At 43.6% G+C, this 53,855-nt stretch carries 45 protein-coding genes; 32 read left to right on the top strand and 13 right to left on the bottom strand.

The genetic code is table 11. From position 1 onward, the window contains the following. The first annotated feature begins 237 nt into the window (after positions 1 to 237). The 12 genes from SD450_RS17625 to SD450_RS17570 all read left to right on the top strand — a co-directional run bounded on the left by SD450_RS17625 (position 238) and on the right by SD450_RS17570 (position 17,747). A complete protein-coding gene (locus SD450_RS17625; protein WP_081894468.1) occupies positions 238 to 546 on the top strand; it encodes a DUF6660 family protein in 309 nt (102 codons plus the stop codon). Between the two features lie 124 nt (positions 547 to 670). Beyond that, positions 671 to 5,044 carry a CusA/CzcA family heavy metal efflux RND transporter gene (locus SD450_RS17620; RefSeq protein WP_318345694.1) on the top strand — a complete coding sequence of 1,458 codons (4,374 nt, stop codon included), beginning with the start codon at positions 671 to 673 and terminating at the stop codon, positions 5,042 to 5,044. 4 nt (positions 5,045 to 5,048) lie between these two features. Further along, positions 5,049 to 6,248, top strand: coding sequence for an efflux RND transporter periplasmic adaptor subunit (locus SD450_RS17615; RefSeq protein WP_318345693.1), 1,200 nt, complete (start codon positions 5,049 to 5,051; stop codon positions 6,246 to 6,248). A 15-nt stretch (positions 6,249 to 6,263) separates the two neighbouring features. Further along, the gene (locus tag SD450_RS17610) at positions 6,264 to 6,680 is read left to right on the top strand and encodes a Fur family transcriptional regulator (RefSeq protein WP_108246765.1); all 417 of its coding nucleotides are present in this window, start codon (positions 6,264 to 6,266) and stop codon (positions 6,678 to 6,680) included. Positions 6,681 to 6,722: 42 nt separating this feature from the next. Then, positions 6,723 to 8,690, top strand: a complete 1,968-nt coding sequence (locus SD450_RS17605; protein ID WP_136565956.1) for a heavy metal translocating P-type ATPase — start codon at positions 6,723 to 6,725, stop codon at positions 8,688 to 8,690. Positions 8,691 to 9,572: 882 nt separating this feature from the next. Further along, entirely contained in the window at positions 9,573 to 9,926 is a 354-nt protein-coding gene (locus SD450_RS17600; RefSeq protein WP_036385938.1) for a single-stranded DNA-binding protein, read from the top strand. A gap of 62 nt (positions 9,927 to 9,988) precedes the next feature. Continuing rightward, on the top strand, positions 9,989 to 10,438 hold the full coding sequence (locus SD450_RS17595) for a JAB domain-containing protein (protein ID WP_119618872.1): 450 nt from the start codon (positions 9,989 to 9,991) through the stop codon (positions 10,436 to 10,438). A 141-nt stretch (positions 10,439 to 10,579) separates the two neighbouring features. Then, positions 10,580 to 10,723, top strand: coding sequence for a hypothetical protein (locus tag SD450_RS17590; protein ID WP_318345692.1), 144 nt, complete (start codon positions 10,580 to 10,582; stop codon positions 10,721 to 10,723). A gap of 479 nt (positions 10,724 to 11,202) precedes the next feature. Continuing rightward, on the top strand, positions 11,203 to 11,790 hold the full coding sequence (locus SD450_RS17585; RefSeq protein ID WP_318345691.1) for a BfmA/BtgA family mobilization protein: 588 nt from the start codon (positions 11,203 to 11,205) through the stop codon (positions 11,788 to 11,790). Between the two features lie 2 nt (positions 11,791 to 11,792). Continuing rightward, positions 11,793 to 12,812 carry a MobB family relaxase gene (gene mobB, locus SD450_RS17580; protein WP_318345690.1) on the top strand — a complete coding sequence of 340 codons (1,020 nt, stop codon included), beginning with the start codon at positions 11,793 to 11,795 and terminating at the stop codon, positions 12,810 to 12,812. Between the two features lie 11 nt (positions 12,813 to 12,823). Continuing rightward, a complete protein-coding gene (locus tag SD450_RS17575; RefSeq protein WP_318345689.1) occupies positions 12,824 to 14,410 on the top strand; it encodes a type IV secretory system conjugative DNA transfer family protein in 1,587 nt (528 codons plus the stop codon). A 214-nt stretch (positions 14,411 to 14,624) separates the two neighbouring features. After that, a complete protein-coding gene (locus tag SD450_RS17570; RefSeq protein ID WP_318345688.1) occupies positions 14,625 to 17,747 on the top strand; it encodes a DNA methyltransferase family protein in 3,123 nt (1,040 codons plus the stop codon). A 161-nt stretch (positions 17,748 to 17,908) separates the two neighbouring features. Here SD450_RS17570 and SD450_RS17565 read toward each other — a convergent pair whose 3' ends face one another. The 9 genes from SD450_RS17565 to SD450_RS17525 form a co-directional block, all read right to left on the bottom strand. After that, positions 17,909 to 18,763 carry a phospholipase D-like domain-containing protein gene (locus tag SD450_RS17565; protein ID WP_318345687.1) on the bottom strand — a complete coding sequence of 285 codons (855 nt, stop codon included), beginning with the start codon at positions 18,761 to 18,763 and terminating at the stop codon, positions 17,909 to 17,911. Between the two features lie 60 nt (positions 18,764 to 18,823). After that, positions 18,824 to 19,609 (bottom strand): HNH endonuclease, encoded by a 786-nt coding sequence (locus SD450_RS17560; protein ID WP_318345686.1) that lies wholly within the window; start codon positions 19,607 to 19,609, stop codon positions 18,824 to 18,826. Between the two features lie 139 nt (positions 19,610 to 19,748). Further along, a complete protein-coding gene (locus tag SD450_RS17555; protein ID WP_318345685.1) occupies positions 19,749 to 20,429 on the bottom strand; it encodes a RipA family octameric membrane protein in 681 nt (226 codons plus the stop codon). Positions 20,430 to 20,442: 13 nt separating this feature from the next. Continuing rightward, positions 20,443 to 21,507, bottom strand: coding sequence for a ComEC/Rec2 family competence protein (locus SD450_RS17550; protein WP_318345684.1), 1,065 nt, complete (start codon positions 21,505 to 21,507; stop codon positions 20,443 to 20,445). A 171-nt stretch (positions 21,508 to 21,678) separates the two neighbouring features. Next, positions 21,679 to 23,841, bottom strand: coding sequence for an ATP-binding protein (locus tag SD450_RS17545; protein ID WP_318345683.1), 2,163 nt, complete (start codon positions 23,839 to 23,841; stop codon positions 21,679 to 21,681). Further along, positions 23,834 to 25,090, bottom strand: a complete 1,257-nt coding sequence (locus SD450_RS17540) for an SIR2 family protein (RefSeq protein ID WP_318345682.1) — start codon at positions 25,088 to 25,090, stop codon at positions 23,834 to 23,836. Before SD450_RS17540 ends, SD450_RS17545 begins: the two co-directional genes overlap by 8 nt. Positions 25,091 to 25,288: 198 nt before the next feature. After that, on the bottom strand, positions 25,289 to 25,774 hold the full coding sequence (locus SD450_RS17535; RefSeq protein ID WP_318345681.1) for a hypothetical protein: 486 nt from the start codon (positions 25,772 to 25,774) through the stop codon (positions 25,289 to 25,291). Positions 25,775 to 25,990: 216 nt separating this feature from the next. Further along, positions 25,991 to 27,118, bottom strand: a complete 1,128-nt coding sequence (locus SD450_RS17530) for an SIR2 family protein (protein WP_318345680.1) — start codon at positions 27,116 to 27,118, stop codon at positions 25,991 to 25,993. A gap of 250 nt (positions 27,119 to 27,368) precedes the next feature. Then, complete coding sequence (locus SD450_RS17525; protein WP_318345679.1) at positions 27,369 to 27,602, bottom strand: helix-turn-helix domain-containing protein; 234 nt, start codon at positions 27,600 to 27,602, stop codon at positions 27,369 to 27,371. 740 nt (positions 27,603 to 28,342) lie between these two features. On the opposite strand from SD450_RS17525, the gene SD450_RS17520 reads away from it, so the two are divergent. The 3 genes from SD450_RS17520 to SD450_RS17510 all read left to right on the top strand — a co-directional run bounded on the left by SD450_RS17520 (position 28,343) and on the right by SD450_RS17510 (position 35,160). Further along, positions 28,343 to 31,366, top strand: coding sequence for a SusC/RagA family TonB-linked outer membrane protein (locus SD450_RS17520; protein WP_318345678.1), 3,024 nt, complete (start codon positions 28,343 to 28,345; stop codon positions 31,364 to 31,366). 16 nt (positions 31,367 to 31,382) lie between these two features. Next, positions 31,383 to 32,792, top strand: coding sequence for a RagB/SusD family nutrient uptake outer membrane protein (locus tag SD450_RS17515; RefSeq protein WP_318345677.1), 1,410 nt, complete (start codon positions 31,383 to 31,385; stop codon positions 32,790 to 32,792). Between the two features lie 76 nt (positions 32,793 to 32,868). Further along, entirely contained in the window at positions 32,869 to 35,160 is a 2,292-nt protein-coding gene (locus SD450_RS17510; RefSeq protein WP_318345676.1) for a zinc-dependent metalloprotease, read from the top strand. A gap of 127 nt (positions 35,161 to 35,287) precedes the next feature. On the opposite strand, the gene SD450_RS17505 is transcribed toward SD450_RS17510, so the two are convergent. The 4 genes from SD450_RS17505 to SD450_RS17490 form a co-directional block, all read right to left on the bottom strand. Continuing rightward, positions 35,288 to 35,527 (bottom strand): DUF6520 family protein, encoded by a 240-nt coding sequence (locus SD450_RS17505; RefSeq protein ID WP_318345675.1) that lies wholly within the window; start codon positions 35,525 to 35,527, stop codon positions 35,288 to 35,290. 53 nt (positions 35,528 to 35,580) lie between these two features. Next, positions 35,581 to 36,033: a MauE/DoxX family redox-associated membrane protein gene (locus SD450_RS17500; protein ID WP_318345674.1), complete on the bottom strand. Its 453-nt coding sequence runs from the start codon at positions 36,031 to 36,033 to the stop codon at positions 35,581 to 35,583. A gap of 96 nt (positions 36,034 to 36,129) precedes the next feature. Continuing rightward, entirely contained in the window at positions 36,130 to 37,056 is a 927-nt protein-coding gene (locus SD450_RS17495; RefSeq protein ID WP_318345673.1) for a helix-turn-helix domain-containing protein, read from the bottom strand. Positions 37,057 to 37,074: 18 nt separating this feature from the next. Beyond that, positions 37,075 to 37,461 (bottom strand): DUF7793 family protein, encoded by a 387-nt coding sequence (locus SD450_RS17490; RefSeq protein WP_318345672.1) that lies wholly within the window; start codon positions 37,459 to 37,461, stop codon positions 37,075 to 37,077. 198 nt (positions 37,462 to 37,659) lie between these two features. On the opposite strand from SD450_RS17490, the gene SD450_RS17485 reads away from it, so the two are divergent. From SD450_RS17485 to SD450_RS17405, 17 genes are all read left to right on the top strand, one after another. Continuing rightward, positions 37,660 to 40,065: an aminotransferase class I/II-fold pyridoxal phosphate-dependent enzyme gene (locus SD450_RS17485; protein ID WP_318345671.1), complete on the top strand. Its 2,406-nt coding sequence runs from the start codon at positions 37,660 to 37,662 to the stop codon at positions 40,063 to 40,065. 12 nt (positions 40,066 to 40,077) lie between these two features. Beyond that, complete coding sequence (locus tag SD450_RS17480; protein ID WP_067029113.1) at positions 40,078 to 40,917, top strand: RteC domain-containing protein; 840 nt, start codon at positions 40,078 to 40,080, stop codon at positions 40,915 to 40,917. A 284-nt stretch (positions 40,918 to 41,201) separates the two neighbouring features. Continuing rightward, on the top strand, positions 41,202 to 41,480 hold the full coding sequence (locus SD450_RS17475; protein ID WP_318345670.1) for a helix-turn-helix domain-containing protein: 279 nt from the start codon (positions 41,202 to 41,204) through the stop codon (positions 41,478 to 41,480). Further along, the gene (locus SD450_RS17470) at positions 41,431 to 42,021 is read left to right on the top strand and encodes a hypothetical protein (protein ID WP_318345669.1); all 591 of its coding nucleotides are present in this window, start codon (positions 41,431 to 41,433) and stop codon (positions 42,019 to 42,021) included. Before SD450_RS17475 ends, SD450_RS17470 begins: the two co-directional genes overlap by 50 nt. Continuing rightward, entirely contained in the window at positions 42,018 to 42,680 is a 663-nt protein-coding gene (locus SD450_RS17465; RefSeq protein WP_318345668.1) for an ATPase, read from the top strand. The genes SD450_RS17470 and SD450_RS17465 overlap by 4 nt, the downstream gene beginning before the upstream one ends. A gap of 292 nt (positions 42,681 to 42,972) precedes the next feature. Continuing rightward, on the top strand, positions 42,973 to 43,260 hold the full coding sequence (locus SD450_RS17460) for a hypothetical protein (RefSeq protein ID WP_163636516.1): 288 nt from the start codon (positions 42,973 to 42,975) through the stop codon (positions 43,258 to 43,260). Next, a complete protein-coding gene (locus tag SD450_RS17455) occupies positions 43,260 to 43,538 on the top strand; it encodes a hypothetical protein (RefSeq protein WP_318345667.1) in 279 nt (92 codons plus the stop codon). The genes SD450_RS17460 and SD450_RS17455 overlap by 1 nt, the downstream gene beginning before the upstream one ends. Further along, on the top strand, positions 43,531 to 45,942 hold the full coding sequence (locus SD450_RS17450) for a TraG family conjugative transposon ATPase (protein ID WP_318345666.1): 2,412 nt from the start codon (positions 43,531 to 43,533) through the stop codon (positions 45,940 to 45,942). Before SD450_RS17455 ends, SD450_RS17450 begins: the two co-directional genes overlap by 8 nt. Continuing rightward, a complete protein-coding gene (locus SD450_RS17445) occupies positions 45,939 to 46,544 on the top strand; it encodes a conjugal transfer protein (RefSeq protein WP_119618900.1) in 606 nt (201 codons plus the stop codon). Before SD450_RS17450 ends, SD450_RS17445 begins: the two co-directional genes overlap by 4 nt. Beyond that, positions 46,544 to 47,383 carry a hypothetical protein gene (locus tag SD450_RS17440; RefSeq protein WP_090294850.1) on the top strand — a complete coding sequence of 280 codons (840 nt, stop codon included), beginning with the start codon at positions 46,544 to 46,546 and terminating at the stop codon, positions 47,381 to 47,383. The genes SD450_RS17445 and SD450_RS17440 overlap by 1 nt, the downstream gene beginning before the upstream one ends. Before the next feature lie 10 nt (positions 47,384 to 47,393). Continuing rightward, positions 47,394 to 48,020: a conjugal transfer protein TraK gene (locus SD450_RS17435; RefSeq protein WP_090294852.1), complete on the top strand. Its 627-nt coding sequence runs from the start codon at positions 47,394 to 47,396 to the stop codon at positions 48,018 to 48,020. Beyond that, positions 48,001 to 48,933: a conjugative transposon protein TraM gene (traM, locus tag SD450_RS17430; RefSeq protein ID WP_090294854.1), complete on the top strand. Its 933-nt coding sequence runs from the start codon at positions 48,001 to 48,003 to the stop codon at positions 48,931 to 48,933. The genes SD450_RS17435 and traM overlap by 20 nt, the downstream gene beginning before the upstream one ends. Then, a complete protein-coding gene (locus tag SD450_RS17425; RefSeq protein WP_225604857.1) occupies positions 48,930 to 49,715 on the top strand; it encodes a DUF4138 domain-containing protein in 786 nt (261 codons plus the stop codon). Before traM ends, SD450_RS17425 begins: the two co-directional genes overlap by 4 nt. Positions 49,716 to 50,054: 339 nt before the next feature. Continuing rightward, positions 50,055 to 50,729 carry a response regulator transcription factor gene (locus tag SD450_RS17420; RefSeq protein WP_036378998.1) on the top strand — a complete coding sequence of 225 codons (675 nt, stop codon included), beginning with the start codon at positions 50,055 to 50,057 and terminating at the stop codon, positions 50,727 to 50,729. Between the two features lie 30 nt (positions 50,730 to 50,759). Beyond that, complete coding sequence (locus SD450_RS17415) at positions 50,760 to 52,439, top strand: efflux RND transporter permease subunit (protein ID WP_226789937.1); 1,680 nt, start codon at positions 50,760 to 50,762, stop codon at positions 52,437 to 52,439. A 14-nt stretch (positions 52,440 to 52,453) separates the two neighbouring features. Further along, positions 52,454 to 52,705 carry a patatin-like phospholipase family protein gene (locus SD450_RS17410; RefSeq protein ID WP_081894152.1) on the top strand — a complete coding sequence of 84 codons (252 nt, stop codon included), beginning with the start codon at positions 52,454 to 52,456 and terminating at the stop codon, positions 52,703 to 52,705. A gap of 7 nt (positions 52,706 to 52,712) precedes the next feature. Next, positions 52,713 to 53,486 carry a M90 family metallopeptidase gene (locus SD450_RS17405; RefSeq protein ID WP_036378992.1) on the top strand — a complete coding sequence of 258 codons (774 nt, stop codon included), beginning with the start codon at positions 52,713 to 52,715 and terminating at the stop codon, positions 53,484 to 53,486. Positions 53,487 to 53,855: the final 369 nt, after the last annotated feature.

Below are 53,855 nucleotides of genomic sequence, written 5' to 3'. Positions count from 1 at the left end.
GTATTCTAAAAATCGAATCCAATAGAAAAAAATTATCCTAAAAAAGTTGCTCCTATCATAGGATACATAAAGCCGTTGCCGTTGTCACTTTTTTCATACTCTAGTAATGACCTGATATTTTAGGGGGAAAACTCCAATAATGAAGTTTGGAACTACTTTTTATTGGTCCAAAAAGAGTTCCTTTTAAGAACCATTCTTTGCAATAGAGTTGCACTTGGATTTTTTTATCTTTGCCCCGTGAAATTTTTGACAATCATATTAACAATATACTTCTTGGCGCTCAACGTGGTGCCTTGTAGTGATTCAGGGAATGCCTCTGACGATTGCCAAACTGTTTCGGTAGTCGATTCTGACGGCGACCAAGGTGACGATTGTGAACTTTGCTCGCCTTTCTGTCAATGTCATTGTTGCCACGTTCACACCATAGATTTTGGGCTTGTCGCATTTGAACCGTACCAGCCAGAAATCCCAGACGAATTCTTTGCCCATTTTGATGACCTCGGCAAGGATATTCCACCTTCTCTTTTACAGCCCCCTCGGGCATGATCCAGTTTTTATAGGATAAAACTATCCTGTTTTGACGTGACTTTTTCATGGTTACGTCAATATCGTGCGTTGCTTTTCATCAATGCGCCCAGTAAGAATATAAACTGAATCAATACCCTTGTCCATGATCAACAGAATCATTGATTTTTCAATCAATAATAAATTTATTATTGGTCTGCTGACCCTCGCATTGATTGGTGCGGGCGTTTATAGCATGACCCAAGTTCCCATCGATGCCGTACCGGATATCACCAATAATCAAGTGCAGGTCATCACTCAATCACCTAATCTGGGAACAGAGGATATTGAGCAATTCGTGACCTATCCCGTGGAAGTTGCGATGAGCAACCTACCCAATGTCAAGGAAATCCGCTCTGTTTCCCGTTTTGGGCTTTCTGTGGTGACCATTGTATTTGACGATGAGGTGGGCACTTATTTGCCCAGACAACTTGTAGCCGAAAAACTGCCCGAGGTTCAGGAACAGATCCCTTCTGGCTTTGGCAAACCCGTTATGGGGCCAATTTCAACGGGATTGGGTGAAATCTACCAATATACCCTTGAAGTAGATGATGAACATCAAGGTGAATATTCGGCAACGGAACTGCGAACGATGCAGGACTGGATTGTACGGAGACAGATGGCCATGGTACCCGGCGTGGTCGAGGTAAACGCCTTTGGCGGAAACAAAAAGCAATACGAAGTGGCGGTTGACCCGGACGAACTTCGCGCCATTGGTATTACCATTACAGAAGTGTTCTCGGCCCTTGAAAACAACAACCAGAATACAGGTGGGGCCTACATCGAGCGTAACCATCAAGCCAACTTCATTCGTGGTGAAGGACTGGCCAGGACCATATCTGATATTGAAAACATGGTGGTCAAGGCCGTTAATGGCATTCCCATCAAAGTGAAGGATATAGGAAAGGTAAGTATGGGAAGCGCGGTACGCTACGGTGCACTTACCAAAGATGGAAAGGGCGAAGCCGTGGGCGGAATGATCTTGATGCTCAAGGGGGCTAATTCCAATGAGGTGATTGAAAATGTGACCCAACGGGTAGAACAGATACAACGGTCCCTTCCTGAAGGTGTTTCCATCAAACCTTTCCTTGACCGCAGCGAATTGATCGCCGAGACAACAGGCACGGTAACGGGGAACCTTTTGGAAGGTGGGCTTATCGTGATCTTCGTGTTGGTCTTGTTATTGGGAAATTGGCGTGGCGGACTCATTGTGGCTTCGACCATACCCTTATCCCTATTGTTTGCCTTTATTCTGATGAATGTTTTTGACGTATGGGCAAACTTGATGAGCTTGGGGGCAATCGATTTTGGAATCATTGTGGATGGTGCGGTGATCATCGTAGAGGGCACCGTTTTTTTAATGTACTCCTATGTGGTCAAAAAGAATGGCGTTAGTGCAGAAACACGGGATGACATCGCCGCCAAGGCCTCCAAAAAAATGATGAACGCCGCTTTCTTTGGCCAGCTGATCATTCTAATCGTGTTCCTGCCCATTTTAGCCTTGGAGGGCGTCGAAGGGAAAATGTTCCGGCCCATGGCCCTCACCTTCATTTTCGCCATGATCGGGGCCATGCTATTGTGCCTTACCTATGTGCCCATGGTTTCGGCATTGTTCCTACGGCCGCCAAAATCCAAAAAACAATCCTATGGCGATAGGTTCGTGCATTGGATTGAGCAGAAATATGAACCGTTGTTGACCAAATCACTTTCAAAGGCCAAAATGGTCGTAAGCATTGCCCTTGGCCTTTTTGCCATTGCCATTTTCGCCTTTACGAGAATGGGTGGTGAGTTTATCCCGCAATTGGACGAAGGTGATATTGCCTTTCACGCGATCTTGAAACCCGGCAGTTCCCTGTCGGAAACCATCGAAACCACGACAAAGATTGAACGTATCGTGAAGGCCGAATTTCCCGAAGCGGAAACCGTTCTCAGCCGTATCGGTGTCGCCGATGTACCAACGGACCCGATGCCCATGGATATCGCCGATGTCTTCGTTATCCTCAAACCAACGGATGAATGGACATCTGCAGAAAGCAAGGATGAATTGGTGGAAAAAATGAAGGAGGCCATCAGTATCGTTCCCGGTGTGAATTTTGAGTTTACCCAACCTATAGAAATGCGCTTCAACGAATTGCTTACGGGTGTTCGTGAGGATGTGGCCATTAAATTGTTCGGGGAAGACCTCGGCATATTGGCAAGCAAGGCCGAGGAAATGGGGGAAATCATTGCCACCGTTCCCGGTGTGGCAGATATGAAAGTTGAGGCCACGGACGGCCTGCCACAAATCACCATTGACTATAACCGCAATAAATTGGCACAGTACGGTCTAAAGATCGAACAGCTCAATAAAGTGGTACAGGCCGCCTTTGCAGGAGGAAAGGCGGGCGTAATCTTCGAGGGTGAAAAACGGTTTGACCTGGTCGTAAGACTTCAAAAGGAAAACCGGCAAGGCATCGAGGACATCCAGAACCTGTTCATCAACCTGCCCAATGGTTTGCAAATCCCATTACGGGAAATTGCCGAGGTAAGTTATGAACCCGGCCCCATGCAGATAAGCCGTGACAATACCAATAGGCGGACCTATGTGGGCATCAATATTCGCGACCGTGACGTAAAATCCGTTGTAGAGGATATCCAAGAAAAATTGGATGCTCAGTTTGACCTGCCCACAGGATATTACATTCGGTATGGTGGAGCTTTCGAAAATCTGGAACGCGCCAGCAATAGATTGCAAACTGTGGTCCCTATTGCCTTGTTCCTGATTTTCATATTGATTTATTTTGCGCTAAAGTCCTTTCCACAGACCTTGATGATCTACCTCGCCATCCCGATGGCCACCATTGGCGGTGTGTTCGCCCTCTGGTTAAGGGATATGCCCTTTAGTATTTCCGCGGGGGTCGGCTTTATCGTGCTTTTTGGCGTGGCCGTTCTGAACGGACTCGTCATGATAAGTGGTCTCAATGAACTGAAGGAAGAAGGTGTGACCAATCTTAAAGGTAGAATTATAGAAGGCACCAAAAGACGGATTCGTCCCATTATGCTCACGGCCTTTACGGATATTTTAGGGTTTCTTCCCATGGCCGTTTCGGCTTCGGCCGGGGCAGAGGTACAGCGACCTTTGGCCACCGTGGTCATTGGTGGCTTGATAACTTCGACCCTCTTGACCCTCTTTATCCTACCCATCTTTTACCAATGGGTCGAGGGACGTTCGGAACGGATGAGTAAACCCGACCCGAAATGGGTTACCCCTGTGGTCATGGTCCTTCTTTTGTTCGCCACCGCACTGCCTGCCAAAATGCATGCGCAAGAAGGTTTTGAAAATGCACGGCAGATCCAGCCTAAAGATTCACTGCCCGCTATTTCATTGGAAGAGGCGGTGGAAGTTTCCAAGAAAAACTACCCGCTGTTGAAAGCGAAACAATGGGAGGTCCAAAAACAAACCGCCCTAAAAGGTATGGCTTACGACCTTGGCAATACCCAAGTCTTCACAGGTGGCGAAGAAATTGCGGACGGACAAGGAATTTATACCTTGGTTGGGGTTGGACAACAGAATATCGACCTGTTGGGCATCAGTGCAAAAAGGCGTTTGCAGAGACAACGCATCGCTTTGGCCGAGACAGCTCTTGACCTTTCCGAACTGCAAGTGGAACAGGAGGTCAAAAAGGCTTGGTCAGAAGCCTATCGACAACGACAGAAATTTGAACTGTACCGTGAACTGGATTCCATTTATTCACAATTTAAAAAAGCAATAGAACTCAACTTCAAGGTAGAGGCCATTTCCCGGCTGGAATATTCATCGGCCACAAATCAGGCCTTACAAATCAACAATCAACTGCAACAGGCCGAAAGTGATTATGCCATCGCCCTGCAAAAGCTCAATCTTTGGTTGGTTTCGGACATCTACTATTCCGTTCCAGAAAAGCTTGATGAAAGTTCGGTAACGGTTTTGGGATGGGACGGGGATTTGGGAAAACACCCAGCGCTGGAACTTTCACAAAGGAGCATCGAGGAGGCCGAGGCGACATACGATGCGGCACGTGCCGACCTGCTGCCTAAGTTCAACCTTCAGGGCGGACTGCAACAGGTCAATGGCAATAGCGGGTTCTACACCTATCAAGCCGGCATTTCGGTTCCTTTGTTTTCAGGTGGACAGCGTAGTCAAGCCAAGGCCGCCAAAATTGAAAGTGAAATCGCAAAGACCAATGCAGATTATACCAAACGCCAGCTGCAATCCGAATATCGGCAGGCGGTGCAAGCCTATCGGAAATGGAGCGCATCGTGGCAATTTTATAGGGACAAGGCCTTGCCGCTTGCCCAAGAGCAGCGCAGGGGAGCGTTGTTGGCCTACGTGGAGGGTGCGGTGGACTATGCAGCGTTCACACAGATTATTCGGGATGCCATAAACACGGAAATGGATGCACTTGACGCTCTTGACAACTATCTAGAATCAGTATTTGAATTACAATATTTTAAACAATAGACAAATGAACAATCTTTTTAAATATAGCGTTATCGGGCTCGTGACGATGCTCTTGGTTCTTACTTCCTGTGGGAATTCCAAAGCCGATACTGAGGAAGCAAAGCAAAAAAATCCTGAAGTGGGTGAAATGCACAAAGAAGGTGAAGTCAAGGAAGCCATGCTAACGGAAACGCAATTCCGCAACCTTAACATGAAAATCGATACCGTTGCCCCACGTGTTATGAAGCAGTATGTGGAAGCCAATGGCCAACTGGAGGTCCCACCTCAGAATGAAGCGACCATTACGACGGTCGTGGGTGCCAATGTGGTGTCCATAGAGGTCATTGAAGGCGACAAAGTAAAAAAGGGACAAACGGTCGCCTATTTGTCCCACCCCAATATCATCCAGAAACAGACCGATTTCCTGAACTCCTACAGTAACAGCCAGTTTCTTAAGAAGGAATTTGAAAGACAAAAAAACTTGTATGATGCCGGGGTGGGCAGCGGGTCCAACTTTCAAAAGGCCGAAGCGGAATACCGGGCCTCCCAAAGCCTGGCAAAAGGATTGGAAGCACAGTTGGAACAATTGAACATTAGTGCATCCGGGGTCAGAAACGGTACGATTTACCAACGGGTGGCATTGCGAAGTCCCATTGAGGGATTTGTCCAAAAAGTAGCCGTCAAAACCGGGCAGTACGTAGAACCGCAGACCGACCTATTTGAAATCGTTGACACCCATCACGTCCATGCCGATTTAATGGTGTTTGAAAAGGATGTGTACAAAGTAAAGGTAGGCCAGCAAGTATCCTTCAATGTACAATCCATTCCCGGAAAGGAACTTACTGCGAAAATTTATTCCGTAGGGAAAACTTTCGAGCAAAATCCCAAAGCGATACACGTCCATGCTGAAATCGAGAACAAGGAAGGGCAGCTGATTCCAGGGATGTATGTTGAAGGACGGATTGAAATCCAAAAATTCGAGACTGTTGCGATGCCTGAAAGTGCAATAAGTTCGAACGAGGGAATGAAGTATATATTTACAGCGGAGCGCGAAGGCAATGACTGGAGCTTCAAACCTGTCGAAATTACCACCGGTCCACATGACGGAAATTGGGTCGCCATCGATTTTGTAGACTCTATTGGACCAAACACTACATTTGCATACAACAATGCCTACTATTTAATGGCCCAAATGAAAAAAGGGGATGCGGGACATGATCATTGATATAATCACAATACGATGACAGACATTGAAAAAACATTGGAAAATAAAGGTGTACGCCCAACGGCGATGCGTATTTTGATCTATAAATATTTGGCTGAAAAGGAAGTGGCCATTGCACTGACCGATATGGAGAACGCTTTCTCAAAAGCGGACAGAACCACATTGTACCGGACCCTGAAGACCTTTGAGGAAAAACGCATTGTGCACCAAATAGATGATGGCACCAATATTTCAAAGTATGCCCTGTGCGAACCAGGTTGCAATTGTGAAATGGAACAAGATCTGCACCTGCACTTTCATTGCGATAACTGTGATGAAACGGTCTGTCTCACTGAGCATAAGATTCCCCATATCAATCTACCTGATGGGTATGTGGCAGAAAATGCCAATTTGGTCATTAAGGGAATTTGCGACAAATGCAGCGGGCAATAATTGCACTTCCGTTGCACGAAACTAATTACGACCTTACCGTCTATGAAAAAGAAAAAAGTAAAACTACGTGATCTAGGTTCAAAGGAACGCCAGGGCGAAAACGGACACGAAAGTGGCCATAACCATGGTGGTCCTGAAGGTGTATCTAAATTCAAAACCTATTTACCGGCCATTTTCAGTTTTGTAATGCTCATCATCGGCATAGCAGTGGACTATTTTGATGCTTTCCCGTTTTTCAAGGGCTGGATAAGGATCGCATGGTACACCCTTGCCTATTTGCCTGTTGGTTTTCCTGTCATCAAAGAAGGTTGGAACAGTATAAAGCATGGTGATTTCTTTACTGAATTTTTCCTGATGTCCATTGCCACTTTAGGGGCCTTTGCCATAGGCGAATACCCAGAGGGCGTGGCGGTAATGTTGTTTTACGCCGTGGGCGAACTGTTCCAAAATGCAGCAGTCAATCGGGCAAAGGGAAATATTAAGGCCCTTTTGGATGCGCGACCGGACGAAGCTTTGGTGCTTCGTAACGGGAATTTCGTTACCGTAAATCCCGAAACCGTCGAGATTGGCGAAAGGATACAAGTACGTGTGGGGGAGAAAATCCCCTTGGACGGTATTCTCTTATCCGAAAGAGCTTCCCTCAATACGGCGGCAATTACTGGCGAAAGTAAGCCCGATACGATAAATAGGGACGAAAAAGTCTATGCCGGAAGTATTAATCTCGAGGGTGTTATCGATGTAGAAACCTCCAAAGAATTCAAGGACAGTTCCATCACTCGAATCTTGGATATGGTACAAAACGCCACAGCCAGAAAATCAAAGACAGAACTGTTCATTAGAAGATTTGCAAGAATATATACGCCCATTGTGGTTTTCCTTGCCATTGGATTAACGTTCTTGCCCTACTTTTTTCTAAATGACTATGTATTTAAGGATTGGCTTTATCGCGCTTTAATATTCCTTGTGGTTTCCTGTCCCTGTGCCTTGGTCATTTCCATTCCGCTCGGCTATTTTGGTGGTCTGGGAGCGGCATCCCGAAATGGGATTCTTTTCAAAGGTGCATCTTTTTTGGAAGCAATCACCAAAGTGAACACGGTAGTGATGGACAAAACGGGAACCGTTACCAAAGGGGTTTTTAAAATCAAGGAGATCAAGACCGCCCAATTTGAGGAAGCCAAGTTTATGAAATACCTGATGGCCATGGAGGAACAATCTACCCATCCCATAGCAAAAGCAATTTTGGAATACAAAGCCGAAGGCACGGATATAAAGGTAACCGATGTATCGGAAGTTGCAGGAAAGGGATTAAGGGGAACGGTCAATGGGAAAACAGTGCTGGTGGGCAATAAAGCCCTAATGGCCTCAAACAACATTGATGTACCTTCAGAAACCGATGATATTGTAGATTCTATTGTAATGTTGGCCATTGATGAAAAATTTGCAGGCTATGTTACCATTGCAGATGAACTCAAGGAAGATGCCCATCAAGCCATCCAACAAATCAGGGATGCCGGGATTTCGAAAATCATAATGCTTTCGGGTGACAAAGATTCCATAACGCAACAAGTCTCGAAAAAGTTAAACTTTGATTGGGCAAAGGGCGGCCTATTACCAGAAGATAAGCTCGGCGAAGTCGAAGAACTCAAAAAACAATCAGACACCAAAGTGGCCTTTATGGGCGATGGCATTAATGATGCGCCCGTTCTGGCCATCAGCGATGTGGGCATTGCCATGGGAGGCTTGGGTAGTGATGTGGCCATTGAAACAGCAGATGTCATCATTCAGACCGACCAACCGAGCAAGATGGCACGGGCCATTAAAATAGGACGCTCCACCCGAAAGATAGTTTGGCAAAATATTGGGCTCGCTTTTGGCGTGAAGGCATTTGTGCTCATCCTTGGAGCGGGAGGCCTAGCCACGATGTGGGAAGCAGTTTTTGCTGATGTGGGGGTTGCCTTATTGGCAATATTGAATGCTGTTCGACTTCAGCGGATGAAGTGGAACACTTAGTTTCAAAGAGGAACTATTTTTTGGGCTAACTTATATTTCAGCCGTTGTTGGCAGCCCCATGGTTCGCCAAGACCTTCAATAAAATTGTACATGAGAGGCTTCGCAGGTTGAGACACCCAAACAACTGTCCGTGTTTTGGAGGGGACTTCAGGAAGGTTAGGGGTCTGATTCTTCGAGAAACGGCGACAGGACTTATGAGACAATATGAAAGCTTCCGGGCATAAAAAACCGTATCCGAACAATTACGAAATGCTTATCACTGTAGATGAAAAATAATCCGGTCGTAGGGTAACTCCAATACGTTTGTTCCCTTATTGTCGTAATGTTTGATGAAACTTCATTTGGTCAAAACGGAAGCCGTCCAAACGGATCTTTGGTGCGCCCTTCCTTAGCAAACCCTTCTTGGGGCTTTGCCGGGAAAGGCCGCAAATCCGTCCGTCCGCCCAACAAATTTTAAGGGGTCCATAATAAAAGAAGCCCTCGTTGTTTTTCGGGGCATCGAAAAACAGGGCAGTGCCCAAGGACTTCCAATCAGGACGCCATCGCCTGCAGTCGCTTAACTTCCCGTACACTCCCTTGCCAATGGGTCTGAAGGAATTCCTAAGGCCCTCATCGAACCTGTCAAGGCCAAGACAGGTTTTGTCCACAAATAGGGTTTCCACTTCCTTGAAAATCCTTGGATTTTACTACGTCGCGGAGCCTCCCGATTTCTGTCCAAAAGCCTTGACAGAACCCCCTTCTTTTATGGTGCTACGCACGTAAGAAGCAAACAAACGCCCCTTAAAATTTGGGAAACAATGACCAAAAAAAGAGGGGGAATTTTTAACCCTGTTTGCTGATTTATCCATACTGGAAGATAGCAGGCCTTTAAAACTTTTTATCATGAGTACATTGAGAAACAAAGTGCAACTTATCGGAAATGTGGGGCAGGACCCTACCATCACAGACCTTGACAAAGGCAAACGTGTGGCACGGTTCACCATGGCCACCAATGAACATTACAAAAACTCCGAAGGGGAACGGGTGACCAACACCGAATGGCATACCATCATCGCATGGGGAAAACTGGCGGACATCATCGAAGGCTTCGTGACCAAGGGCAAGGAAGTTGCCATCGAAGGGAAATTGACCTCCCGATCCTATGAGGACAAAGAGGGCAATAAAAAATATGTGACCGAAGTGGTGGCCAGTGAGATCCTGCTTTTGGGTGGTGGTGATAACAATACCACCGAATAGAATGGATAGGGGGTGTCCAACTTTTGGGCATCCCTTTCTTTTTCATCCTTAACACATTTGAAATGGAACACCGTGTCAATGAAATACAGATCAGTTATCGGGAAAAGCTCAGTACCCTGAAATCCCTGTCCGTGACGAACTCCAATGAGGTGGCGAATCTATTGTTCCAAAATTGGGACAACAAGACCATAGGCCTGCACGAGACCTTTAAGATCGTGCTGCTCAACCAGTCCAACAAGGTAAAGGGCATTTATCCACTATCCCATGGGGGCATCACAGGTACCTTGGTAGATCTGCGCATCCTTTTTGCCATTACCCTAAAGACCCTTTCCGTGGGGATCATCCTCGCCCATAACCATCCTTCTGGACAACTCAAGGCAAGTTATCAGGACAAACAATTGACCCAAAAGATCAAAGAGGCGGCACAGCTTTTTGATGTCAAGGTTTTGGACCATATCATCCTTGCGCCTGATGGTAGGTATTACAGTTTTGCCGATAATGGTATTTTATAATCCAATGGTCATGGAAGCGAATACTGAAATGACCGATCTTGAAATAGGGTCGGAACTGCAACATGACCTTGGGGATTACCCCGATGGATTTGATCCAAGCCTTTATGATTTGTAACCAATGAATTTCTTTAACATTGAATTATGGTCTATTTGAATTTTACAAACCTCGATGGCGAAACCCAAGAACGTTTGCTTTCCGTATCAAAGGAAGATGTGGAAAGTCGTTCCGGGACCGAATTGCGCCAATTTGCCAAAATTATGGCATGGACCATGATATCCAATTGAGGCCTGCCCTGAGCGGAGTCGAAGGGAAGCCATGCGAAATCTATACAATTATGATTTTGTGTTCAATATGTGAACCCTAAAACACACCATCGAAGCCCATCCATTATGATGGGCTTTTTTTATGTCCTGAACCTTGGTTTTTATATCTTTAAAGTGTTGGTTTTCAACAGTAATTAAAGTGCGGCATTCTTTTGATCTGCTTTGTTAGATCGGTTTGACTTTCCTTGTTCCGTACCCATCGATTTGACTTTCACAGCACAGGCAACTGGGTCTTGACCCATGTTGTGCGATACTTTTTGGGCCCCTGGCGCAAAAAGGAGAAGCAAGAGGGTAGCACGCTAGCGCGTCCTACCGATCATAGTTGCTGCGCAAGGCCCCTGTTTATGGGGGTTGGCGAGATTAAGGCAAAATGGGGTGAATGGATTTTTGACTAAAAAGGGCCTCCAGCCCAATAAAATCAAGATGTTTTTGACGCAAAAATGGATAAGGGATTCGAAAAAGAACGGTTCAGGACCATTCGGGTAAAAAGCTCGGTGGCTTCAAAATTTAGGAGGTTTTCCGGCAGGTTTGGGCAATCCCGTTCCATGACCCTCTTGCTCATGGTGCAATTTTTTGAATGCCATGGCATCTCCCCAGACCAACACCTAGGGGAGACCATGGCCAGCATGAAGCACTACATAAGGCGGCGCTTCAATGCCATGGTCGCCATCATGCGCAGCATCGAAAAAGAACAGACCCTGCCCACTGTTGGGATGATGCAGGCATTGTTTGAGCAGGAACTTGAATCCGATGGGGAGGAGGGATGGGACAACGATTTTGACTTTATCGAACGGCAATTGACCGAGACCAAGAAACCCTCGCAGCCAGAACCCTTTGATGGGGAGGTCACCGTTCCTAAGATCCGATATGATCGGTTGGTGGAGCAAATGGAAGAACTCAAGCAGGATTTTACCTATGTCCTAGACCATGTAAGTGTGTTCCAAAACCGCTTCGGTAAGGACCATCTCAAATTGGACCTCAATCCTGAGGCCTTGGAAAAATATCGAACAAAACTCAAAAAGCCATAAACATGTACATCGCCATTACCCGACAACAACTGGGGGACAATTTTCGGGGCAGTGTCCGGGACTTTGTCAATTACCTGGAAAAGGAGAACGAAGGTAAGGCCCTTGGAGACCAAGAGCGTTATTTTAACCAAGAAGAGAACCATATTGAAACCGAGCGGGTCATTGCCGAAATCGATGCCAACACCGCCAAGCTCAAGAAACGGGAACCCAAGTTCTATTCCCTGGTGGTAAGTCCCTCCCAAAGGGAGCTCAAACATATCGGAAACGATGCGGAGAAATTACGTGAATATACCCGGGAGGTTATGAAGGCCTATGCGGCCTCCTTTTACCGGGACCGGGAGGTGACCGTCAAGGATATCCTCTATTTTGCCAAACTGGAGCGGGCACGTACCTATTCGGAAAAGGATCGAGAGGTCAAGCAGAACCAAGCCATTGCAAACAAGATCTTGGAACTCCAGCATCAGGCCAGGGCCATTAAGGAAGGACGGGAGCAAGGTGATATAGCTAGGTTACAGGAAAGGATAAATGCACTGGAAAGTGAGGCCCCGCACCAATTGAACGGGAAACGGATCGTTCCGGGCATGGCCAAGGAGGGCCACCAAAGCCATATCCATATCATTGTCAGCCGGATGGATGTGACGAATGCCCATAGCCTCTCACCAGGGTCCAAGTTCCGAACATCTGAAACCACCCTTCACGGGGAAACCGTAAAACAGGGCTTTGATCGGGACAAGTTCTATAAGGCAGCCGAAAAAATGTTTGATAAACAGTTCGGCTACAAGAGAAATTTTGTCGAGACCTACCATGCCCGGAACCTACTCGATAAGCATCCCAAACAGTTCTTCTCGGCCCTATTGGGATTGCCCAGCAATGAACAACAAGCGGCCCGGCAGTTGCTCTTCAAGGCTGGTATCAAGGTGCCGAGTATTCCGGTCAGCAAGGCCCAATTGGCCTATAAGGCGATGATGCAGCTCAAGAAAGGTATCGGAAAGGCCTTGGAATCAGGCTCAATCGGAATTTAAACACTACGTATATGGAAAATTTAGGATGGATTGAAATAGGAATTGGTTTGGCGATAGGGGGAGGAATCTCCTTTGTGGCCAACCGGTATCTCAAATATGGTTTTGTGTATGTGGTTGTGGGGCTTGTGGTCCTGGTATTGTCGATCGGATGGATTTCGGGATGGAATGTGCTTTTGGAACAGTCAATGGTCCTTTGGCTCCCTATGTTTTTTGTGCATACCGTCATCTATGGTCTGGTGGATCACTATAAGGAGGCCAAGAAACCATCCAAGGTTTTTGAGGTCAAATTAAAGGTCAAGGGCAGGCCCTTGGTATTGGGGAACATCCGAAGAGGAGTATCCGTGATGGCCTCCGCCGGAAGCGGTAAGACCGAAAGTGTCATCTATGGGTTTTTGGCCCATTTTAAAAAGGAGGGGTTTTCAGGGGTCATCCATGATTACAAGGATTTTGAGATCACCGAAATGGCTTGCCCCCTTTGGAAGGACCAAAAAGTGCCCCTAAAGATTGTGTCCTTTGGACCCATCTATCATCGGGTAAATCCCATTGCGCCACGTTATCTTCATGATGAGGAAAGTGTCCATGAGGTGTCCCGGGTTTTGTTGGAAAACCTGATGGAACACCGGGACTCCGATGAGAACAGTACCTCCCGGTTCTTTAAGGAGGCGGCGGAGGGATTGATCAGTGGGCTGATCTGGCGACTCAGGACAGACTATCCGGATTTCTGTACCCTGCCCCATTTGATGGCCCTGTACCAACAATTGGGGACCAAAAGCCTGATCAAGTTTTTACGGGAGAACCTTACCTCAAGGGCCATGGCGGATGCCTTTATCAGTGGGGTGGGGTCGGAAAGACAGACCGCTGGGGTCATGAGCACCTTGGCCAATGCGATCAAAAAGATCAGTACCCGAAAGATTTTCATGGTATTGTCGGCCGATGAGATCCCTTTGGATATTAATAATGGGGAGAATCCCTCGGTCATAGCATTGGTGAACAACCCACAAAAGGATGCTTCGCTTTCCCCGGTGATTGCGACCATTACCCATACGATTTCAAAGCAGATGAGCCAGCGTAACCGTAAACCGTCGTTTATGTTGTTGGAGGAAGCTTCCACCCTGAGATTGTTGAACATGCACCGGATACCGGCCACCCTTCGGAGCTATGATATTGTGAGCGTATATGTCCTTCAGGACAAGGTCCAGAACGATATGATGTATGGGGAGAAAGCCAGTAAAGCTATTTTGTCCAACCTTTCCTATCAGTTTTTTGGGAAGGTCAATGACCCGGATACGGCACGTTATTATGAACGGTTCTTTGAACTGGTCAAAATGCCGACGCGAAGTGTGAGCAAGAGTTCAGGCTTGAGTTTGGAACGTCGTATCACGGAAGGGGAGCGGGAGGTGTCCAAACGGAGGGCCGAAGTGTTCTTTCGATTACAACAAGGGGAGTTCGTGGTATTCGCTGATGGGAAGGATCGGAAGGTGCAGTTTCCGAGGCCAGTGATAGAGCGGGGCTTGCCTAAACCTCTTGAAATCAAGGAAGGGGATTTGGAGCGGCATTATTTGAAGGTGCATAGGGAGGTGAGGTCTATTTTTGATTAACTCTTTGATTGACCGATTTAATATATAAGGAATTGCAATGAATTTATGGTTACGGACTAACAAAACCCTATTTTTACCAACCAAAGTGAGTTTGAAGAAAATGAAATAATTTGCAAAAGTGAAACCTTGGAGGTTCTTACATTTGCGCTTGGTAAAATGGGATATGTTTGCCAATACTCCGGATTGGCAGCGAACCATTAAAAATATTCAGTACATGATAGATGAACATGCCAATTACTTGGTGAGGAAAGTCTCGGAAGCGACAATGGGATCAAGTAATGAGGCAAATTTGAGACATGGGATAGAAGTGGCATTGGAGCAGGTTTGTTCTGAGCTCCATATCGGTTGGACCCCATTTAGTTTGGAAAAAAGCCTATCACTTGGCAGAGGTGGGACAAAGTTTGCGGATGTGGTCCATGGGGCGTTGATCATTGAATATGAACCTCCCAAAAGTTTTGGGGGCCGGGAAGGAGCAAAGTTCAAACATGCCTGCGGGCAAGCTGAGGAATATGCCGAATTGATGCATTTGGAAGAAGGCCGCCCTCTTAATGAGTATATTATGGTTTCTTGGGACGGTGAGTCAATTGCCTTTGGTCGATATGGCGAGGGCGGACCAGATTGGGAGCGGCTCACAAATTTTGATATGGCCGCTGCCACCAGGATTATAAGTTTTTTGGAAAACGACGGAAAGCCCTTGGTCCATCCAAGGATTTTGTCAACTATAGTTGGTCCTGAATCTGATATTGGAAACCAGCTCACCCCAAAATTTTTTCAATCCATTGTTGACTCACTCAGGAATGGAACTGCCTCAGCAAAGACAAAACTTTTATATACCGAATGGAGAAGACTATTCGGCCAAGTAGTTGGGGTGCAGTCCGATCAGTTGAAAGAACTGCTCAAGCGACAAGGTATGCTGCATGATCAGCATTATGTTGAGCATGTTGGGGAATATTTGTTTTCATTGAATACCTATATTGCATTGATTGCAAAAATTGTTGCGGCACTTTCCTTGCCCCGAGTCTCACAGGATATTCTTGATTCCAGTGTGCCCATAAGGGGCAAATTAATGGCTCTCGAGGATGGTTCCCTATTTGCGGATGCAGGGATTAGCAATATGCTGATAGGCGATTTTTTCTCTTGGTACTTGGATGACCCCAATTACAATTCCTTTGAAGGGGATATCCAAACCCTTTTGAATGGACTCAACACCATAGATTTCGATGTTACCAGGAAATCTTCGGAATCTACACGGGATTTGTTCAAGGGGATGTACGAGAGCTTTGTTCCCAGGGAACTTAGGCATGCCTTGGGTGAAGTTTATACCCCGGACTGGTTGGCATCCCATGCCTTGGATGATATTGGTTGGTTGCCTGAAAATGATCTTCTCGACCCTACTTGTGGGACAGGAACCTTTATTTTGGAGGCGCTTAAAAGAAGATTACTTGAATTTCATAACAATGGCAGGGCCATCGATTGTGGACAATTATTGAGAGGTCTGTATGGAATTGATCTGAATCCCTTGGCGGTATTGGCAGCCAGGACATCACTTGTTGTTTTTCTAGCCCCATTACTTGACACTTCAAAACCAGTAAAGCTTCCTATTTTCTTGGCAGATGCGATAAATTCTGCAGATGAAAGGGACAACACCTTTGAACACACTATACAGACGGAGAAAGGCCCTAAGATTTTTAAAGTGCCGACCAAGTTGATCAGAAGTTCAAATTTCTACCCAATATTCCTTGCTATCAAAGATTTGGTCAATGCTAATTTGTCCCCTGAGGCAATTTATTCGTCAATTATGGATTACAAGGAAATTTCTGAAGCACAAGAATCAGAGCAACAGTATATAAGGGATTCCATACAGACACTCCATGAACTTCATCGGGAAGGCTGGGATGGAATCTGGTGCTCCATACTCGCTGATCGTTTTTCAGCAGGAGCGATTCGGCCAGTAAGCCATATTTGTGGTAACCCACCATGGGTGAAATGGAGCCATCTTCCACCGGACTATGCCAATTTTATTAAGGAAAAGTGCATGCGGCGAGGGGTTTTCAGTGATGATAGGTGGGTTGGAGGCATTGAATCCGATATATCCACTGTGGTTACCTATGAGGCCATTGCCAAATGGCTCGCAAATGATGGGATATTGGCCTTTTTTATTACAGGGACGGTATTCGTCAATGAGTCCAGTCAGGGCTTTAGAAGGTTCCAACTTGCAGATATCGATGTAGAATGCTCCATAATTAAGGTAGAGGACTATAAATCCGTGGCTCCCTTTGAAGGTGTGACCAACCACCCCACAATGCTTGTGGTTCAAAGGGACAGAAAAATGGAATATCCCATTCCCTATATTATTTGGGAACCAGCACTGGAAAACGGTAAAAAGAAAAAGAGGTATGCCTCAAGTGAAGAGTTTGTCCATAGGGCAACCCCGTTACATCTTCTTGCCAAACCCGTTGCAGGCACCGATGCAGGACCTTGGATTGTCGGCACAAGATCCCAACAGGAATATTGGGATACAATTTTCGATGCGGCATCCCCGGCGGCCTATATTGCCAGAAAAGGGGTTACTACGGATAGGAACGGAATTTTCTTTGTAAGGGTTGAGGAAGGACAGTCCGATGAGTGTTGGATTGTAAACGATCCCTCGGTGGGAAGGACCACTGGAATTCCAGTAGTTAGAAAACAAGTTGAGAAAACCCACGTGTTTCCATTGATCCGTGGTCGTGGGGTATCCGCTTTTTCAGCGGAAATAGATCCGGACTATAAACTCCTGATTCCGCAAAGAGAGATGCACGGAGACCCAAGTTTACCTACTACGGCTCCCAAGACGTATAGGTTTCTCAGGAGTTTCAAGGATATTTTGGAGAACAGGTCGAGTTATAAAAGATTTCAAAAGGGACAGCCCTACTGGTCCCTTTGGAGTACAGGGCCATATACCTTTTCACCGTTCAAGGTGTTGTGGAAGGAGATGTCAGGGGGGAGGTTTGCTGCGGCCTACATAGGAGCTGTTGAAGACACTATTATAGGGACAAAATTGGTCATTCCTGATCATAAGCTCTATTTTGTCCCGATGGAAACGGAAGCAGAAGCGGCCTTTTTGACCGGAATCCTAAATTCCCCAAAGGTGGCCGAGGGGATTTCGGCCTATGGCTCCCAATTGAGTCTCGGGGTAAGTGTTGTGGAGTACTTGAATATTCCAAAATACGATCCTGGATTGGAAAACCACAAAAGGCTATCGGACTTGGCGATTGCATATACCGCTAGGGGCGAGCAATTATCCGAGTCGGAAAAACAACAATTATCCGAAGTAGTGGATTCGGTTTTAATTGGCTAAGTGCATCCCAAGATTGTAATCCGGGATTGAACAACTCTGTAGGTTCACTGGCCTGGTGAAAGGTCAAAACAATGTCCTTTGTACGGTAAATAGCAATGGCACACGATGCTTACTTTTGCTTGCCATCCTTTGGGCATTTGCATACCTATATGAACCATAGGTTATAATATTGGATTTCGCATGGAGGTTTTTCCATTAGAGGGCTTGCCGGTTTTATGACAGAATTTTTCAGGGAAATCCAAGTTCCTATATTCATTCCATATTTTCCAGGCCTCTTTGCACATGGGCTGTTCGGGATTGTATTTTATTTCCCTGCCGGTTCTTATGCAAAACCCGTGCTCCACTATTTGTTCTGGAATTCGTTCCGGCCTGCCATTGGGAGCATCACCCAGTTCTAGCTCTTCAGGGTAGTTCCAAAGTCGTTTGGGAGCGGGCGTGCTGCCTTTGGTGGCCCCATAGAACTTTGGTGTTGAATCAAAAAGGATTTCTGATTTCACAAACTTCCTACCACTGCGGAGAAGCATCTTTTTGTTTTCGTAAACTGGTCTTTTGATAAAAACCACCTCGTTTGTTTCGGCAATTTCCATATATTCATCCCAAGCATCGTTGTCCGCCGATTGAGAGAACCGACTCATAAAAGTTTGTTGGGAATAAACACCAAATTCAATATTGTTTCTAAAGGAATAGTCATAAAGGTTGATGGAGGTTATTACCCCTTTCTTTTCATTGCCATAATATTTGGCATGGAGATGTGGAACATAGACGATGCTAACATTTAAGAATTTTTTGAAGTAATCGAAATCTTCTTTGCTTATGCTCTTTTTGATTTCCTCCTCATTTTTTCCGAATACCAAAAGAACGTGCAGATTGGGATTATTTTCATGCTTATCAAAAAGTTGTTTAAAATATTTATCAAGTTTTATATAAGGGGAAACAATCATGAGAACTCGTTCTGCCTCCCAAATGATGTTGTATATGGCATCTTCCAATTGCTTTCCAGTTAGAAATGTGCTCATGCTTGATAATTTGGATTTATGGGTTAAATATATAAGTTCTTTAACGGTTTCCGGAAACAATCATTCTTGTCCCTTTCTTATTCTATGGTTACTTAAATGTTTCTTTTTGGGCCAAAGTTCCTTATTTCGTGGTAAATGAATTAATTTACCGATGTTTAATCCTAAATGTTGGCCTTCTGCTATTTTTTCATATTCTATACATATGGAATAATCATCATTGATGGTGAAATAACCATTGTCAAATAACTTGTGGTGATTGGCACAGAGCAAAATACCATTTCGGATATCCAGCCTTTCTGTTTTCTTTGCTTTTGACCATGGTGTTATGTGACAGGCTTCCAACAAAAAATCATAATGGATCTCACAAATGGCACATTTCTTCCCGTAAGCTATCAACAATGCTTTTCTAAATATGGATTGGGCGGTTCCACGCACTTTAATTTTAGAGTAAATGTCTTGTGAGTTTGCTGGACGGGATAGAAGAGAATTGATAATCTCGTTTTCCGTTAATCCCTCCATGGCAAAACCAAAGGGATTCCTTAGATTTTTCCAGTTATACCCATATACCGTGTTTTTGCCCTCATCTATATTATCCGAGTCCCAGGCAATGAATCCTTGTCCTGGAGTTCCCAAGGTATCCGTTGCAAGAATGGTCAATGGCGGCAATTTGTTATCGATGCAATAGGTCTGAAGTATTTTTAAGTAATGCCGCAAAGGTCTGACATGGGACAACCCTATTCGATCCGCCAGATCACCATATTGGATAACTTCCCTTTTATGAGCGGCATGGGTGAGCTCATTCCATGTCAAAGCTGTCCTAAAATATTTATCAACTTTTTGATCCATAAAGAGTTGTATTTTTCATCAGTGATGATATTGCGAGCGTTACGGGGATACTGTTGCCCCTTGGTAATATTATTTTGTCAAAGTATCTAATATGTGCCGATCTTCCATTTTAGGTTATGGTAAGTAAGTGAATCAAGAATTATTTTTTGCGTGATATTAATCTAGAATTTCCCTTTTGTTTGTATGCCTTCTTGAAATCCCTGGAAAGCTCGGTTTCTGCATTCTGATAAAATAGGATACCTATCCAGGTAAAAATGCCAATAAAGGCTATACCGTTTATTATTTTTTCAGCGGTCTCATTTTGGACCAAGTTGAAAACATAATCAAACGAATAGGAGAAAATATAGACCCAAGTTAGGATGATTCCAAAACTCAAAATTTGATTTATTTTCGACACGGAAAAGGGATACTCACCTGCTAGTTTTCCAAGTTTAATGGGTATTGGGTTCAAGATTGTTCCAAATAGCGGCCCTATTTCCTCATCCTCCAATAAATCAACATGTGCCTCCCAATTTTTTTGCCAAAATTTGCTTCCCCTGTTGGCAAGATACCATCCAATGGAAAAAAATAATCCGATTGTGGAGACTACAATGGTCAATTCTTTGTGGTCCTTTAAGTTTAAGACCACAAAATATCCGGCAAAGGAAGAGGCGATGAATGCCCAGTAGTAAGTACTTCTCTTCCAGTAAAGTTCAATTTCGAACTTTCTGGTCTCAAGGGCTATCTCGAGGGTTTTGCCCAGTTTGCTCTTTTTTTTCTTCTTTTTTAAAAAATACGCTTTGTATTCCTGAGCATTTGGTATTTCATTATCTATTTCCATATGATCTATGATTTCATTTGATAGCTTCGATATAAAGATCCCTTGGGTTTTCTGAGATGGTCACAACATAATTGTTGTGGGCCATCAATTCGGCAATGACAGCCGAGGAGGGATGGCCATATGTATTCCTTGATCCTACAGAAATGGGGCAAAAAAATTCCCCATTGGTGAAATTTGTGGAATTGAAGGATTTAATGTCACCATGATGGGGAATTTGAATGGTTCCCACAAGATCCATATATTTTCGGTAAACCTGTTTTAGGTCTACTTTGTTCAAATCCCCGTCGCCCGTATAGACACAGCCAATTTTAGTATTCTCATAGAAAAGGTACCGGTAGGGATGAGAACATTGTTGATAGCGATAGACCATGTCAATTCTTGGCACCCCTTTATTTGGGCCCGAATAGACAAACATTGAATTTTGATTGATCTTACCATCAAGTCGGTTATAGACACGACGGAGTTCAGTCTTTTTTGACAACGCATAGTTTAAGTCTTTTTTAAGCTTGTCCATGTCGATTGACTCAGATTTTAATTGCTTGACCAAAGCATTGTGCCTGGCAGTAAACTCAAAGTTAAAGGGCACATACATCCAATCAGTCCCTTTCATGATTATTGAGGAGCTATCAATTGCTTGCGTGGCAATGCCTTGCGCTAGTTCAATTTCTTGGCTTATATTGTCCTCAATGCCTCCTACGGCAGATCTGATATAGAGAATTGTGGTACCCTCCCCAAAAAACTCCTCAGGACTGTCGATTAAAGGGACAATACCACCGTCAAGGCATCGATAGATATTGGAAATCAATTTTTTTTCTTCTGGATGCAATAGGGGCATGACGACCATATTTATTTTCTGGCAATGTTTTTTGAGCGTTTCGATTTGATTGACATGGTCGCTGTCAAAATGTGAAATAAACAGTATGTCTATTTTATCGGATTTCTTGAAACTTTGTTTGACCAGTTTTCCGGATATATTGGTTTTGGGCAGGGTTCCACAGTCATAGACCATGTTAAAACCCATATGTCTTTCGGAGTAGAAGGCTCCTTGTCCTATAGGGTGGAATATTCTTTGGATCACAGTATAGCTAATTAATCAGTTATCATATTCCTTGGTATCATTGGATGTCGTGGGGCAAGACTATTTTGATTTGAAGATTTTAAATTAAATTTAGTCTGTCCTTCAAAGTTGTTTTTATTCATTTAAATTTTTGGCATAACGTTGGTTGGAGTGATTATAAACCTATCTGGTTTAGAATGGTAAATCATCATCAGGGTTATCTATTTCATTGTCGTCCTCAGGTTCTAAATTAGTTAGTTCCACAACTTCACTGTCTTGTTTCTCTTCCTCCGTTTCGATATTTTCTATCCTGTTCTTCCCTTGCCAGTCATCTCCAATTTTATCCCAGTCAACTTCTCTTTCTAGTTCGCCTGTCCAAACTTTCCAAAAATCTGGGTCGTTTGAACGAGGTTGATGCTTTTTCTCCAGAAATCTCATTTCTACTAGGACAGGAATTGGAAACGCCCAACCTACTAAAATAGCTTTTCGAGAAGGTAAAATAGGAAGTTCTTTTAAGAGTCCGCTTAAACTGTCTGGAACTAATCTTTTGACTAAATCTTGGTCTTTATCATTCACAATTCTGTGCAATAGAAAAGTGTTGCATTGAGAAAGAACAGTTTGAGAAAGTTCGGATGGCCTTTGAGAAGAAAGAACCATACTCAATCCAAATTTCCTGCCCTCCCTTGCAATACGTTCAAATGTTTCTAAACATATATTTGAATTATCGAAGCTAAACTCACGAAGAAAAGTATGAGCCTCTTCTAAGACAATTGTCGTTGGTAGTTCCTTCTTATATATTTTTCGAAATCTTTGAATTGCTTCGAATGTTAATCGTGAAAGTACTGCGACTACAATGTGAATTATGTCTGATGGTATAAGGGATAAATCAATTAAGGTAATCTGACCATTCTCAGCATTATTAGAACCAATATATAAATTTAGCCAATCTACTAATGAAATATCTTCCTTGGGCTGAACAACACCATTAAGTCTTTCATCAGCAAAAAGGAATCGCATTCGTAACGAGAGCATTTGAACAAACTGAAGAATATTTCCTCCTTGATTTTGAGCTAATTGCTCTAAATGTGGTATTAAGTCGTCAAGTTCAAAATATAAGGGGGTATCAGGATTTATAGAATCAGATGGCGTAATACCTATTGAGATATCAGAATAATAATTATCAACAAAATTTTTCAAAGAATTAATATCCTCAAATGAAAATGGATTATATCTGCCCTCAGCCCATCTACGTTTAGTTAATATAGTATTGAAATTTTCAATTAGGTTATCATAATTGACCATATCATTATCATCTACAAACTGTCGATGAAAATTGAAGTCATTGGAAATATTATCAAGAACTTTACACATTTCTATGAAAGGTTGTGTTCTTGTTTGTGTAGGTAATGAAGTAAGAAATACGTTTAAAGAATTGGATGTCGACTTTAAAAAAGTGCCAAGACGTATCTTATCAGATGAATTAAGATTTTCCCCTCTTTTTAAATTTAATAAAGATTGAAGTAATAGAGGTCTTTGAGCACCTGGAGCTGCTTGCGAAAAGTTAATCCATTCTTGAGAATTCCACATCCAAGCTGGAATTTTTAGTTGCTCAAAATCTGAATCTGTTTCATCAAGTTTAACAGTTAACTTTCTTACTTTTTTGTCGCCTAAATCATTAAAAGCATCAAAATACTCACCATTAGGGTCAAGTATTATAAATCGAGCATTTAATTGTTCTTTAGTTTTGTTTTTTTCGGCCTCCTGCAAAGACCATCTTATCATTCCTGCAACAGAACAAGATTTCCCGCTTCCTGTATTGCCTAAAACCGCTAAATGCCTACCAAATAGCTTATCAGGATTTACCTTTATTGGAGAATTACTCGCTATTGGTGCTCTACCAATTTCGAATTTACCATCTGGGTTTTCTACAATTGCAGTTAATTGCCTATCAGTTGGAAGTATAACATTATCGCCAACTGATGGGAAACTGTAAACACCTCTCTCAATTTCAAAACTGTTGTCTTTTTTCTTTCTTAAAACTCCAAGAGGTGTTAGTGACATTTTGCGTAATGGAAATGGTAAATCAATTAAGTCAAAGTCCTTAAACCCTTTTCGTTTTGGATAATTTGAATGTTGAATACCTATCCAATGTATTACAGCAACTAAAGCTCCTTGTTCATTAGGAATTAGGACGTAGCCATTGATTTTTGGAAAATGAGTCGGAACTCCAGTGTTTATAGCAACATTTTGTGGAGCATTCGTTTCCAACATTACTTTTATTTCTGTTGGAGAAACAGATTCAACTGTTCCAATTGTCAGATTTCTTATTTCATCAAAATCAAATAGATTATTCATCAGCCTCAGAATTTGGTTGGTTAGGGAGATTTCGTTTTTCTAAGGTTCTTGCTAATCTTTCTTGAATTCTATCTATTGCTGCTTTTGGTAAATAATTTTCAACCAAAGTTTGTAAACTGCCCAAATGATTACCAATAATGAGAGTTATTTGAGCCGGATTTAATTTTTTATAAAAATTTTGAATGCGGCCTGATGCGTTATCAAATGAAATAATTACCAAATGAGTTGATGGTAATGTCAACATATCTTCAATTACTCTATTAATATGTGTGTCGCCAAAGCCATATCCATAGGTCACGACAACTGAATTAGGTCTACATATTGCAGACGAAAAATCTCTAAACAGTTCTGAATAAGGAAAAAATGCAGTGTCAATTCCTTTTGACGAATTTGGATATATTACCGAAAAATCTTTAGGCTCATCAGGAATCAATGGAGTTTTTTCATCTATGCCAAACTGTAATGGTAGTTTAACAATTGCATTTTCTTCAAATTTCCAATCCACAGAACCGTGTAGTTTAGAATACCTCACAACTCCCTCAACATATCTAGGTTCTCCTCTAATACCAGGAGGATTATAATGATAATCAAGTTCTAGTTTTGTGGTTCTGAAAACAGGTTTAATTTTACCAACAAATCTATCAATGCTCAAAATACCGGCACTATCTAGACCTAACTCAATAAATCTATCATAATTGGTAGTGAAAATATTTGTTCTTTCTCTAGTTGCTGTACGGCTGGAAAAACTTATTAGAAATGATTTTAAAATTCTCAATGCCGAATTAAATTTAGCACTTTGGAAAAAACCTTTTTCAGTCTTGATAATATTCCTAATGAAATCTTCTAGTTTTTTATTGATATCTTTTTCTAGTGCAACGCTAGAGGCATCACCTTGAATTTTTAAGCCTTGGAGTAGTTCTATTGCACTTCTAAAGTCATCTTCAATATTTGCAGCTCCTCTGCCCATTGCAACCGCACTTTCATTAGACCATTTTTCAATTTCATCTTTAAATTCACTAAATTCTATCCTACCCATATCTTGAGCAGTTACATCAGCTAAGAATGTTAAACCTATCGGTAGTCCTGCTCCTGTCAAAAGAGAAAAGTGTTCGCTTTGAAAAATAGCCGTTAGCCAAGGTTCTATTTGTTTGCGTAAGCTGTCTATTTTCGATTCATCTATAGAATCGGTTTCAAAACAATCAACCTCATTGTTGATTTTAAGTATATTTTGACTCGTCCAGTTTATCATTTTAATATTTTTATTTAAAGTGCAATTAGTCTATATTTTCAACTTTTCAGGCTGTTAGTTGAGCTTCACCCAATCAAAAATAAGCTTTGGAAGGGTGCAGGTAATAAATCATTGGGCTTAAATTGGTTTTTATGTTCAAATACGTGTGTAATTGGCACTAAAATCTTGGTTTGAAGAATTGAAATCCTTTAAATAATTTTAACTATAATATTTATTCATCGCATTTTTGACATTAGTCATGTCTATTCCTTTTTTTTCGGAATACTCAATTAAATCAAGTTCAATTGAAATCTGCAATTTGTGGGCTTTTAATGTAATGTCTTTGATTCTTTCAGATAGTTTTTCAAAATATGAATCTGATTTTAGATCATCTTTATTCTCAGTAATGCAATTATGAATAAGCCAATTTCTTTCTGTTAAAAGTTTTGACAATTCAATCTCCAAGGGTTTAGGGAAAAGCGATTCTTGTTTGATTATGTTTATCGCCTTGCCAAGTGTATACTTCCTTTGTTTTTTTAAAAGCTCGTCTGCTTCTTTCTTTTGGTCAGGCTCTGTTTTTTTTAGAACAATCGAATGACTCAGTGCGTCTTCTAATATTTGAACGGCACACAAAGATTCACCTAAAAAAGTGTAGAGAATTATTTCATTTTTAGAGGCTTCTTTAAATATGATATTTTCAATCATTGGTGTTTTTTTGAGGAAGAAATAATATTTAGTTTTTTAGCGTTAAAACTGTTTGCACAGCTTTATTTTTAAGGCACTTACTTTAATCTAATAATTTGGCCTGCTATACACGGTTGCCTGGGTCCGGACTTAACTGTACAAGTGCACATCGAACTGAAAACCCTTGAGGATTTTTAGAAGTAGTCGATTACAAGCAATTACTTATAGTCATATTCGTTACCTATTGTTATTTTTTAAATATTCTTTTACTCCACTGTAATAGAATTTCGGTTTCCGATTCCCAAAAAAGGATTCATATCTTTTTTCTGCAAAAGCCCATTCGAAATCTTTAACTGGCTTGTCATATTCAGATAACACCACATCAATTTCCACGTGGTCTTTAATCATTCTCGATAGGAGTTGTCTTAATTCAAAGTCTGCTTGCGGAAGGGAGTATCCGATAAATACAATTTTATCAGCTTCTGATAATTCCACACCTGCATTCTGCCAAATTAATTTTATTTGAAAATTGTTTAAATCTTTGAGAAAGGTTGGCATTATCAAATTACTTCTTAACTTCAGGGAATTGTTGTTATTTTCTGTGTAATTATTTTTACAATGCCTACAATGTTGGTTGTGAAATACAATATCGCCAGCAATTTTCTCATAAAACTTGACGAAAACTCTTTGGCATTTTGGACAATGCAACCAATTCATTGAACCGTGCAGTTTTAGAAGTTTAATATTAAACTTTCCTTTGCCCAGAGCATACAATCCAGGTTTAATTGAATGGTCATTTCTATCCAATGAACTAACATAGCAACAATAATCAACGACACCTTCGAAATCTTCATTGGGTTTTTTTAGGTCTCGCAGTTTTCGTTTAAGAGCATTGTCCAACAATATATCCCAATTTGTAGTCAAAACAGCTACTTCATCTAATTTTGGATTTTCTATTCTTGGATGAGTTTTTTGAATTAGGAAATCTGCAAATTCGTCAATATATTCTGTGTCGGCTGTTCTTAAAGTTTCTCGAAGTGCTACGATAATTAAATTGTAAATCACTTCTCTAATTTCAATTAATTTTTTAGGTTCAATTGTGCGGTAAGAGGAATTCTCTATGATGCATCTGTCAATTGGTGTAAATATATCTTCTAGAGCAACATCGTTTAAATTCTCTTTTTCAACTAATAATTGTCTTTCCAAAAATTCTTCAAACTTTTCAAAGTATTGTTGTAGAATTTTGTTGTCTAGATATATTGGTTTCTTTTTTAATTTGAAAATAGCTTTTGTTAATCCTGCTTGAGTTGGAGCACCTGCCGGAATACTGAATCCAGCTCCAAGTATATATACAGTTTTACTCATTTTTTGTTTGGTTATAATAACAGGTAACTAGCTTATATACCTAACTTTATTAAGTGTGTGCCACCAATTTGGTTGGCTATGCATTACGTTTGCAATTGAATGCAAAGCATCGTTTTCGTTAATATCAATAAATCTTTGGGGGAGACTAGATTCTAAATGTAAGAATTTTCTAGAAAAGGAAAATACTGGAAAATGTAAGGAAATTAAAACAAAGATTTTAAGGGAAAGAGCTATCCTTAGTTTTTCAATTTCAAAGTCTAACCATATTAAAAAAATCGCTAAGCTTTAAGTCTCTGGCTTCACAGATTTTATGTAAGGTTTCAACCGGTATTCGATATTCCTTTCTACCTTTTATTTTCCTTACGGTACTTTCATCAATATTGTGTTTAGAAGCAAAAGAACTCTGGGATTTTCCCTCATTAATCCAAGGAAGTAACCACTCCCTAGTTATATAGCTGCATATTTCCACATTAATATTTGACATCAAGACAAAGGAAAAGGATGGGAAATACAATATCTCGGTCGTTCGACCGAAATTGAGATATTTTTATTATATTGCATCCTGATATATAAATTTGCGATTCTTCGTTTAGAACATATTTGAAGCTTTCGCTTGGAGTCCCAACTAGAAAACTGGTAATTTTTTGCAACGGGACAATAAGCAGACGGCTCACGACCCGGGCGTGGGCTCGCTTATCGTTGCATGGTATACCAGTGCCGCTAGTTGATAAGTTGAGATCCGCGCCTTTTTTGCTTTTGGTTCATTGCAGCTTTCTTCATAGCGTTTGGTTTCTTTTGTCCTGTAGGAGTATTGCCCAACCAACGGGTTATGGGAAACACTTGGCAACTTTTTCATGTAGGGTTCACACCGTGTGCTTGTCCTGTTTTTGGGACATCACATTCGGTGTTCGATATCCTGTTTAAAAAGAAGCCAAAGAACCCCATCTAATCTTTGGGTCACTATTGTGGGATACCCGTTACACTTTTTTCCGGTTTACGATATCCTTTTGTCCCACGATTAATACACACACTTTTAGGGCAACCGGCCCGATCACGAAACCATGGTCTTTTTTTGGTTTAGGAATCCTGTTTCTGGGTATGTTTTTACCTGGAGTGGATGGCCTATGTCCGAACCTTGATGTCCTTTTTGGAAGTTACGATTTTATGGTGACTTGTGGGCAGTGTGGAGAATAACTAACAAAATAATCAAACGAACTCAAAATTATGAAGAAATTATTCTATTATTTGAGCAGACTACGACTATGTCTGTTCCATTATCTTTTATTGTCCTTTCTGGTTTCAGGGCAGCTTTTGGCCCTAAGTCCGCCTCAAAATGTGGTTTCCGGTTTGGTGACTGATACCAAAGGGATACCCTTGGCCGGGGTCAATGTTGTAGTGGAGTCCAGGAATGTTGGGGCCATATCCGATATGGATGGTTCCTTTATCCTGCAAGCCGGCCCAACGGATGTCCTTGTGTTTTCCATGGTAGGCTTTAAATCCCTTACTGTTCCCATTGCTGGGAGGGAGGAGGTAATCGTCCAATTGGAGGAGGATGTCACCGCCTTGGGGGAAGTGGTACTCAACGCAGGGTATTATACGGTTTCTGAGAAGGAACGTACCGGAAACATTGCCACCATCAAAGCGGATGTCATCGATAAACAGCCGGTGGGCAACCCCTTGGCGGCCATGCAGGGGCATCTTTCTGGTGTGAACATTGTCCAGTCAACTGGGGTGCCCGGAGGTGGTTTTGAAATAGAGGTCCGCGGGCGGAATTTCATCAATGGGGTTTCCGATCCCTTGTTTATCGTGGACGGGGTGCCCTTTGGTTCCCAATCCATGGGGTCCAGAGATGTTTCAGGACAGATTTTTTCAGGCAACATCAGTCCGCTCAATGCCATCAACTCCAATGATATTGAAAGCATTGAAGTGCTCAAAGATGCAGATGCCACGGCCATATATGGGTCCAGAGGGGCCAATGGCGTGGTGTTGATCACCACAAAAAAAGGTAGGGAAGGGAAGACCCGATTCGATGCACAGTTCAGTTCCTCCCTAGGTCGGGTCTCCCATTTTATGGACTTGTTGAATACCCCACAATACCTGGAATTGAGGCGTGAAGGCGTCATTAATGATGGTTATGGGGACGCCCTCGAAAATCCGGCCTTTGATAGCTTTTGGCCCGATATTACGGTTTGGGACGACAATCGGTATACGGATTGGCAAAAGGAACTGATCGGTGGGACGGCCTATCGGAACAATGCACAGCTTTCGGTATCAGGAGGCAGTGCACAGACCCAGTTTTTGATCAGTGGTGCCCATCAACGGGAAACCACGGTGTTCCCTGGGGATGCCAATTATAAAAGGACCACCTTTCATAGTAATATCAATCATCGCTCCTACAACGATCGTTTCCGGATCAATCTGTCCACCCAATATGCCCATGAGAACAACCTCTTGCCCCGGACGGACTTTACCCTGCAAGCATATACCCTTGCCCCGAATGCACCAGCACTTTATGATGATGAGGGCAACCTGAACTGGGAAAACAATACATGGGACAATCCCTTGGCCTCCTTGGAGGAAAAGTTCGGGGTGCAGACCAATACCCTTATGGCCAATGCCATGGTTTCCTATAAAGTGTTTGATCATGTGGAGGTGAGGACCAGTCTGGGCTTTACGGATTACCGCTTGGAATCGTATCGGACATTGCCCAGTTCGGCACGGAACCCCAGTCGCAACCTCACTCCCCAGGGCTATTCCAACATGAGCATGAACCAATCACAACGAAAATCATGGATCGTGGAGCCCCAATTGCACTGGAACAGGGAATGGAAGGACGTCTCTATTGATGTTTTGGTGGGGACCACCTTTCAACAGGAAACTACCCAACAGTTGGTGTTGCGTGGACGTGGTTTTCCCAATAATAGTTTGATCGAGAACCTGGCAGCAGCGGAACTTGTGGAATCTTTGACCGATGTGGACAGTGACTATAAATACAATGCCGTGTTTGGCAGGGTCAATTTCAAGTACAAGGATCGATATATCCTCAACCTGACCGGACGGAGGGACGGATCATCCCGTTTCGGGCCTGATAGACAGTTCGGGAATTTTGGTGCCATGGGCCTTGCCTGGATCTTTTCCGAAGCCTCCATCTTTCAGGACAACTCCTTGTTGAGTTTCGGGAAATTGCGGGGGAGCTATGGGACAACAGGTAGTGATAATATCGGGGATTACCAGTTTCTGGATACCTATACCGTAACAGGGGACGATTACGACGGGGTTTCGGTCTTAAGGCCTACCGGTATATTCAATCCCCTTTTTGGATGGGAGGAGAACAAAAAGTTGGAACTGGGCCTGGAACTAGGCTTTTTCAGGGATCGATTGAACCTCAATGCCTCTTGGTATCGGAACCGTTCCTCCAACCAATTGATAGGGATTCCTTTGGCGGCCACTACGGGCTTCTCCGAACTGACAGGGAATTTCGATGCCGTTGTGGAGAATTCAGGGGTGGAGGTGGAGGTCCGTTCGGTGAACCTTGTTTCCGGGACCTTCAAGTGGTCCACAAGTTTGAACCTTACGGTGCCCAAAAGCAAATTGGTGGAATTTGAGGATTTGGAAAATTCCACATTCTCCAATAGATATATCATTGGTAAGCCATTGACCATTACCAACCTTTACCATTCCTTGGGTGTGGATCCCGAGACCGGGCAATACGAGTTTGAGGATTACAATGGTGATGATGCCATCACCAGTTCCGAGGACCGCAAATGGGTGGAAGACCTGGCCCCAACTTTTTATGGGGGGTTGGGCAATACCCTTGCCTTGGGGAACCTGACCTTGGATGTCTTCTTCCAATTTAAAAAACAAAAGGCCTATAATACCCTTCAGTTCAATACCGTTCCCGGGTATCCCGATAATGGGAGCGTCGAGTTGTTGGACAGATGGCAGGAGCCTGGCGATATCAAATCCTTTCAAATAGCTTCGGCGGGATTGATCTTTGGAGAGGATAGGGGAGCGTTGCAAAGAAGAAGCAATGCCGCGGTCTCGGATGCCTCCTTTGTTCGATTACGGAATATATCCCTGAACTATAAAATACCTCATTTGGACAATGGATTGGAGGTCAATGTGTATCTGCAAGGGCAAAACCTATGGACCTTGACAGATTACAGGGGGCCGGACCCCGAACAGACTTCCAATACGAGATTGCCCCCGTTACGGCAGTTGACTTTAGGTGTACAATTGGGCTTTTAACTAAAAATAAACTAGCATGAAAGATTTCAAAAATAATATCAAGAGTGGTTTAAGCAGCTTTTTTGGCCAGGGTTGCCTACTTATGTTCGCTCTAATGGGCCTGATCGGTTGTACCGATTTTGTCGAAGTGGGGCCACCGAAGAATACATTGGTCTCAAAGACGGTTTTCGAAGATCCGGCAACGGTGGAGTCCGCATTGGCCAATCTGTATCTTTCCATGAGGGAAGGCGGAGTGGTCTCCGGTAACTTTGGACTGACCACAAGAATGGGCATTTATGCCGATGAATTGGATTATTTTGGGTTTGATCCCGAACTATTGGAGTTCCATCAAAACCGGGTATTGCCGCACAATGCGGATATTTTGACCTGGTGGAGCCAAGCCTATCAGGTAATCTATGGGGCCAATGCCATTATCGAAGGGTTGGAGGATTCCACTTTTTTGATAAACACTGATAGGGATAGATACATGGGGCAAGCCCTTTTTGTCCGGGCCTATATCCACAGTGTTTTGGTGTCCCTTTTCGGGGATGTGCCCTATATCACCACAACGGATTATATTCAGAATAACAAGGTGTCGCGTGTACCACAGCAGGAGGTATATGATGCCATTATTACCGACCTTTTGGATGCTATCGACCTTTTGGAAACTGCCGAGGTGGAAAATGAGGAACGGGTGGTGCCCGACCACTATGTGGCCCACGCCCTCCTGGCACGGATGTATCTCTACACGGACCAATGGGAACAGGCGGAATCCGTTTCTACCGTTCTTATCGATGGTTTTGATTTGGAGGATGATCTGAACAGGGTATTCCTAAAGGAATCTATGGAGACCATATGGCAATTGAAACCGGGAAATTCCCCCGTGAATACCTATGAAGCCGGCCAAATGATCATCAATGCGGTACCTGGCCAAACCTATAGCCTCTCCGAAGGCCTTATGGCCGCTTTTGAAAATGGGGATGCGCGAAAAGTGGCTTGGACCGATAGTATTTCCGACGCCGATAACACGGTCACATTTTTCTTTGCCCATAAATACAAGGCATGGATAACGGAAACCCAATCCTTGGAATATTCCATAAGATTCCGTTTGGCGGAGCAGTATTTGATACGGGCAGAGGCCAGGGCTCATTCCGGCAATGTTATTGGGGCACAACAGGACCTTAATGCAGTTAGGAACCGCGCAGGATTATCGAATACTACGGCAGTCGGAGTAAATTCCTTATTGGATGCCATTGCCAGGGAAAGGCGCGTCGAATTCTTTACGGAGCAGGGGCAACGCTTTTTTGACCTGAAACGTTTAGGGCTGGCCAATGGGGTTTTGAGCAATCTTAAACCCAATTGGGCCCCGTCGGATGTATTACTTCCCATTCCTGAGGCAGAGCTGGAGAGCAACCCCAATCTTTTGCCACAAAATGAAGGTTATTGAACTGGAAAAGAATCCCCGCCACCTAGATCCAATAAAGATTTTGGTGGTAAGGGATGTCACACGTAAAACAAAAACAATGAAATACTTTTTAAGCATACTGGTTTTTTGGACGATGCACTTTATGGGGATGGGCCAGGATATTGGTCATGTTGGCTCGATCCAAGACCAGCATTCGGAAACCCCATATTTATCAGCGTCCATAGTCGAGGATAGGCTGGTATTGAATATCCCCATTGGCGCTATGGCCGAACCCATACTCTGGACTTGGGTGGATGATGGGAACCGATATGATTACAAGCAGATAAGGTTCAGGAAGGTTGGGGACAAGATTTACATGGAAGAGCATCGCATATGGTCAGAGGCCGGTATTTGGATCCCCTTGAACGGGGATCGGAAACTGGAACGGAACATTTTGGGTGTTTTTTCCATAATTGGAGATTCCAAACATGGATACCAAATTGACATTACGGTATTGCTCTCCGACCCTTCCTTGGGATGGAACTATTTTCCCAGTGGCCAAAAGGCTCCTGAATTGAATGAACTGGTGGGAACCAAACAACTGGACAGAGAGGTTATGGTCAAGTACCATCTGGGCATGTCCAAGGATGGGGTCAAGTATACCCGATCCGTATTTTTCAGCTTTGTGGTCTTGTCAGAACCCATGGAATACAGAAAGTTTGATTATCGAATGAGCTTTTGGATAGAGGACTACCAAGAAGTACGTAGTAATGGCAAGGACATCCTGGGAAGCATCACGAGAAGGCGGTTAGAAAAAAAGTTCAAGGACAGGGATATAAGTGTGCCCATCGAACCCATTTCCTTTATCCTATCCCCGGATATTCCCAAAAAATGGAGACCTTATGTCAAAGCAGGCATTGAAGAATGGTTGCCTGCCTTTGAATCCGCAGGGCTCAAAGACGCTCTTGTGGTCAAGGAAGTGGATAGTCTGGATCAATGGATGGAATATAGTTTGGGACATTCGGTAGTGAAATGGATAGGTAACAAAAACATCCGTGATTTGGAGGAATCCATGGTAAGCTCGTCCGTGAGCTACGTTATAGATGCTAGGTCCGGGGAAATCATCAAATCGGACATTCTTTTGGGTAGTACCATTACAAGGTTGATGGATGAATATTTTATCCGGTGCTCCCCCTTGGATCCAAGGACCCAGGTGTATCCCTTTCCCGATGAACTTGTAGGGGAATTGCTCCAATCCCTTGTGGCCCATGAGGCCGGACATACATTTGGAATTCGTGATAACCACTACGGGGAGCATAGCTATCCGATTGATAAAATGAGGGATTCCAATTGGTTGAAAAAAATGGGACATACGCCCAGTATCATGAGCTATGCAAGGCACAATAATATGGCCCAACCCGAAGATAAGATCTCTCCTTCCTTGTTGCTACAAAAGGTGGGTCCTACGGACCATTACTATATCCAATGGGCATATTCGGAATTTCCAAAAGATGTATCGTTACGGGAAAAAGAGGATCGGTTGGAGCGCATTATCCGACAACAGGATTCCGTTCCGTGGTATCGGTTTAACAATGCTAGTCAGGAAATCATTGGGCCCGGGGCCACCAATGAAGTGGTGGAGACCAATGATCCGGTCAAGGGAGCCCGATTGGGTTTAAAAAACCTGGAGCGTGCCATGGCACTAATGCCAATTGTGAATAAGGGTCAAAAGGACTATCACCGATTGGAGCGTTTGTATGGAGAGGCACTTGAGTTATGGAGCGATTTCATGAGGCATGTGGTTTCCCTGATTGGGGGTTATGCTGTCTTTTATAAATCCATGGATCAGCCCGGTAAAATGTACACCCCCATTTCCATGGCATCCCAAAAGGAGGCACTGGACTTTTTAATGGAGTGGGCCTTCGATCCACCGGATTGGTTGACCCAACCGAATTTCATTACAGAAATCACCTATTCCACATATCCCGACCCCATTTTGGCATACCAACAATTTTTGGTACTGGAACTCTTGCGGCCCAAGCGTATGAAAAGATTGGAGCATATGCAGACCATCGATGGGTTCGAAGGAAGTTTGGAAACCTATTTGAACGATTTACAAAATGGAATTTTCAGGGAATTGTTCGAAGGTTCTGGTGCCGTGGCACCAAGAAAGCAAGAAATTCAGTTGACGTACTTAGATGGAATGCTCGGTGTAATTGAAGAGGAACGGAAGATTTATGAGGCCCCCAAAAAAGGATTTGTCCACTCGGTTTATACCAAAGGTCTGATGATGGGCAATCTCATGGATCTGAAGAAGGGAATTGAAAAGCAAATGAAAAGAGACAAGCAGATGGAAAGTGTAGGACATTGGATGTTGTGCTTGCAGAAATTGGATAGCCTTGGGTTGTAATGGACCTGATTATGCAATTAACTAGGCTTTGGACAAGATTCCACGGTTTGGTCTTCGTGGGAATTTTTGAATTAGCAATAAAGGTGTCCCTTGGGACACCTTTATAACTCTAAACGATAGATTGGCCTTATTCAATTCTCTCATACAAAGGATCGGACAGACCAATATCTGCGTATACATCATAAGATCCGACCTTACATTGATTACCTGAAGTTGCATCACAATCTGTTTCCACATATTGAGGCCCGAAAGGGGTGTCCGCATATCCTGGTTGCATCAGGTTACTTTCTTCAGTTGCGAAGGCCAGGCCAACTGCCAACAAAATGGCGAAGGCCGGTAAAACGATTTTTAAAAGATGTTTTTTCATCGTAATATGTTTTTAATTGTTTTGCCTACTCTTTTCTAGGTTTTCGGCTTCCCCTACTGCACAGTATTTTGATTTGTGTGAATGTTATAGTGTTTCTTTGACCAAAGGATTCCCAATAAAGCAAGGACCATAAAAGAAGAATTCAATAGGATATGTTCCTTCCATCCAAGGGCTGAAATGACCCCGCCGCAGGAGCAAGGGATGGACTCACTGTATTTTAGGACTATAAGGATATAGATGGTGAATGAACCCAATAAGACCAAGCTGGCATATAAGGCAAGTGTGCGGTATCTTGTGAACCACAATAGGCCTGCGATCACCAGCTCCAGAAAAGGCACCGCCCATGAGATCACTGTGGCATAGGATGCAATGTAGGGCATACGCTCCACCCTCAATTGAAAGGTATCCAAATGCATCAATTTGCTGACCGCAGTATACACGAAAAGTAGGGTCAACAAAAGGCTGAACAGGATAATAAGTTTGGGGTAGATTCCTTTGTGTGACATATCCTTTGATTTGATATGACAAAGTTCGGGAGTCTGATCTATCTCTAAGGGAGTATTTGTTATCTGAAACGGAGTAAATGCATGATTTTAAGGTTTTTATGACCTTAAATCCGTAGGGGACATTCCATATTTGTCCTTGAATGCCCTTGAAAAATGGGTTTTGCTCTTAAAGCCGGTCATTTGGATGATTTGCTTTATTGTCAGGGTGCTGTGCTGAATCAGGGTCCTTGCCATTCGAAGTCGTTCCCTGATCAGAAATCTAAAAATGGTCGTACCATAGATTTGTTTGAAGCCATATTTCAGTTTGTACTCGTTGGTGCCCTTCTGACGGGCAAGATCCTGCAAGGTAGGAAGGTCCTTGTCCAGATTGTTGATGATCATGTCATGGACGTCCCTGATGATTTGGATGTCCTCTGGCGTCAAGGTGACTTTATGCTCCTTGATGCCCTTGGTTACTTTGAGTTTATTTTTGGGCAACCCCGTTTCAAAGGGTTCCCCCTTGGAAAAGAATACGGAGTTCAACAGGGTTTTTTGACCACTCCCATCCAAGGCCTGGTACACTGATATTTGGCAATCCTTGGCCAGCAAAAGACCATCGTTGGTAATGAATTCCAGAAACAATACCGTTTCAGACCGCTCCCGTTTCAAATGTTTTGACATCTTCTTGTTCCATCTTTCACGGGACCTTTCCGTCATGAATTCAGAGATATGTTTTCCGAAAAGATCCTTAGGGGGATAGGACAATAGGGAGCAGGTGCCATTGGTGAGCAATTCAATGTGACCATTCCCATCTAAGATCATGGATAGTTGGATGACACATTGTGGGGTGTTGTGTGCGTTTGCAAAACCCTGATGGATAAAGGCCGCCCCTATTTCCTCATTGACCATGTTCAACATGACCACCAAAGAAGCAATATTGTCATTTTTATCGGAAGGCTCAATGGAATAGAAAAAATTGCCCTTGGCCATTTCCAAGAGCATCTTTTGTATCCGTTTTACCCTAAAGTCATCGCTGTTCGGCATATCCTTTCATTAAATTGGTTAGTTTTCATCGGTTTCCTTAATGCCCAAATAGGCCAAGGCCTCCGCTTTTTTGGTAAAGGATCGTGTAGGCACTTTCTGGGAATGGGTGTCCAAATAAATGGAGCTGATCATATCCGTAACCGGTGGATCGATCAAAAAGGCCAGTTTCTCGATCCAAAGGGAACCTTCCAAAGCCAAATAGTCCCTTGCGGCCTTATCGATATTCCTGACCTCCCGTATATCGCAGAGCACCGGCATCGCTTTGCCTTCTTGTAATTCCATCCGATCCTTGACTATGAGTTGTGCCGCCTTACGGTTGATACACGGCACTTTCTTGTAAATAATATGTAAAAGATCATCAGTCAACAGATATATGGCATAGCTGTTTTCATGTGTTTTTTTCATCTCCGGAAAACTGGTTAGCGCAATCAATTTACAAAATTACTGCAATTGATTTTTTTACAGGAGAGCTATTGACGTTAATAAAAGGATTTTAGTTATCTGAAAAGGAGTATTTGTTATCTGAAAAGGATTAAATAGAATAAGTATGATTTATCAACTTACAAAATCCGTTTCTTTTTATCACAAATAATATCAAATAAAATGGCCAAGATCAAACACCATAATTTTTTGAACACTGTACATGAAGTATTCACCGATGCAAAACAAGCTGGGGTATTGCACCTTTATGCCGAAGGAAAGTCTTTTTCAGGAAGGACGATAGAAGTCGGGGGTAGGGAACTGTACCATTTTGGGACCACGGGTTATTTAGGGCTGGAACAGGATTCCAGATTGAAAAAGGCCGCCAAGGAGGCCATTGATAGCTATGGGACGCAATTTCCCTTATCCAAATCCTATATCTCCAATCCGTTATATGAGGAATTGGAAAACTCGATTTCCGAAATGTATGGCTATCCCATTGTCATTACCAAAAACAGTACCCTTGGGCACTTAGGTGTCATTCCAAGTGCCGTGGATGATGACGACGTAATCATTCTGGACCACCAGGTCCATTGGAGTGTACAGAATGCGGCCAAAATGCTAAAAACCCGGAGTGTTCCCATCGAAATGATCCGGCATAACCATTTGGAAATGTTGGAGGACAAGATTAAAAAGTACCAACATTCCAAAGGCAGGATTTGGTATATGGCCGATGGCATTTATTCCATGTACGGGGATTATGCCCCGGTTAAGGAACTGATGGGGTTGGCAAAAAAATATTCCCAATTGCATTTTTATTTCGATGATGTTCATGGCATGAGTTGGGTGGGAAGGAATGGTACCGGATATGTGTTGGACCAATTGGGGGAATTGTCCGAAAATGTATTGCTCTTCGGCACCCTGAGCAAGACTTTTGGGGCCAGTGGTGCAGTATTGGCCTGTTCCAACCCACAACTATATGATAAGATCAAGACCTTTGGTGGACCGTTGACCTTTTCTGCCCAATTGGAACCCGCTTCTGTTGCCGCGGCCATTGCCTCTGCACAGATTCACCTATCATCCGAGATCTATGAGCTTCAGCACGAATTGCGGGAACGCATCGATTATTTCAATGAATGCCTTTCTATAACGGAACTTCCCTTGATCGATCGGAATGAATCCCCGGTGTTCTATATCGGGACCGGTATGCCCAAAACCGGGTACAATTTTGTGAACCGTTTGATGGGGGAGGGCTTCTTTGTCAACCTCGGGATCTTTCCTGCTGTACCTGTAAAGAATACTGGTGTAAGGATTACGATTTCAAGGCATAACCAAAAAGAGGAAATCCAAGCATTGGTGGAGGCCATGGAATATCATTTTCCAAAGGCATTGGAAGATACCCAGACCGATGCCCAAAGGGTATTCCACGCCTTTAATATGGAACCAAAGCCCCTAAATGGGCCGAAAGTATCTTCTGAGCTTACCATTGAAGTATTCGATACCATTGACCAAATTGAAAAGGAAGAATGGAACCAAAGATTAGGTGGGCAGGGGGTCTACGATTGGGAGGGGCTGAAGTTTTTGGAAGAGGTATTCCAGGATAACCCAGAGAGGGAACATAACTGGTTGTTCCGATATGTGGTCATCAAGGATGCTGATGGGATACCTGTATTGATGACCTTTCTGACCGTTTCCCTTTGGAAGGACGATATGCTGGCACAAGCACAAATTTCTGCTGCCATTGAGGAGGAAAGGAAAATCGATCCCTACCATTTGTCATCCATGGTCCTGTCCCTAGGTTGCCTGTTCACGGAAGGAGATCACCTGTATTGGAATGCATCACATGCATTGGGCAAGGAAGCGAGGGACACCCTATTGGAAACCATGGAAAAACTGGAACACCAATTTGGGGCCAAGATGACCGTCCTACGGGACTTTGGAGAACATACACCATGGAACGAATCGCTTTACGGTCAGGGATTTTTAAGGGTGCAGATGCCCAACGCCTGTTATGTTGTCCTGGACAAGGTGGATTCCATGGAAGACTATTTGAAACGTTTGTCTTCAAGGAATAGAAGACATTTTCGAAAGGACGTCCAACCCTATCTCGATAGGGCAAAGACCCTAGTTCTTCCTAAGCTATCCAAATCTGAACTTGAACAGGTCAAATCCTTGTTCGGGGAAGTACAGTCCAGAAATTTGGGGCTCAATACCTTTTCCTTTCCGGACTCCCTGTTTGAAAAGATGAACGAAAACCATTTGTGGGAGTTTATTCTCCTTTGTTCATGGGATAAACCTGAAAGGATAGTGGGTGTAATGTTCTGTTATACCAATTTGAACCAGGTCTATGTCCCTGCTTTTGTAGGTATGGATTATGACGGTCTGGAAGAGTTTGCCATTTATCGGCAATTGCTCTACCGGACCATTGAACGGGCCATTGGATTGGGCATTCCCAAAATCGATTTTGGGTTGACCGCTGCCTTTGAGAAACGGAAACTCGGTGCAACGGTCGAGAAAAAATATGCCTATCTCCAGACCAATGACAATTTCATCCTGGAATTGCTCGGAATCATGGAAGGCCAGCATTAATGGAAAAACGTCATGAAATACCAAAAGCTGCTATCAGAATTTGAGGGCCAGTTGGATGCCTTGGAAAGCGGGAACGGGGATATCCTTTTCAAAGCGGAAAAGGGTATCGTTCTCGTGGAGAAAAGTATCCGTAAACTCCAAAAACAGATTACAGGCAAGACCTTTGACACCCAAGCGGACGAAATCTACTTCTTCAAGCACGTCAAGCCCCAAATCTTTAGTAAGCTGATCTATTATGTCAAACTGTTCAATATCGAGAGCAAGCGGCCAAGGGGAAACGATGCGGCACAAATCAAGTACCTACAACTTCAGATCGACAAGTTCCAGACCTTTTTCAATGACAATCTGGAGTTTTATAATTATTACCGTCGTGGGGCAATGTCCCTGGATGAACAATATTTTGTCAGGGGGAACAGAGACCTTAGGCTACCCCTTGAATCCTTCCACTTTTTGATCGATGACCAGTTCTCCACCTGTCAGGATGGTACCGTGGCCACGATCATGGCCTATGACATGCTCATCGTGTACCTGAGAAAGGAGGTGGATGACCTACAAAACAATTTAGAACCCCAAAAGAACATGACCATGGAAAAACCTTCAAAACTCTTCTGGACCGGCAACAAGACCGATCTGATCGAACTTTTATATGCACTCCAATCCAGCAAATGCATCAATAGCGGTACCACGGACATCAAGGAGTTGGCTTCGCATTTTGAGCATTTTTACAATGTGGACCTCGGTAACTACTACCACACTTTTATTGATATCCGGTCCCGAAAGACCAGTAAGACCCGCTTTTTGGACAAGCTCATTGAAATGCTCAACCAACGGATGGATTCCCTGGATGAATAAGTTTTAGTTTTTCCCAAGTTGGTACCAACTTGGGAATTTGCATTTTGATGGGCCATAGGGGTATAATCTTGAGATTTATGAGCCCATTATTGGATGTACATTGTTTAAATTGAACCAAATACAATCAAATCCTATGCGCAGAAAAAAACACCCACCTTGGTACCAACTTGGGAAGTTTTTCCAAAAACCTTTTTGAGTTTTGTCCCTGAAAGTCAAATCTATCGAAGGGCCATCAAATGAAATGATAGTAATGGGATGGTCCTTCCTTTAAAACTCAAAAAACTATGGGAGCAACCATCGTCACCTCAGAAGATCTCATGGAGTTCAAAGTGGAACTCTTGGAAGACATCAAAGCATTATTGAAGGACCAAAGTGGACAACCGGGCAAGAAATGGCTCAAATCCAATGAGGTCCGGGACCTGTTGGGCATTTCGCCGGGTACCCTTCAAAACCTTAGGGTCAACGGGACCCTGCCCTTTACAAAGATAGGAGGGGTGCTCTACTACGAATACCATGAGATCATGGAGGTATTGGAAAAGAACAAGGTCCATAACCGTATCTAGGGTGGAGGACATCAATTATATCAAACACCTGAACGGGGTGTTTGCCCAATTTGCCAAGGACAACCGCTTGAATCCGACACATATCAGCCTGTATATTGGACTCTTCCAATTGTGGAACCAAAACTATTTTGTGGCCGAGTTCTATATCAGTAGGGAAGAGGCCATGGCCTATGCCAAGATTGGGTCCAAATCGACCTATCACCGCTGTATCCGAGAGCTCAGCCATTGGAACTATATCCTGTATTCCCCGTCCCACAATCCCTACAAGGGCAGCCGGATCAAGATGTTCGATTTTGGGACAAGTACTGGACAAGTACTGGACCAGTACCGTACCAAAATCGGGACAAGCAATGGACAAGCTTTGGTACCTATAAACAAACTTATACAAACAACTAAAAACAATACAAACGGGAAGAAACAAAAGAAAATGAAAAAGAAAGTTTTCCAGAATGATGAAAACAATGCCGAACATCCCCCCACTGTCCCATATCGGGACAACTTGCGGACTGGCAAGGACAAGGACTACAACGAACCGCTATGAATTTTAAGGCCCCACATATCATCACCGAAGGTGCCATAAGTTTTGAGCTGGGCTCCTTGAAGGGCAGGGAGATCAAATACGATTTCGATAAGATCCTGGTCTACCTCGATGCCAAGGGAAAACTCCTGTTCGGCAAGAAGTTCAGGATCCATCGAGAGGACAGGGAGATGCTGTACAAGCTCAGTCTCTACTTTATCCGGGACAGGGAACGTTGCAAACAGTTGGGCATCGATGTGGATAAGGGCCTTCTCCTCTCAGGTCCGGTAGGCTGTGGGAAGACCAGCCTGATGAAACTGTTCAAGTTCATGGTGCCCCACCAAAGGCCTTATGAGGTCATTCCCTCCAGGAACATTGTCTTTGGCTTCAACCATTTGGGCTTTAAGATCATTGGGGACTACGGGAATTCCCAATCCTTTTGTTTTGATGATCTGGGTGTGGAACCCGATGGGGTCCATTTTGGAAAGGAGTGCAATGTCATGGGGGAGATCTTATTGTCCCGCTATGAGCTGTTCACTGACCATAAGATCAAGACCCACGCCACTACCAATCTCAATGCACAGGAACTGGAAGCAAGGTATGGGAACCGGGTAAGGTCAAGGATGCGGGAACTTTTCAACCTTGTAGGGTTTGATAAGGACTGTAAGGACAAAAGAAAATAAGGTTTTGTGGCTGGTGTAGCATGTAACCTTGAATTTGGGCGAATTGCAACACTTTTTGATGGGCCGATCAGCCACTTTTGACGTTTTTGGGCTGGAGGGATTGGAACCAGATGGCACTTATCAACAGGGAGTGTTCGCTTTTTCATTAAATCTGCATGGATTCCAGACCAATTGAACCTGTTTCAATGCAACTATAATGATATTCACAAATAACTGATTATCAATTATTTGTGATGTGTATTCCATTAATTTTCACATATCAATAATCGTCTAACCCTTAAACGTTTACGATATGCGAAAATCTTTCTTCATCACCTTAATGTTGCTTTTTACCTCCAGTGCCCTTTTGGCCCAGATCGGGGGTATTGAGGATTCGGTCAACGATATTTCAGACACCATTCGGGCCATATTTCCCATCATATTGGGGGTCATCTTTTTAGTGGGCTTCCTTTTTAATGCCGGACATTTCTTTGGAGAGAATGCTGACCTAAAAAGGGGCATTACCCGTGTCTTGGTCTTTGTGCTAATCGCCGGTGCTGTTGTGGGCATCTTTACCTATCTCATCGGAATCGTAGTCTGATGAAACAGTTCGAGGTCTATAGAAATATACGAAAGCGGGCCATGATCATGGGGCTGTCCATTTCACTGTTTGGCCTGATGATGGTGTCTATCATCGGTTCGCTTTTGATCATCATTTTTTCGTTTCATTTGGGTGTCATCGTGGGCCTGCTGCTTTTCAATGCCCTGCTCTATGGGGCATTGTTGCAGTGGGTGAAGAAACCTTTCCAATTGAAGGTGATGCAAACCTTTCCCAAGACCATAAGCCTAAAACAGTTGAACCCCTTTGACTATGTCTAAACTGAATTTCAATGCATTTCACCCAATCCTGGATATTCAAAACCATGTGATCTTTGGGAGCAACGGCAATGTGGTATTGTGTTATCAGGTGGAACTGCCGGAGATATACTCCCTTTCTGAAACGGATTTTGGGGATCTACATGGGATGTGGTACCAAGCCTTTAAATCCTTGCCCGTGGGTACGGTTATCCATAAGCAGGATATATATCAAAAGAAGGGTTATGTAGGTAGAAATCTTCCAAAGGATTCCTTTCTGGCCAAGGCCACCCATGATTATTTTGTGGGTAGGGAGCATTTGGACCATCAGAGTTATCTCTTCTTTGTACTTCCTCTTGATAAAGCCCTTAATGCCACCAAATATGTCAATCCCTTTCGAAAAGTAGAGAAAGGGTTGCACCGGAAACTGGATGTGCAGGTAGCGGAATTTGTGACCGCCGTCAACGATGCGGTATCCTATATCAACAACTCCAAAAGCGTGTCCATGGTACCCATGGAACCTGAAGCCATATTGGAGCATACCCATGCTTATTTCAATGGATACAATCTTGATTTTGATACGGATATCCAGTTTGGGAAAGGCCCCATAGAAATTGGTGACCATTATTTTGATGTGATGGCCATCAACAATGAAGAATGTTTTGGAGAAACCGTGCAAAGCAGTGTGCCCAACGGGAAATTCAGTTCGGACGGATTCAGTTTTCATAAAGGTTTTTTGGACGGTCTGGGACTGGAATTGGGGGAGAACCATATCATCAACCAAATCCTTTATCTGGACGATACCCATCAATGGCGTAAACTATTGGATAAAAAAATTGAGGAACTCTCCAAGAGCTCCAATTTTGGTTCCCAGAACAAAGTGGTTCGCAATAAGGTCCAACATATCTTGGACAGGATCAATGGGGATGATACCGCACGGATCGTTCGTGGCCATGTAAACATTGTTTTTTGGCATACGGAAGCTGGGGTGTTGAAGCGCATTGCTTCTGGCATTAAGGCCATATTAAAGGAACTGGATATACGACCCTATCATCCCCATGGGGAGGAGCGCAAACATTATTTTTTGAACTCCTATCCCAGTTATGCTTCCAACTTTTCCAATGAAGATCTTTTTGTGATGGACCTGAAGGCAGCCCTTTGTCTGTATATCAACAATACCAATTATCGCTCTGATGAAACAGGAATCGTTTTTAATGATAGACAGTACAATATTCCTGTGGTCAAGGATGTATGGGACGAGGGGAAAAGGCGTATCAAGGCCCGGAACTTTGCCATTTTTGCCCCGACAGGGGAAGGGAAATCCTTCTTGGCCAATAATATCCTACGTCAATACTTTGAGGCCGATGTACGACTGGTCATTATCGATTTAGGGGGTTCTTATGCCAAATTTGCCCAATTGTATCCCGATGATCACGTGGTCCTTCGCTATGAGCAAGGCAAGAACTTGGGTATTAATCCCTTTTATATCGCCGATCCGTCCGATTTGACCCCTGAACGATTGGAAGATCTGGCCCTCTTTCTTTTGGAGCTCTTGGCTGAAAACCAGGTGACCAAATCCAAGGAAGTGGCCTTGAAAAAAGTGTTGTTGCACTATTATGATGCTGTCAGGGCGGGGCATTCCTTGGCTTCCCTATATCAGTTTGTTGATAAGCACAAGGATACCTTGATCGAGGAGACCCGAGTTCATGAATCCGATTTCAATGTCTATGGATTTTTGCACATTCTTTCCGAATATGTGGATGGGGGACTGTACAGTTTTCTGTTCCATGTGGCAGAAGACCAGACCTATAAAATAGAGGACAAGCGCCTGATTGTCTTTGAACTGGACGAAGTGCGAGACAATAAGGAAATCCTGTCCGTAATGCTCAAATTGATCAAGTCCGCCATCCAACGCACCATTTGGAGGAACAGGTCGGAACGGGGCATTATTCTTTTCGATGAGTTTGCCAAGCAGCTTAAATTTCCCCATGTATTGGAGAGTGTGGAGTTCTATTACCAGGCCATCCGAAAGCAAAACGGGGCCATTGGTATCATCCTGCAATCCATCAACCAATTACCGGAAAATGCCACTTCGGCAAGTATCCTGGAGAATACGCAGGTCGTGTACAGTTTACGGAACGAGAAGGGCTATGATGAATTGGTTAGACGGTTGCACCTCTCCAACCATGATCTCAATCAATTGAAGTCCCTTAGAAACAACCTTACCGGGGTGCGCAAATACACCGAAATCTTTATCAAAATCGGGAAGGAAAGCAATGTCTTTCGCTTGGAGGTGCCCCCAGAGGTCTATGCCGCCTATCTCACCGATGGGGTGGAACATGGCCAGCTTATGGAGCTCTTTGAACAGTTTGGGAATATGGAACGGGCCATTACTGAATTTATAAATCAACAAAAGAAAATGATATGAGAGTAACAATAAAACAAACCCTTTGGAAGAATCCCAAGACTTTGATATTTGCACTGATCTTGGCCATTTCCTTGCCCGGCCGTGCTACGGCCCAGGGGATGCCGGTGTATGACAATACGAACTTTATCAGTATGACCAAGTCCTTGTTGGAATCGGCCAAACAGACCTCGGAATTATTGAAGACCGTGGAGTTTTTAAAGGAACAGAAGGACAATATTGTCAAGGTCAACAATACCATCAAACAATTGAAGGCAGTCCGGGAACTGGCCCGTAACAATGAGATTTTGTTTCGGACGGTGCAAAATGATCTAAGTGACATTTTGAACTCCCCCTATATCAAGGCAGGAGAGGTGGAACAGGTATCCAAAGCCTTTGAACAGATTATGGATACGGCCATTGATGACCTGGATTTTGTGAACCAGATCTTGTCCAGTGATTTTTTGAAGATGACCGATGCGGAGCGTACCGCCATTTTGATGGAAAAAAAGGTGCAGTCCCAGGAAATGGTGGCCGAGTTGGAGGTCAAGACCCGACGCTATCGAGAGATTATTTCCTTTCGGAGGATGCAGGATATCATCAATAACCGGGAAACGGAATACTGATGGCGGGATACTTTTTGGGCATAGGATTGGAATATGTGGATGCGGTCTTCCAGACCATCAAGGACAGTGATTTCTCCCAATACACGATAGTGGGGATGAAGACCCTGGCCGTGCTGTTCTTTCTGATCAATATTTTGAAGAAATACAATGAGGGAATAGCTTCTACCGATGGCCATACCTGGGGGTTGACCCCAACGGAACTGGCCAAGAATTTTTTGGTGGTGCTCTTGGTCATCTTTTCAACTGAGGTATTGGGAGTTTTTGATGGGATTTTGGTCGCCATTGAGACCCAATACCGGGACACGGCTCCGGCACTCCTCCCATTACAGTTGCAGGATGTGGACCTGGAACGGGATGTGGGTGCCTTGGAAGCCGCCAAAAAGGCCATGGCACTCTTGTATGAGGCCTTGGTCACTCCTTTGTACGGATTAAAGGTCTTGGCCTTTATCATCGGGGTCATTCTTTGGTTTATGGACCTGTTCATCTATCCTTTGTTCCTTGCAGAGCGATATTTCCTATTGGGGATCCTACAGGCCTTTTTTCCCTTGGTCATCAGCTTGGCCGTCTTTGAAAAGTTCAGGCCATTGGCCTATAATTATTTCAAGCTCTATGCAGCAGTATATATGCTGGTTCCCGCCTTCTTTTTGGTCAATGTCTTCGTCAACAACCTTTATACGGAGATCAGTACCAACTTCTGGGGGAACCTCTTTGGTTTTGATTTTGGGCGTGAATTCTTTGCCTCCATCATTGAACTCGGGACCATTGGCTTTATTGTCTTGCTCAAATTTAAATTGTACCGAAGGGCGACCAGTTTTACCCTTCGATTGTTCACCGGTTAAATTGAAGTCTATGAAAACACCTTTTAAAAGTATTGTTCATGTGCTGCGGCTCAACCGTTTTGTGGTTCTTGGCGTGGTTATCGCCTCGGGTTTGGTCTGTATGGTTGCTATGGTCCTAGTGGGCAGGATATACCGTGAATCGTTGAACGGGGCCTTCGTGGTCAATGGGGAAGGGGAGGTCATACCGCTTTCCTGGGCCGAACAACGAGATCATCTGGAAGTGGAGGCCCTGGCCCATTTGGAACAGTTTCATAGGTGGTTTTATGGGGTGGATGCCGGCAGTTATGAGAAGAACATGGAGAAGGCCCTTTGGTTGGGCAATGCCTCCGTTGGTGCTGTCTTTCAACAGAAAAAGGCAGACGGTTTCTATAACCGGTTGTTGCAATATTCCCTTGTGCAAGAGGTCATCCGAATCGATACAGAGCTGGATTGGGATGGGTCTTCCTTTGCGTTTAGGACCCAATTGCACATACGGATCAATCGGGGAACCGTCACCGATACCTATGAACTGGTGACCTCGGGACATTTGATCCAGGTGGAACGGAATTTTCCCCATAATCCTCATGGATTGTTGATCACTGATTTTTTTGAAAACTCACTTCGTAAACTAGAAACTCATGAAAACACAGAAGAATAAAATAGTTTTTGTGCTGGTACTGGCATGTATGGTACTCTTTATCACCATATATAGCATCGTCACTTTTGGTAAGCCAAAAAAGGAAAGCCTTGATGTAGGGAGGATCCCCATGCCGGATCTGGAGGACACTTCGGTGGAGTTTGAAACCAAACTGGAAGCCGTGGAAGCCATCAAGGTGGAAAAACAATCCACGGCACCACAAGTGTATCCCGACCACATGGTGGATGATAAAGGGTATTTCAATCCCGATTATATGGAATATGAAAAGCAGCGTATCATAGACAGTGTCTTTGATACCAATGCCTTTACTGCGAAAAAAGTTTCTGTGTCGGATGCAGGCGTAATGCCCAGGTTGGGGACTGTAAAGAAGGTAAAGGTAGACGATGAAAAGTTGACAATGGGTTCCCCAAGGACGGAAACGGAGCTAGGATTGGTACATCAACTGTTCTTTGCCTCCAATCCAAAAAGGAACCGTTCCGATGGAAATTTACCAACTACTGCTGTGGCCAAGGTGTATGTGGATGGGGACCAGACCCTTCGGGATGGACAACGATTGGACTTGCGACTCGCCCATGACTATGTTGTGGATGGGAAAAGGATGCCAGGAGGTACCCGCCTCTATGGCTTTGTAAAGATAAGGCCCAACCGGGTGATGGTGGAACTTACCCGATTGGGGACAACCCTTATGGATATGCAAGCCTATGATGCCCAGGATGGGCAGGAAGGGATTTATGTGAAGAACCATCTGCGGGGTGAAGTGGTGGATCGGTCTTTGGATGAGGGCCTTGGAGAGATCAATGTGCCGGGTGTGCCCCAGTTCAATGGGATCAAACGCATATTTCAGCGTGATCAACGTACCGTTAAAGTTCAGATTTCCGACCATTATCAATTTTTCTTAATACCTAGATCATGAGAACACTAAACGTCATCATTACAGTAATGCTAATGGCCTATGGGCACACCGTATCGGGCCAAAAGGTTTTGGACACCATCCAAGCCAATTCACAAATGAACGTGGCCCTCTTTTTTCCCAGTCCCATCAAACAGGCTATAACGGGAAACACTAAAGCGATCTTTACCTATAACCGGGAAGAAGCTCAATATTTTGGGCTATTGCAGGCCACAGCCAACACCATTACCAACCTTTTGGTGGTCACCATGGACGGACAAGCATATGAATTTAAGGTGGCCTATAGGGAAAACGTTGCCCAAACCCATTTTTTTGTGGACAAGGCGCATAGCATTGGTCCAGTACAGCCATTACCTGGTAAAAAAGGGGATTCCTTGGCTTCCCACACAGCTCGATTTCCTTTTTTAAGTGGATTGCTATCAAGTGATGGAAATGGTACCTTGGCATCGGTGCGAAGAAAGGGAATCCGATTGCGGTTGAAAAGGTTGGTCTACCGAAACGCTCAAGTATTTATGGTCGTAGAGGTGCGCAACCGATCAGGCATTGATTTTGAAGTAGGCACCCTTGAGGCTCTAAGGATAAATGGCAGCTTGAAACGGAGATCCTCGTATCAAGAAACCAGGTTGGAACCCCACTATATCTTTGAACGACCCAAAATTATTAAAACCGGGACTTCCCAACGATTTGTACTTGTGCTACCCAAATTTGTCCTATCCCATAAGGAGCATCTAAGACTGATTCTCTTGGAAAGCCGTGGAGGCAGAAGGTTGGAGCTCAACTATTGACCTATCGATAAAGAGAAGTGGAATCCCTTATAGGGTATATAATTTAACATGAAAACAAAATTTTGCCATAACAAAGGTTATAGTGTTGGCCAAGAAAGGAAATGAAATAGGAATGGTACACCTCAGGAAAAATGGAACTGGCTTCCAGCTGTATTAAAAGCATTGGCACATCAGCATATCATTGTCATCAAACCGCCCGATTCAAGTCATGGATAGTTTGTTAGTGAAGGAATGAAAGGGACATCAGTCGCAACAACCTGATCCATTGCTGGAAGTGTAGATGGCGACTTTAGAATTCCTAAAGATTTGAGATCTATTTTTATACCATAAATTTATGGTATGAAGATCCTTATTGCAGAAGACGAGACCGAACTCCAGAAATCCATTGCCACCTATTTGGAAAGGGATGGCAATGTCTGTGAAATGGCTTCAGACTACCACGAGGCCCTCTATAAGATTGACCTCTATGAATATGATCTGTTGGTCCTGGACATCAACCTGATCACCGGTAGTGGATTGGATATCCTAAAACTGTTGAAGCGCAACCGTTCGGAGACCCCGACCATCATCATCTCCGCCAACAATTCCTTGGACGATAAACTGGAAGGATTGGATCTGGGTGCCGATGACTATTTGACCAAACCCTTTCATTTGGCCGAACTCAATTCGAGGATAAAGGCGGTTTTGAGAAGGGGCAAGTTTGGGGGCAATGACCGTTTGGAGTTCCACGAGATTTCCATTGATACGCGCTCTAGGACCGCTTATGTCAATGAGCAAGCCCTTTCCTTGACCCGTAAGGAATTCGATCTCTTGCTTTTTTTTGTCACCAATAAGGGACGGGTGCTTTCCAAAGAGATCATCGCCGAACATTTATGGGGGGATCATAGCGATCTTGCGGATAATTTTGATTTTATTTATGTCCATATCAACAACCTGCGCAAAAAATTGACCGAAGCAGGGGCCAAGTATATCAAAACGGCCTACGGAAGTGGGTATAAGTTCGTGGAAGAGTGATCTATGGGGGATACCTTGAAAAAAATACGATTGATCAGAAAGACCTCCAAAACTTTTTTGGGGATCAGTGCCCTGTTGATGTTGGTCAGTACGGTGGCCCTTTATTTCTATCTGAGGAACCTGCTCCAGTCTGAAGTGGAGGAAGAGCTCCGTTCGACAGAGGCACGGATCGAAAGTTCCCTGATCGAAAATCCGGAGCCTTTTCAATTGTCCCCGGTGGTCGAGATCCAAAAGGTATCCCGGTTGGGCAATGAGGTGCTAAAGGATACCATCATCTATGATCCCTCACAAGATGAAATGGAAGAGTTCAGGGAACTGTCCACCTTCTCCGCCATCAATGGTGAAAATTATAGGATCACGGTCCGCGCACTTGTGGTGGAATCGGAGAATATCCTGATCGCCGTGGTCATTTCCTATTTGGTGATCATCCTTTTGGTATTCCTGTTCCTGTTTTATGTGAATCGTTCGAGGAACCAAAAACTGTGGACCCCTTTTTTCCACAACCTGGAGCAAATGAAACGGTTTTCGCTCAGCTCCGATGCTCCCATCGCCCTGATGGACAGTGGAATCCTGGAGTTCTCCGAATTGAATTCAGAGATCAAGATCTTGACCAATAAGGTCCGTTCGGATTATCGGAACCTGAAACAATATACGGAGGATGTATCCCATGAGATGCAGACCCCCTTGGCCATTATACAGGCAAAGATCGAGAACGTGATCAATATGGAGGAACCATTGGACGACCAGCAGTTCGAACAACTCACTTCCATCCAAAGGGATATACAGCGACTCTCCCAAATGACCAAGCGCTTGACCTTGTTGACCAAGATCGAGAACAACCAGTTCGCCAATATCGAGCAACTGGAAACCCAGATCCAAGGGGTGGTCATCAGTAGTATAATTGAAAGGGAGCAGGTAGTGAATATCCGGTTGGTATTTCCCGGCACCAACACCAATTCGGTTTCCGATATCCAACAAATGACCCTGCAATTGCCCAGTGGGGATATTGTACCCTTACAAAAAGTGGCGAAAATTGAAATAGGGAAGGGAGTGGCAGAGATCAATCGGGAAAACCAAAAATCCATAGGGGTCGTTACGGCTCGCTTGAACAACAGGGACCTTGGGTCTACCTTGACCGATATCCGAAACAATCTGTCCACGAAGATCAGCCTTCCCCCGGGGTATCATATTGAATATGGAGGGGAATACCAGCAACAACAACAGGCTTTTAAGGAATTGATGCTCATTTTGATTGCCGCGGTACTGTTGGTCTTTACCGTCATATTGTTTCTGTTCAGAAAGATCAAGATTGCTCTTGCCATCATATTCATTGCCATTTTAGGGGTTGCAGGTTGTCTGTTGAGTCTATTATTGACAGGAACACCTTTGAATGTAGGAAGTTACACAGGTATCATTATGATAGTTGGGATTATCGGGGAGAATGCCATTTTTACCTATCAACAGTACCAAGAATGTGATGTTTCGTTATCACACCCACAAAAGATCGAATATTCCATAGCGCAACGATTGCGGCCCAAATTAATGACAGCCACTGCCGCAATCATGGCCTTGATCCCCTTGGCCCTGGGTATCGGAGCAGGGGCCCAGTTGCACCAGCCCTTGGCGATTGCCGTCATCGGAGGGTTGGTCTTCGCATTGCCATTGTTATTGGTGGTACTTCCAATTATACTTAAATTGTTGAAGGAGTAAAAACAATTTAAAAGATGCCATTGATTGGAATTGCTTTGTCAGGAGGAGGTGCAAGGGGAGCTGCCCATATAGGGGTCCTTCAGGCCCTTAACGACCACGGGATATTTCCGGAAGATGTTTCCGGATCCAGTGCGGGAAGTATCATCGCGGCATTGTACTGGTTTGGATATACCCCGTTGGAGATTCTAGACCTGTCGCACAAAAAGGAGTTTTTGAAGATCTTTAAATTGGGAATCTTCAATAAGAGATTCACTTTACTGAAGTAACACAAATATGATTTATGTTTTTGTATTAATAGTTATTCTTCTATTTTTTGTTTATAACTATAGAAAGTCGCAACGGCGTAAACCTCGGCCTTTTCCTGGTCACTGGCATGAGCTGGCAATGGCTTATGTGGTTTACTACCGAAATCTTCCTGGAAACAAGCAAATGCTATTTCAACGCAGAATGATGGAATTTCTAAGTGAAGTCTACATTGAAGGTGTGCGATTGGAATTACAAGATCTTGATAAGGTTTTGATTGCGGCAAGTGCAATTATACCTGTTTTTGGATTTGAAGAGTGGCATTATACCAATTTAAGTGGAATCTTGTTATATCCCGATTACTTCAATGCGGACATGCAATTCAATGGTAAGGCAAAAACACGGAATATTGGTGGAATTGTTGGTAACGGACGTTTTGAAAAACAGATGATATTATCAAAAAAGGCATTATACCATGGTTTTGTGAACCAAAGTGATAAAAGCAATACCGGCATACACGAATTTGTACACCTTTTAGATAAGCTTGATGATTTTGCAGATGGTATTCCGGAAAGATTATTAGAGCATCAATATACCATACCTTGGATAAATTTGATCCATAAGGAAATGGAAGCGATAAACAGTGACCATTCTGATATTCGAAAATATGGTGGAACAAACGCTGTTGAATTTTTTGCAGTTGCTTCAGAGTATTTTTTTGAACGTCCAGATTTACTCAAAAAAAAACATCCAGAACTTTATAACATGTTGGTTGTGTGCTTTATGCAGAATCCTGAGGCCTGAATTCATAATTGAATTATATCATTTGCAATTGATCAATTTTAAAAGCTGATTCGTAGATGCCCCAATCTTTTTATGCTTACCTCCCAAACCAGGATCGTTTAATAGTATAATAACCTTAATTTTAAGCAGCAAGGGCAAATGTGATTAACAGTTAAGAGTGATTTCTCTAAATTTTGCGTGAATTTGGGTTCTGTTTGTGGTTATGAATCCTTTCAGGAGATAATAGGTCAGATTTGGTGTCGGGATCCAATATAATGTTCCGATCTATTGCTTTAGGGTCATTAAAATGTCCCAGAATGGTTTTGCCACAATACGCCGTGAGCTTAATTTTCTTCAATTATTAGATTAGAGATTACTTAGACCTTAAAA

The sequence above is a fragment of the Flagellimonas baculiformis genome (genome assembly GCF_033441575.1).
In the GTDB taxonomy this organism is placed as follows: Bacteria; Bacteroidota; Bacteroidia; order Flavobacteriales; family Flavobacteriaceae; genus Flagellimonas; species Flagellimonas baculiformis.
The sequence above is the reverse complement of the archived record's forward strand: the minus strand, read 5'-3'. Positions and strand labels throughout refer to the sequence as shown.

What these genes read in the sequence shown, in the direction of transcription:
- SD450_RS17420 (WP_036378998.1), top strand. Translation starts at nt 50,055, where the DNA reads ATGAAGATCCTTATTGCAGAAGACGAGACCGAACTCCAGAAATCCATT.
- SD450_RS17540 (WP_318345682.1), bottom strand. Translation starts at nt 25,090, where the DNA reads ATGATAAACTGGACGAGTCAAAATATACTTAAAATCAACAATGAGGTT.
- SD450_RS17495 (WP_318345673.1), bottom strand. Translation starts at nt 37,056, where the DNA reads ATGCCGAACAGCGATGACTTTAGGGTAAAACGGATACAAAAGATGCTC.
- SD450_RS17545 (WP_318345683.1), bottom strand. Translation starts at nt 23,841, where the DNA reads ATGAATAATCTATTTGATTTTGATGAAATAAGAAATCTGACAATTGGA.
- SD450_RS17445 (WP_119618900.1), top strand. Translation starts at nt 45,939, where the DNA reads ATGAGAGTAACAATAAAACAAACCCTTTGGAAGAATCCCAAGACTTTG.
- SD450_RS17535 (WP_318345681.1), bottom strand. Translation starts at nt 25,774, where the DNA reads ATGATTGAAAATATCATATTTAAAGAAGCCTCTAAAAATGAAATAATT.
- SD450_RS17505 (WP_318345675.1), bottom strand. Translation starts at nt 35,527, where the DNA reads ATGAAAAAACATCTTTTAAAAATCGTTTTACCGGCCTTCGCCATTTTG.
- SD450_RS17555 (WP_318345685.1), bottom strand. Translation starts at nt 20,429, where the DNA reads ATGGAAATAGATAATGAAATACCAAATGCTCAGGAATACAAAGCGTAT.
- traM (WP_090294854.1), top strand. Translation starts at nt 48,001, where the DNA reads ATGAAAACACAGAAGAATAAAATAGTTTTTGTGCTGGTACTGGCATGT.
- SD450_RS17530 (WP_318345680.1), bottom strand. Translation starts at nt 27,118, where the DNA reads ATGAGTAAAACTGTATATATACTTGGAGCTGGATTCAGTATTCCGGCA.
- SD450_RS17565 (WP_318345687.1), bottom strand. Translation starts at nt 18,763, where the DNA reads ATGAGCACATTTCTAACTGGAAAGCAATTGGAAGATGCCATATACAAC.
- SD450_RS17600 (WP_036385938.1), top strand. Translation starts at nt 9,573, where the DNA reads ATGAGTACATTGAGAAACAAAGTGCAACTTATCGGAAATGTGGGGCAG.
- SD450_RS17590 (WP_318345692.1), top strand. Translation starts at nt 10,580, where the DNA reads ATGGTCTATTTGAATTTTACAAACCTCGATGGCGAAACCCAAGAACGT.
- SD450_RS17440 (WP_090294850.1), top strand. Translation starts at nt 46,544, where the DNA reads ATGGCGGGATACTTTTTGGGCATAGGATTGGAATATGTGGATGCGGTC.
- SD450_RS17475 (WP_318345670.1), top strand. Translation starts at nt 41,202, where the DNA reads ATGGGAGCAACCATCGTCACCTCAGAAGATCTCATGGAGTTCAAAGTG.
- SD450_RS17510 (WP_318345676.1), top strand. Translation starts at nt 32,869, where the DNA reads ATGAAATACTTTTTAAGCATACTGGTTTTTTGGACGATGCACTTTATG.
- SD450_RS17470 (WP_318345669.1), top strand. Translation starts at nt 41,431, where the DNA reads ATGAGATCATGGAGGTATTGGAAAAGAACAAGGTCCATAACCGTATCT.
- SD450_RS17450 (WP_318345666.1), top strand. Translation starts at nt 43,531, where the DNA reads ATGTCTAAACTGAATTTCAATGCATTTCACCCAATCCTGGATATTCAA.
- SD450_RS17490 (WP_318345672.1), bottom strand. Translation starts at nt 37,461, where the DNA reads ATGAAAAAAACACATGAAAACAGCTATGCCATATATCTGTTGACTGAT.
- SD450_RS17605 (WP_136565956.1), top strand. Translation starts at nt 6,723, where the DNA reads ATGAAAAAGAAAAAAGTAAAACTACGTGATCTAGGTTCAAAGGAACGC.
- SD450_RS17480 (WP_067029113.1), top strand. Translation starts at nt 40,078, where the DNA reads ATGAAATACCAAAAGCTGCTATCAGAATTTGAGGGCCAGTTGGATGCC.
- SD450_RS17585 (WP_318345691.1), top strand. Translation starts at nt 11,203, where the DNA reads ATGGATAAGGGATTCGAAAAAGAACGGTTCAGGACCATTCGGGTAAAA.
- mobB (WP_318345690.1), top strand. Translation starts at nt 11,793, where the DNA reads ATGTACATCGCCATTACCCGACAACAACTGGGGGACAATTTTCGGGGC.
- SD450_RS17460 (WP_163636516.1), top strand. Translation starts at nt 42,973, where the DNA reads ATGCGAAAATCTTTCTTCATCACCTTAATGTTGCTTTTTACCTCCAGT.
- SD450_RS17465 (WP_318345668.1), top strand. Translation starts at nt 42,018, where the DNA reads ATGAATTTTAAGGCCCCACATATCATCACCGAAGGTGCCATAAGTTTT.
- SD450_RS17575 (WP_318345689.1), top strand. Translation starts at nt 12,824, where the DNA reads ATGGAAAATTTAGGATGGATTGAAATAGGAATTGGTTTGGCGATAGGG.
- SD450_RS17485 (WP_318345671.1), top strand. Translation starts at nt 37,660, where the DNA reads ATGGCCAAGATCAAACACCATAATTTTTTGAACACTGTACATGAAGTA.
- SD450_RS17525 (WP_318345679.1), bottom strand. Translation starts at nt 27,602, where the DNA reads ATGTCAAATATTAATGTGGAAATATGCAGCTATATAACTAGGGAGTGG.
- SD450_RS17425 (WP_225604857.1), top strand. Translation starts at nt 48,930, where the DNA reads ATGAGAACACTAAACGTCATCATTACAGTAATGCTAATGGCCTATGGG.
- SD450_RS17615 (WP_318345693.1), top strand. Translation starts at nt 5,049, where the DNA reads ATGAACAATCTTTTTAAATATAGCGTTATCGGGCTCGTGACGATGCTC.
- SD450_RS17595 (WP_119618872.1), top strand. Translation starts at nt 9,989, where the DNA reads ATGGAACACCGTGTCAATGAAATACAGATCAGTTATCGGGAAAAGCTC.
- SD450_RS17410 (WP_081894152.1), top strand. Translation starts at nt 52,454, where the DNA reads ATGCCATTGATTGGAATTGCTTTGTCAGGAGGAGGTGCAAGGGGAGCT.
- SD450_RS17560 (WP_318345686.1), bottom strand. Translation starts at nt 19,609, where the DNA reads ATGGATCAAAAAGTTGATAAATATTTTAGGACAGCTTTGACATGGAAT.
- SD450_RS17455 (WP_318345667.1), top strand. Translation starts at nt 43,260, where the DNA reads ATGAAACAGTTCGAGGTCTATAGAAATATACGAAAGCGGGCCATGATC.
- SD450_RS17520 (WP_318345678.1), top strand. Translation starts at nt 28,343, where the DNA reads ATGAAGAAATTATTCTATTATTTGAGCAGACTACGACTATGTCTGTTC.
- SD450_RS17435 (WP_090294852.1), top strand. Translation starts at nt 47,394, where the DNA reads ATGAAAACACCTTTTAAAAGTATTGTTCATGTGCTGCGGCTCAACCGT.
- SD450_RS17515 (WP_318345677.1), top strand. Translation starts at nt 31,383, where the DNA reads ATGAAAGATTTCAAAAATAATATCAAGAGTGGTTTAAGCAGCTTTTTT.
- SD450_RS17620 (WP_318345694.1), top strand. Translation starts at nt 671, where the DNA reads ATGATCAACAGAATCATTGATTTTTCAATCAATAATAAATTTATTATT.
- SD450_RS17570 (WP_318345688.1), top strand. Translation starts at nt 14,625, where the DNA reads ATGATAGATGAACATGCCAATTACTTGGTGAGGAAAGTCTCGGAAGCG.
- SD450_RS17610 (WP_108246765.1), top strand. Translation starts at nt 6,264, where the DNA reads ATGACAGACATTGAAAAAACATTGGAAAATAAAGGTGTACGCCCAACG.
- SD450_RS17500 (WP_318345674.1), bottom strand. Translation starts at nt 36,033, where the DNA reads ATGTCACACAAAGGAATCTACCCCAAACTTATTATCCTGTTCAGCCTT.
- SD450_RS17405 (WP_036378992.1), top strand. Translation starts at nt 52,713, where the DNA reads ATGATTTATGTTTTTGTATTAATAGTTATTCTTCTATTTTTTGTTTAT.